This window comes from Actinomadura sp. 1N219, assembly GCF_044326405.1.
Classification (GTDB): domain Bacteria; phylum Actinomycetota; class Actinomycetes; order Streptosporangiales; family Streptosporangiaceae; genus Spirillospora.
Map to the genome: position 1 here is coordinate 1,196,386 of NZ_JBIRAY010000001.1, position 57,671 is coordinate 1,254,056.

47 protein-coding genes (2 of these 47 only partly in view) are annotated in these 57,671 nt (G+C 72.7%); 33 read left to right on the forward strand and 14 right to left on the reverse strand.

The features are described 5' to 3' along the window. From ACH35V_RS05425 to ACH35V_RS05435, 3 genes are all read right to left on the reverse strand, one after another. Positions 1-1,280, reverse strand: the 5' portion of a protein-coding gene (locus tag ACH35V_RS05425) for a condensation domain-containing protein (RefSeq protein WP_395970396.1). The gene continues 109 nt to the left of window position 1, outside the view; the window shows 1,280 of its 1,389 coding nt (coding positions 1-1,280); the start codon lies at positions 1,278-1,280; the stop codon falls past the left edge of the window. Positions 1,281-1,504: 224 nt separating this feature from the next. Further along, a complete protein-coding gene (locus ACH35V_RS05430; protein WP_395970397.1) occupies positions 1,505-2,284 on the reverse strand; it encodes a hypothetical protein in 780 nt (259 codons plus the stop codon). Beyond that, a complete protein-coding gene (locus tag ACH35V_RS05435; protein ID WP_395970398.1) occupies positions 2,281-3,075 on the reverse strand; it encodes a sulfotransferase family protein in 795 nt (264 codons plus the stop codon). Before ACH35V_RS05435 ends, ACH35V_RS05430 begins: the two co-directional genes overlap by 4 nt. 164 nt (positions 3,076-3,239) lie before the next feature. Here ACH35V_RS05435 and ACH35V_RS05440 point away from each other — a divergent pair, with 164 nt between their 5' ends. The 27 genes from ACH35V_RS05440 (at position 3,240) to ACH35V_RS05570 (ending at position 34,321) form a co-directional block, all read left to right on the forward strand. Further along, positions 3,240-5,009 carry a fatty acyl-AMP ligase gene (locus ACH35V_RS05440; RefSeq protein ID WP_395970399.1) on the forward strand — a complete coding sequence of 590 codons (1,770 nt, stop codon included), beginning with the start codon at positions 3,240-3,242 and terminating at the stop codon, positions 5,007-5,009. Beyond that, on the forward strand, positions 5,006-6,724 hold the full coding sequence (locus ACH35V_RS05445) for an acyl-CoA dehydrogenase family protein (RefSeq protein ID WP_395970400.1): 1,719 nt from the start codon (positions 5,006-5,008) through the stop codon (positions 6,722-6,724). The genes ACH35V_RS05440 and ACH35V_RS05445 overlap by 4 nt, the downstream gene beginning before the upstream one ends. Then, positions 6,721-8,430 carry an acyl-CoA dehydrogenase gene (locus ACH35V_RS05450; protein WP_395970401.1) on the forward strand — a complete coding sequence of 570 codons (1,710 nt, stop codon included), beginning with the start codon at positions 6,721-6,723 and terminating at the stop codon, positions 8,428-8,430. Before ACH35V_RS05445 ends, ACH35V_RS05450 begins: the two co-directional genes overlap by 4 nt. 12 nt (positions 8,431-8,442) lie before the next feature. Further along, positions 8,443-8,736, forward strand: a complete 294-nt coding sequence (locus ACH35V_RS05455) for an acyl carrier protein (protein ID WP_395970402.1) — start codon at positions 8,443-8,445, stop codon at positions 8,734-8,736. After that, entirely contained in the window at positions 8,733-9,665 is a 933-nt protein-coding gene (locus ACH35V_RS05460; protein ID WP_395970403.1) for a 3-oxoacyl-[acyl-carrier-protein] synthase III C-terminal domain-containing protein, read from the forward strand. The genes ACH35V_RS05455 and ACH35V_RS05460 overlap by 4 nt, the downstream gene beginning before the upstream one ends. A 7-nt stretch (positions 9,666-9,672) precedes the next feature. After that, positions 9,673-11,058, forward strand: a complete 1,386-nt coding sequence (locus tag ACH35V_RS05465; RefSeq protein WP_395971140.1) for an ATP-grasp domain-containing protein — start codon at positions 9,673-9,675, stop codon at positions 11,056-11,058. After that, positions 11,048-12,337, forward strand: coding sequence for a type III PLP-dependent enzyme (locus ACH35V_RS05470; RefSeq protein WP_395970404.1), 1,290 nt, complete (start codon positions 11,048-11,050; stop codon positions 12,335-12,337). The genes ACH35V_RS05465 and ACH35V_RS05470 overlap by 11 nt, the downstream gene beginning before the upstream one ends. Before the next feature lie 39 nt (positions 12,338-12,376). Continuing rightward, a complete protein-coding gene (locus tag ACH35V_RS05475) occupies positions 12,377-12,673 on the forward strand; it encodes a phosphopantetheine-binding protein (protein ID WP_395970405.1) in 297 nt (98 codons plus the stop codon). Between the two features lie 6 nt (positions 12,674-12,679). Then, a complete protein-coding gene (locus ACH35V_RS05480) occupies positions 12,680-13,651 on the forward strand; it encodes a hypothetical protein (protein WP_395970406.1) in 972 nt (323 codons plus the stop codon). Continuing rightward, entirely contained in the window at positions 13,648-14,331 is a 684-nt protein-coding gene (locus ACH35V_RS05485; protein WP_395970407.1) for a hypothetical protein, read from the forward strand. The genes ACH35V_RS05480 and ACH35V_RS05485 overlap by 4 nt, the downstream gene beginning before the upstream one ends. Continuing rightward, the gene (locus ACH35V_RS05490) at positions 14,328-15,485 is read left to right on the forward strand and encodes an acyl-CoA dehydrogenase family protein (RefSeq protein WP_395970408.1); all 1,158 of its coding nucleotides are present in this window, start codon (positions 14,328-14,330) and stop codon (positions 15,483-15,485) included. Before ACH35V_RS05485 ends, ACH35V_RS05490 begins: the two co-directional genes overlap by 4 nt. Continuing rightward, positions 15,478-16,182, forward strand: coding sequence for a 4'-phosphopantetheinyl transferase family protein (locus tag ACH35V_RS05495; protein ID WP_395970409.1), 705 nt, complete (start codon positions 15,478-15,480; stop codon positions 16,180-16,182). Before ACH35V_RS05490 ends, ACH35V_RS05495 begins: the two co-directional genes overlap by 8 nt. A 95-nt stretch (positions 16,183-16,277) precedes the next feature. Then, positions 16,278-17,363: a DegT/DnrJ/EryC1/StrS family aminotransferase gene (locus tag ACH35V_RS05500; protein ID WP_395970410.1), complete on the forward strand. Its 1,086-nt coding sequence runs from the start codon at positions 16,278-16,280 to the stop codon at positions 17,361-17,363. A gap of 4 nt (positions 17,364-17,367) precedes the next feature. Beyond that, entirely contained in the window at positions 17,368-18,531 is a 1,164-nt protein-coding gene (locus ACH35V_RS05505; protein WP_395970411.1) for an inositol-3-phosphate synthase, read from the forward strand. A gap of 9 nt (positions 18,532-18,540) precedes the next feature. Beyond that, positions 18,541-20,523 carry a carbamoyltransferase gene (locus tag ACH35V_RS05510; protein ID WP_395970412.1) on the forward strand — a complete coding sequence of 661 codons (1,983 nt, stop codon included), beginning with the start codon at positions 18,541-18,543 and terminating at the stop codon, positions 20,521-20,523. 20 nt (positions 20,524-20,543) lie between these two features. Then, positions 20,544-21,425 carry an inositol monophosphatase family protein gene (locus ACH35V_RS05515; RefSeq protein WP_395970413.1) on the forward strand — a complete coding sequence of 294 codons (882 nt, stop codon included), beginning with the start codon at positions 20,544-20,546 and terminating at the stop codon, positions 21,423-21,425. 79 nt (positions 21,426-21,504) lie between these two features. Beyond that, positions 21,505-22,164 (forward strand): response regulator transcription factor, encoded by a 660-nt coding sequence (locus tag ACH35V_RS05520; RefSeq protein WP_395970414.1) that lies wholly within the window; start codon positions 21,505-21,507, stop codon positions 22,162-22,164. A 46-nt stretch (positions 22,165-22,210) separates the two neighbouring features. After that, on the forward strand, positions 22,211-23,329 hold the full coding sequence (locus tag ACH35V_RS05525) for a hypothetical protein (RefSeq protein ID WP_395970415.1): 1,119 nt from the start codon (positions 22,211-22,213) through the stop codon (positions 23,327-23,329). Next, on the forward strand, positions 23,319-23,954 hold the full coding sequence (locus tag ACH35V_RS05530) for a hypothetical protein (protein WP_395970416.1): 636 nt from the start codon (positions 23,319-23,321) through the stop codon (positions 23,952-23,954). The genes ACH35V_RS05525 and ACH35V_RS05530 overlap by 11 nt, the downstream gene beginning before the upstream one ends. Positions 23,955-24,024: 70 nt before the next feature. Further along, on the forward strand, positions 24,025-25,386 hold the full coding sequence (locus tag ACH35V_RS05535) for an MATE family efflux transporter (RefSeq protein WP_395970417.1): 1,362 nt from the start codon (positions 24,025-24,027) through the stop codon (positions 25,384-25,386). Between the two features lie 23 nt (positions 25,387-25,409). Continuing rightward, positions 25,410-26,786: an arylsulfotransferase family protein gene (locus ACH35V_RS05540; RefSeq protein ID WP_395970418.1), complete on the forward strand. Its 1,377-nt coding sequence runs from the start codon at positions 25,410-25,412 to the stop codon at positions 26,784-26,786. Position 26,787: 1 nt separating this feature from the next. Next, the gene (locus ACH35V_RS05545; RefSeq protein ID WP_395970419.1) at positions 26,788-27,864 is read left to right on the forward strand and encodes a glycosyltransferase family 2 protein; all 1,077 of its coding nucleotides are present in this window, start codon (positions 26,788-26,790) and stop codon (positions 27,862-27,864) included. A 68-nt stretch (positions 27,865-27,932) separates the two neighbouring features. After that, positions 27,933-28,553, forward strand: coding sequence for a TetR/AcrR family transcriptional regulator (locus ACH35V_RS05550; RefSeq protein WP_395970420.1), 621 nt, complete (start codon positions 27,933-27,935; stop codon positions 28,551-28,553). A 117-nt stretch (positions 28,554-28,670) separates the two neighbouring features. Continuing rightward, positions 28,671-29,594, forward strand: a complete 924-nt coding sequence (locus tag ACH35V_RS05555; RefSeq protein WP_395970421.1) for a TauD/TfdA dioxygenase family protein — start codon at positions 28,671-28,673, stop codon at positions 29,592-29,594. 102 nt (positions 29,595-29,696) lie between these two features. Beyond that, positions 29,697-31,010, forward strand: coding sequence for an MFS transporter (locus ACH35V_RS05560; protein WP_395970422.1), 1,314 nt, complete (start codon positions 29,697-29,699; stop codon positions 31,008-31,010). Positions 31,011-31,020: 10 nt separating this feature from the next. After that, positions 31,021-32,736: an aldehyde dehydrogenase family protein gene (locus ACH35V_RS05565; RefSeq protein ID WP_395970423.1), complete on the forward strand. Its 1,716-nt coding sequence runs from the start codon at positions 31,021-31,023 to the stop codon at positions 32,734-32,736. Between the two features lie 70 nt (positions 32,737-32,806). Beyond that, positions 32,807-34,321: a long-chain fatty acid--CoA ligase gene (locus tag ACH35V_RS05570; protein ID WP_395970424.1), complete on the forward strand. Its 1,515-nt coding sequence runs from the start codon at positions 32,807-32,809 to the stop codon at positions 34,319-34,321. 72 nt (positions 34,322-34,393) lie between these two features. Here the strand turns inward: ACH35V_RS05570 and ACH35V_RS05575 are convergent, their stop codons facing one another. Next, entirely contained in the window at positions 34,394-35,668 is a 1,275-nt protein-coding gene (locus ACH35V_RS05575; protein WP_395970425.1) for a dihydrofolate reductase family protein, read from the reverse strand. Positions 35,669-35,798: 130 nt separating this feature from the next. Between ACH35V_RS05575 and ACH35V_RS05580 the strand changes: the two genes are divergently transcribed. Continuing rightward, on the forward strand, positions 35,799-37,052 hold the full coding sequence (locus ACH35V_RS05580; protein ID WP_395970426.1) for an alpha/beta hydrolase fold domain-containing protein: 1,254 nt from the start codon (positions 35,799-35,801) through the stop codon (positions 37,050-37,052). An 18-nt stretch (positions 37,053-37,070) separates the two neighbouring features. Here ACH35V_RS05580 and ACH35V_RS05585 read toward each other — a convergent pair whose 3' ends face one another. After that, entirely contained in the window at positions 37,071-39,701 is a 2,631-nt protein-coding gene (locus ACH35V_RS05585; protein ID WP_395970427.1) for a PQQ-binding-like beta-propeller repeat protein, read from the reverse strand. A gap of 362 nt (positions 39,702-40,063) precedes the next feature. Here ACH35V_RS05585 and ACH35V_RS05590 point away from each other — a divergent pair, with 362 nt between their 5' ends. Further along, on the forward strand, positions 40,064-40,609 hold the full coding sequence (locus tag ACH35V_RS05590) for an RNA polymerase sigma factor (RefSeq protein ID WP_395970428.1): 546 nt from the start codon (positions 40,064-40,066) through the stop codon (positions 40,607-40,609). Then, on the forward strand, positions 40,606-41,433 hold the full coding sequence (locus ACH35V_RS05595; protein ID WP_395970429.1) for a maleylpyruvate isomerase family mycothiol-dependent enzyme: 828 nt from the start codon (positions 40,606-40,608) through the stop codon (positions 41,431-41,433). The genes ACH35V_RS05590 and ACH35V_RS05595 overlap by 4 nt, the downstream gene beginning before the upstream one ends. Here the strand turns inward: ACH35V_RS05595 and ACH35V_RS05600 are convergent. Continuing rightward, positions 41,413-41,913, reverse strand: coding sequence for a MarR family winged helix-turn-helix transcriptional regulator (locus ACH35V_RS05600; protein WP_395970430.1), 501 nt, complete (start codon positions 41,911-41,913; stop codon positions 41,413-41,415). The two genes, ACH35V_RS05595 and ACH35V_RS05600, sit on opposite strands and share 21 nt — an antisense overlap. Before the next feature lie 76 nt (positions 41,914-41,989). On the opposite strand from ACH35V_RS05600, the gene ACH35V_RS05605 reads away from it, so the two are divergent. After that, positions 41,990-43,414 (forward strand): MFS transporter, encoded by a 1,425-nt coding sequence (locus tag ACH35V_RS05605; RefSeq protein WP_395970431.1) that lies wholly within the window; start codon positions 41,990-41,992, stop codon positions 43,412-43,414. A 4-nt stretch (positions 43,415-43,418) separates the two neighbouring features. Here ACH35V_RS05605 and ACH35V_RS05610 read toward each other — a convergent pair whose 3' ends face one another. Both ACH35V_RS05610 and ACH35V_RS05615 read right to left on the reverse strand, forming a co-directional pair. Next, positions 43,419-44,354, reverse strand: a complete 936-nt coding sequence (locus ACH35V_RS05610) for a hypothetical protein (protein ID WP_395970432.1) — start codon at positions 44,352-44,354, stop codon at positions 43,419-43,421. After that, the gene (locus ACH35V_RS05615) at positions 44,351-47,218 is read right to left on the reverse strand and encodes a protein kinase (protein WP_395970433.1); all 2,868 of its coding nucleotides are present in this window, start codon (positions 47,216-47,218) and stop codon (positions 44,351-44,353) included. The genes ACH35V_RS05610 and ACH35V_RS05615 overlap by 4 nt, the downstream gene beginning before the upstream one ends. Before the next feature lie 105 nt (positions 47,219-47,323). Here ACH35V_RS05615 and ACH35V_RS05620 point away from each other — a divergent pair, with 105 nt between their 5' ends. Both ACH35V_RS05620 and ACH35V_RS05625 read left to right on the forward strand, forming a co-directional pair. Beyond that, entirely contained in the window at positions 47,324-47,899 is a 576-nt protein-coding gene (locus ACH35V_RS05620; RefSeq protein WP_395970434.1) for a TetR/AcrR family transcriptional regulator, read from the forward strand. Continuing rightward, positions 47,896-49,446, forward strand: a complete 1,551-nt coding sequence (locus ACH35V_RS05625) for an MFS transporter (RefSeq protein WP_395970435.1) — start codon at positions 47,896-47,898, stop codon at positions 49,444-49,446. Before ACH35V_RS05620 ends, ACH35V_RS05625 begins: the two co-directional genes overlap by 4 nt. On the opposite strand, the gene ACH35V_RS05630 is transcribed toward ACH35V_RS05625, so the two are convergent. From ACH35V_RS05630 to ACH35V_RS05655, 6 genes are all read right to left on the reverse strand, one after another. Next, on the reverse strand, positions 49,430-49,864 hold the full coding sequence (locus ACH35V_RS05630; RefSeq protein ID WP_395970436.1) for a nuclear transport factor 2 family protein: 435 nt from the start codon (positions 49,862-49,864) through the stop codon (positions 49,430-49,432). The genes ACH35V_RS05625 and ACH35V_RS05630 overlap by 17 nt on opposite strands. Next, entirely contained in the window at positions 49,861-50,721 is an 861-nt protein-coding gene (locus ACH35V_RS05635) for a TIGR03619 family F420-dependent LLM class oxidoreductase (protein WP_395970437.1), read from the reverse strand. The genes ACH35V_RS05630 and ACH35V_RS05635 overlap by 4 nt, the downstream gene beginning before the upstream one ends. A 163-nt stretch (positions 50,722-50,884) precedes the next feature. After that, positions 50,885-53,890 carry a glycosyl hydrolase family 18 protein gene (locus tag ACH35V_RS05640; RefSeq protein WP_395970438.1) on the reverse strand — a complete coding sequence of 1,002 codons (3,006 nt, stop codon included), beginning with the start codon at positions 53,888-53,890 and terminating at the stop codon, positions 50,885-50,887. 329 nt (positions 53,891-54,219) lie between these two features. Continuing rightward, positions 54,220-55,722 (reverse strand): sugar ABC transporter ATP-binding protein, encoded by a 1,503-nt coding sequence (locus tag ACH35V_RS05645; protein ID WP_395970439.1) that lies wholly within the window; start codon positions 55,720-55,722, stop codon positions 54,220-54,222. A 17-nt stretch (positions 55,723-55,739) separates the two neighbouring features. Beyond that, a complete protein-coding gene (locus ACH35V_RS05650; RefSeq protein ID WP_395970440.1) occupies positions 55,740-56,804 on the reverse strand; it encodes a sugar ABC transporter substrate-binding protein in 1,065 nt (354 codons plus the stop codon). Positions 56,805-56,828: 24 nt separating this feature from the next. Next, a protein-coding gene (locus ACH35V_RS05655; protein WP_395970441.1) for an ABC transporter permease crosses the window boundary here: on the reverse strand, positions 56,829-57,671 show its 3' portion. Its footprint extends 225 nt past the window's final position; the window shows 843 of its 1,068 coding nt (coding positions 226-1,068); its start codon lies beyond the right edge, outside the window; the stop codon is at positions 56,829-56,831.

The window sequence follows — 57,671 nt, forward strand, 5'->3', positions numbered from 1 at the left end:
GCGAACAGGAACGACTTTAGCGCCGGAGGCGGAAGGTGCGCGGTGTCGGCGAGCAGGCTCAGCCGGACCGCGGACGGGTCCTCCAGGACCTCGAACACTTCCAGGAAGAACGTCGCGCTGGCGCTCTCGATCCGCCGTTCCCACGCGAAGGACGTCGGGCCGGGCGGCTCGCCGGACGCGGCGAGGTGGCCGCGGACGGGCGCCCACAGGTCGTTGAAGCCGATGCCGAGGTCGGCGTCCGCGCCGTCGATCAGCCCGGCGACCTCGTGCGGGTCGAACAGGCCGTGCCGCTGCGCGCGCAGCGACGCGTTCCACGCGGCCCGCACCGCGTCGCCGAACGTCCCTCCGGCGGACGTCGCGGAGCTCAGGTCGACGACGCAGAGCACCTCCTGGGAGAGGTTCCCGACGGCGTGCCGCAGGACGGGACGGCTGCGGTTGCCCGCCAGGAGCCGCACCGGACACCGGTCCCGGCCGGTGCGGCGGGCCAGCAGCGCGGTCACCGCCGCCAGCAGGACGTGGGTGGTGCCGACCCGATGCCGGACGGCCAGCTCGTTCGCCGCGCGCAGGACGCGCTGCGAACGGAGCCCGCCGCGCCAGTAGCGCGGTGACTCGGGTGCCGCCACCGGCGCCGGGAACATCGCGGACGGTGCGGCGTCCAGTTCGCGCTTCCAATGGTCGGCGGCCCGCGCGAGCGCGCGGCGCCCGGCCGGGGACCGTTCCCATTCGGCCTGGGCGACGGGGTGCGCGCCGGCCGGGCGGTCGAGCCGTCCCTCCAGGAGCTCCACCAGCTCACCGGCCAGGACGCAGCTGCTGAGGTAGTCGGCGGACAGGTGCGACATCCAGAGCTGGAAGAGCACCGGGGCGCCCCCGGACAGCCCGATCCGCGCGGCGAACGGCATTTCCGAGCCGGGGTCGTGCTGGACGTCCGGGGCCTGCGGCCGCCATTCGCCGACCGCGTCCCGGAAGTCGAGACCGTCGATGTCGAACAGCTCGACCTCGATCTCGCCCGAGCCCAGCACGTGCTGCTCCAGCTCACCGCCGGACACGCGGAAGAGCGTGCGGAGCGACTCGTGCCGTTCCGCCAGGGCGGCGATCCCGTCGAGCACCTGCTCCACCGACAGCCCGGCGGGGACGAGGCCGCCGTTGGACATGTCGCCGAACGCGGGTTCGCCCGGCTGGTTCACCCGGCGCCAGAAGTCGCGCTGCCCGGCCGTGCTCGGACCGCCGGCCGCGCGCAGGCCGTGGAAGGCGATCCGCCGTCGCGTGACGTGCCCGCTCATGTCGAAGTGCTCCGGCGGCCGGTGCGCGGCGGGCGCGTTCGGGCTGGGCTCATGGAATGGACCTCCTCAAGGCCGCGCGGTGCCGCTCCTGGTCGCGGCGGCGTTCGTCAACTCTCTCCGGGCGGGCCCGGCGGGCGGAACACCCAGGCCGCCGCGCGTCCGGCCGGACGGAAACCCTCCCCATCCGGCCGGGCCCGGCCGTCCGCCGTGCACCGGACGGCGGCTCAGCGACTGGACTCCGGGGACGTCCCGAGGGCCGTGCCTAGGGCGGCGCCGAACTCGGTCGTCGCCACGTACGGGCGGACGGCGTGCAGCCGGGGATCGCAGTCCAGCGGAACATCGCGGACGACGTCGCCGCAGCGTGCCCGCAGCCCGCGTCCACCGGTCAGGCCGTCGGCGGGATCCACCAGGTTGGTCCAGGCCCGGAAGGGCGGCGGGCGCGGCACGTCCCACCCCGATGGCACGCCCGCCGTGATCAGCGTGACCGGCGCGGACGCGGGCACGGCCACGGCGCGGCACAGCGCGTCGGCCGCCGCGATCGCCGCGACGCCCAGGCCGACGACGACGCGGGTCCGGCCGTCGATCAGGTTCGCGACCGCACCGACCCGTTCCCGGGCGACGTCGGAGCCGGTCAGCAGGTGCCGGAGCACGGCCAGCGCATGGAGCAGATCCTCTGGAGGGAGGCCGGTGAAGAAACGGGATCGGCCCAGCGCGGCGAGCCGGGCGTCGAAGGCGGCGCCGGTCTCGTCCCGGACGCGATCGTCCGCGAAGAGCGCGTTGCGCCACCATTCGTCCAGCGTGCTCCGCGTCCAGTCGCGCTCCGGGGCGTCCGGGTCGGGCTCCCAGCGGGGAGTTTCGAGATCGACGATCGTGGGCGGGGCCGGGAGCCGGTACGGGTACCCGGCAAGCGCCAGCCCGTCCATCATGGACGTGCTCCACTCCACCTGGAGCGCGGACGCGTCCCTGTGCGGCCCGCCGCCGTGCACCACCAGGATCGGGCTCATCGGGACCTCGCGGAAGCAGAGAGCATCGGCCCGTCCGTGGCGTCGGGACGAAGGCTGTAGCCGTGGGCGTTGACGGCCGCCTCCAGCCCGCCCGGCCACCGCTTCGGAGGATCGTCGCCGACCAGCGTCCGCCACCGGTCGAAGTACCTCCGGTTGACCGACTGGTCCAGCCGCCGGAGCGCGAGCCGTTCGGCCGGGGGCCCGGAGCGCAGCCCGGCGAACGCGGAGACCTCCGCAAGCGTCTCGGCGGGGTCGGCCAGTAGCCGTTCGTAGCGGACGACCAGCGCGTTCCGCAGCAGCGCGATGTCCTGAAAAGCCAGGTCGTGCGCGTGGACCCAGTGCCAGACCAGCTCGCGGGGCGTGAGCGCGGGGGCCCAGGAACGCGTGCTGAGCGATACCGGCACCGGGTGCCGCATCATCAGCACGAACCGCGCGTCCGGGAACATCCGCTGCAGCAGGCGGAACCGGAGCAGGTTCGGAGGGGACTTCTCCAGCAGGACGGGCCTGGACAGATCCCAGTACCGGTCCCATTGGCGGCGCAGAAGCCGGGCGTTCTCCGGTGTCGCGAGCGGGGACTCCTCGGTCAGGTGGGCGTCCGGGAAGAACGCGAACCGTCCCGGCCCGCCGTGGTGCTCGTCCACCGGCAGCACCGTCTGGAGGTACTGCCCCTCGCCCTCCGGGGCCCCGGTCTGCTCGAAGCCGCTGATGTCCGGATGCTCGCCCAGCAGGGACGCCAGCAGCGTGGTTCCGCTGCGGTGGAGTCCGCCGACAAAGACCATCGTGTGTCGCACAGTCGGACGGTAGACGGCGGGACGGGGTCCGCTGCAGTGCCCTTTCTGGCAGGTCATTTCGGTCAGACCCATGGCGCGCTCTTTCGTGGCTTCCGGCATATCGGGCGGGTGCGTGAAGCTCGTCAGGCCCGACCCCGCCACCCTCCCGATGGAGCCGTGAACGCGTGAACGAGAACAGGACCTTCGTCGAGTCGATGTGCGCGCGGGCCGCCGAGCACGGCGACCGGGTCGCCGTCGTCTTCTCCCCGGACCCGTTCCGCGCCGGGGCCGACCTGACCCTCACCTACGGCGAGCTCGACCGGGACGCCCGCGCGATCGCCGCGCTGCTCCAGGACCGGTTCGCCCCCGGCAGCCGGATCCTGGTGCTCCACCCGACCGGCCTGGACTTCACCCGGAGCTTCATCGGCTGCCTGTACGCGGGGATGGTGCCGGTCGCCGCGCCGCTCCCGGACGGCTACCGCCGGCAGACGGACCGGCTCGCGGCCATCGCGCGCGACGCCGACGCGGCCGCCGCACTCGCCGACGCGGCCGACGAGGACGCGCTCGCCGCCTGGGCGGACGAGCAGGACCTCGGCGCGGTCGCCCGGATCGTCCCGGCGCGGGAGGACCTCCCGGCCCCGGACGCCTGGACGCCGCCGCCCCCCGACCCCGGCGCGCTCGCCTTCCTCCAGTACACCTCCGGGTCGGTGGCCGACCCCAAGGGCGTCATGGTGGACCACGCGAACGTCCTGGCCAACACGGAGATCCTGGCGGGGATCGCCGAGCTGGACGCCGAGTCCGTGCTGGGCGGCTGGCTGCCGATGTACCACGACTTCGGCCTGATCGGGCAGCTGCTGACCCCGCTCGGCCTCGGCGGGCGCAGCGTCCTGATGGCGCCGATGGCGTTCCTGCGACGGCCCGTGTCCTGGCTCAAGTTCGTCGAGCGGCACGGCGTCGACTTCTCGCCCGCGCCGAACTTCGCCTTCGACCTGTGCGTGCAGCGCGTCACCGACGAGGAGCTCGCGGGCCTGGACCTGAGCGGCTGGCGCAGCGCGGTGAACGGGGCCGAGCCGGTCCACGCGGCCACCGTGGAGGCGTTCACCCGCCGGTTCGCCGCCGCCGGACTGCGGCCGTCCGCGATGCTGCCCGGCTACGGCATGGCCGAGACGACGCTGGTGGTCTCCGGCGACCGGCCGCGGCGCTTCCCGGTCCTCACCGAGGTCGACACCGCCGCGTTCGAGCGCGGCGAGCTGCGTCCGCCGGAGCCGGGGGCGCCCGTCCGGCGGCTGGTCAGCAGCGGGCCGGCCGAGTTCCTGGACGTCCGGATCGTGGACCCGCGGACGTGCCGGGCGCTGCCGGACGGCCGGGTCGGCGAGATCTGGGTGCGCGGCGCGAACGTCGCCCGCGGCTACTGGAGGCGTCCCGAGGAGACCGCACGCGTCTTCGACGCCGCGCTCGCGGGCGCGGCCGACGGCGCCGGCGGCTTCCTGCGGACCGGGGATCTGGGCGTCCTGCGGGCGGGCGAGCTGTACGTGACCGGCCGCATCAAGGAGCTGATCATCCACCGGGGGCGCAACCTCTACCCCCAGGACCTGGAGGCCACGGCCCGCACCGCCCACCCCGCCCTGGCGCGCGGGGCGGGGGCGGCCTTCGCGGTCGAGGTCCCCGCCGAGGAACTGGTGGTCGTCCAGGAGTGCCGGGGCCGCGTCCCGCAGGGCCTGGCCGAGGTCGCCGCGCGGATCCGCGACAGCCTGAACCGCGAGCACGGCATCGTGCCCAAGGGCGTGGTGCTCGTCCGTCCCGGCGGGGTCGACCGCACCACCAGCGGCAAGATCCAGCGGGGGGTGGTGCGCGGCCGGTTCCTCGCCGGGGACCTCCCCGTCCTGCACGCCGAGCTGGCCCCGGACGTCGTCGCCCTGCGCGCGGAGCGGCCCGGGGGAGCGGCGGCGTCGTGACGGCCACGGCGACGTCCTGCTTCCGGCCGGGCGCGGTGGACCTGCCGGCGTTCGACCGGATGCTCGGCGACCCGTCCGACCCCGGCTCGCCGCTGTCCTACGCGCGCGGCGCCGAACTCGACCGGGCCGAGGAGTTCCCCGACGACATGTGCCGGGAGCTCGACCGGCTCGGGCTGCCCGGCATGTACGTCCCCGTCGAGCACGGCGGCGCGCTCGCCCGCTACGACGAGCTCGTCGCGGCGCTGCGGCTCGTGGCGCGCCGCGACCTGACCGTCGCGATCGGGCACGGCAAGACCTTCCTCGGCGGCGTGTGCGTCTGGCTCGCGGGCGACCCGGGCCAGGCCGCCGCGCTCGGCGCGGACATCGTCGCCGGACGGCCGGTGGCGTGGGGCCTCACCGAGCGCGGCCACGGCAGCGACCTGCTGGCGAGCGAGGTGACCGCCGCCGAGACCGCGGGCGGCTACCGCGTCAGCGGCGAGAAATGGCTGATCAACAACGCGACGCGGGGGACGCTGGCGTGCCTGCTCGTCCGCACCCGTCCCGAGGGCGGCCCGCGCGGGTTCAGCCTGCTGCTGGCCGACAAGCGGCGGATACCCCGCGACCGGTACCGCCACCTGCCGAAGGTGCGCACGCACGGCATCCGCGGCGCGGACATCAGCGGCATCGGCCTGGACGACTGCCCGGTCCCGTCCGGCGCGCTCGTCGGGGAGCCCGGCGGCGGCATCGAGACCGTGCTGCGCGCCCTCCAGATCACCCGGACCGCCTGCACCGCGCTCTCCCTCGGCGCCGCCGACCAGGCGCTGCGGCTCGCCGCCGATTTCGCCGGACGGCGCGAGCTGTACGGCCGGACGCTGATCCGGCTGCCACACGTCCGCCGCACCCTGGGCGAGGCCCACGCCGCGCTGTTCAGCGCCGAGATCGTCAGCGTCGTGGCGGCGCGGGCGCTGCACACGCTGCCCGCGGAGATGAGCGTGCTGTCGGCGGTCGCGAAGTCCTACGTGCCGACCCGCGTCGACAAGATCATCGAGGCGTGCGGGGAGCTCCTCGGGGCGCGCGCCTTCCTCACCGGCGCCCACGAGCACGGCGCGTTCCAGAAGCTGGAGCGCGACCACCGGGTGGTCGGCATCTTCGACGGCAGCACGTTCGTCAACCAGCACGTCCTGATCAGCCATTTCCAGGCGCTCGTGCGCGGGCACCGCGACGGGACCGCCGACGAGGACGGGATCGCCGCCGCCGCCGACCTGTCGGCCCCGCTGCCGCCCGCCCGGCTCGACCGGCTGACGCTGCTGGCGCGCAACGGCTGCGGTCTCACCCAGAACTTGCGCGCCGCCGTCCGGGAACTCCGCGCGCGGGCCGCCGCCGGACGCGCCACGCCCGCCGTCGCCGAGCTGGCCGAAGAGCTCGCCGAACGCTGCGACCGGCTGCACGGCGAGCTGGCGAAGAGCCCGCCCGCGTCCCAGTACGTGCAGCCGGAGGCGTTCGAGCTGGCCCGGCAGTACGAGATGTGCGTCGCGGGGGCGTCCGCTATCCGCGTCTGGCTCCACGACCGCGGTTCCGGACGCGGGGACCTGTGGCTGGAGGCGTGCCTGGTCTACGTGCTGCGCGCGCTGCGCCCCTCCTCGCGGACGGCCGACGACGACGTCTTCGACCGGCTCTTCGACGCCCTGTCCGCCGGGCGCCCGGTCGCGCCGCCGACCACGGAGGGGGTGCGATGACCGCGCCTGCCGAGACGGAGACCGGGATCGAACGCCTCGAACGGATGCTCGGCGACCCGTGGGACCCGGCCAACCCGGTCGGGCACGCCGCCGTCCTCGCCGCCGACGAGGCGGAGGAGCCGTTCGGCGCCGGCGAGCGCGTCCTGGACGAGTTCGGGCTGAACGCCGAGTTCGTCCCGCCCGAGCTGGGCGGCCGCCTCACCGCCCTGGACCGCACGGCCGAGGTCCTGCGGACGGTGTTCCGCCGCGATCCGGCGCTGGGCCTCGGCTACGGCGCGAGCAGCCTGATCGCCGCCGTGAACGTCTGGACGGCGGGCAGCGCCGCGCAGCGCCGCCACACCGCCGACCTGCTGCTGGACGGCGGGCGCCTGATCGTCGGCTACCACGAGCTGGCGCACGGCAACGACCTGGCCAGGGCGGAGCTGTCCGCCCTTCCAGGCCCGGACGGCGCGCTGCTCCTGAACGGCCGCAAGGAGGTCATCGCCAACGCCCGGCGCGCCGAAGCGATGGTGCTGTTCGCGCTCACCGCGCCCGGTCAGGGCAGCCGCAGCCACTCGCAGCTGCTCGTCGACAAGGCCGACCTTCCCCCGGGCGAGCCCGGCTACCTGCCGCGTTTCCACAGCGTGGGGATGCGCGGCGTGCAGCTCGGCGGGCTGGAGTTCCGCGACTGCCCCGTCCCGGCGGGCGCCGTGCTCGGCAGGCCGGGGGAGGGCATGGAGACGGCGCTGCGCTCGTTCCAGATCACCCGGACCGCGCTGCCGTCGATGGCGGTCGGCGTCCTGGAAGGGGGCCTCGACGTCGCGGCGGCCTTCACCGACGAGCGGGTGCTCTACGGCCGGTCGCTGGCCGGGATGCCGCACATCCGCGCCATCCTCGCGGACGCGTTCGCCGACCTGCTCGTCTGCGACGCGATGGCGACCGTGGCGGCGCGGGCCGTCCACCTGCTGCCCGGCGCGGCGAGCCTGTACGCGTCCGCGACCAAGTACTTCGTCGCGACCCTCCTCACCGACGCGATGTACGGGCTGTCCCGGGTGCTCGGCGCGCAGTTCTACATCCGGGAGGGCGCCTACGCGATCTTCCAGAAGCTGGCCCGGGACCTGCCGCCCGCCGGATTCGGGCACGCGGCCCGCGCGGCGTGCCTGGCCACGCTCCTGCCGCAGCTCCCACGCGTGGCCAGGCGCGCGTGGCGGGACGGCGGCGAGGAACCGCCGGAGGCCCTGTTCCGGCTCGGCGCGGGACTGCCGCCGCTGCCGTTCGCCGACCTGGCGCTCACCTCCGGCGGGCGGGACGCCCTCAGCGCCGGGCTCGCCGCCGCCCTGGACGCCCCGCAGGTCCAGGGAGACGTGCGCCGCCTGCTCCAGGTGATCGCCGCCGAACTGTCCGACCTGACGGCCGAGTGCGCCGGGCTGAGCCCGCGCGAGCTGACCGTCGACGCCCCGGCGGAGGCGCTGCGGCTGCCCGCGCGCTACGCGGCGGTGCTGGCGGCGATCGCCTGCGCGAACGTCTGGCTCCACAACGCCGGGGACGACCGGGAGTTCCTCGCCGACCCGATCTGGGTCGTCGCCGCGCTGCGGCGGATCGTCGCGCGGCTGGGACGCGACCCGGGACGTCCGCCCCCGCACCTGTCCGAACCGCTGTGCGCCGAGGTCCTCGCGCGCCACCGCGACCGCCGCGGCATGGGGCTGCGGGACCGTCGCCGACCCTGACCAGGAGACGAGATGAAGCACCAAGAACCGGCCGGCCACCTGGCCGGACACGACCTGCGCGACTTCCTGCGGGAGCGGGTCGCGCACTACGCCGGGCGCCCCCCGGCGGAGATCGAGGCGTCGGCGCCGCTGACGTCCTACGGCCTGGACTCGGTCTACGCCCTGGTCTTCTGCGGCGACATCGAGGAGCGGCTCGGGCTCGTCCTCGAACCCACGGTCATCTGGGACCATCCGACGATCGACGCGCTGGCCGCGCACCTGGGCGGCGTGTCGGGGCCCGCGGCCCGGCGGGGCGGTTCCGGATGACCTCGCTGGAGGCGGTCGCGACCTACCTGCCGGCCGGCCGGGTCCCGATCGCGGTCCTGGGCGGCGAGCTCGGGCTGGACGACGCCGAGGTCAAGGTGTACCGGCGCTTCTTCGGCCTGGACGAGGTCCGCCGCGACCCGGCCGGCCCGCCCACCGACCTGATGCTCGCCGCGGCCGGGAAGCTCGAAGGGCTGCGCGGACGGGAACGGCACGTCCGCTACGTGGTGCAGGCGCGGACCATGCCGATCGTCGTGCCGCACCCGGTCAACCCGGTGCACGAGGTCCGCCGCGAACTCGGGCTGGAGCACGCCGAGGCGTTCGCGCTCACCCACCACGCGTGCGCGTCCGGCCTGCTCGCGGTGGACCTGTGCGGCAAGCTGCTCGCCGCCGACGGGGACCCGGACGGCCTCGCGCTGATCCTCACCGGGGAGAAGACCTTCACCCTGGGCGCGCAGACCGTCCCGGGGACCGCGATCAACGGCGAGGGCGCGGCGGCGGTGCTCGTCGGCGTCCGCGACGACCACGACCGGATGCTCGGCTACGCCGCCCGCACGCACGGCCGCTTCTACGAGTGCCTGTCGCTGACCGACGACCTGTTCACCGAGTTCCAGCAGATCTACACCGAGGCGCTCGCCGAGGTCATGCTGGCCGCCGTCGAACGGGCCGGGATCGCGCTCGACGACGTCGCGCACGTGTTCCCGCACAACGTCAACCGCGTGTCGTGGGTCCGCCTGGCCAGGCATCTGGGGTTCCCGCTGGACCGGGTGTTCCTGGACAACGTCCCGGTCACCGGCCACTGCTTCTGCGCCGACCCCTTCATCAACTACCAGACCGCCCTGGAACGCGGGCTGCTGCGTCCGGGGGACCGCTACCTGCTCGCCACGGTCGGGCTCGGCTCGACCTTCTCGGCGATGGTGCTGGAGCACTGAGGTGACCATGGAAGCCTTCGCGAACCGCCTGCGGCGGGCGCTGACCGGGGACGCCGGCACGCCGCTGGTGTTCCTCGGCAACTTCGAGGTGGAGGACCGCTGGGCGCGGGGGGAGATCGGGCTGTCGCGGCTCTCGTTCGGCGCGGGCGGCGTCATCGCCAACCGCATGGAGGAGTTCGCGCTCCTGCTCGGCGGCGCGGACGACCACGTCGTCCTGAAGGACGAGCCCGACGCCGACTACCTCGGGTACCTGGACGAGCTCGGGTTCACGCTGCCGAGACGCCTCGTGGCCGCCCGGCAGGACCCGGCCCGGATCGTCACCGAGGACGCCCTCGCCGACCCGGCGCTGCTCGCCGCGCTCGGCGGGCTGTCCGGGAGTGGCGCGGCGCTGAGCGCGCACGGCGTCTCCGACCTTGAGGAACGGCTCGCGGCGAAGACCGGCCTAGCGCTGACCGCCCCGTCCGCCGTGGTGTGCAAGGCCGCCAACAGCAAGATCTACAGCCGGCGGCTCGCCGACCGGCTGGGCGTCCGGCAGGCCCGCGGCTGGACGTGCCCGGACCTCGCCGCGCTCGCGTCCGCCTTCGACGCCGCCCGCGACCTGCTCGGAGCAGGTCGCCGCGTGGTGGTGAAGGACGCGTTCGGCGTGTCCGGCAAGGGCATCGAGGTCGTCGCCGACGTCCGGCGGCTCGACCGGCTGCACCGGATGGTCGCCCGGCGCGCGGAGAAGACGGGCACCGACCGGATCGCGCTGGTGGTGGAGGAATGGGTCGCCAAGACCGCCGACCTCAACTACCAGTTCACCGTCGCGCGCGACGGCGGGGTGCACTTCGACTTCGTCAAGGAGGCGCTGACCGAGGACGGCGTCCACAAGGGGCACCGCATGCCAGCCCGCCTGTCCGACCGGCAGGTCGCGGAGCTGCGGGACCTGGCGCCCCGGCTGGGCGCGGCGCTGGCCGCCGACGGCTACTTCGGCGTCGTCGGGGTCGACGCGATGGTGGACCCGGACGGTGGCCTGTATCCCGTCGTGGAGATCAACGCGCGCAACAACATGTCCACCTACCAGGCGTCCGTCCAGGAGGCGTTCCTCGGCGGCGGGCGCACCGCGCTGGCCCGGCACTACCGGCTGCGGCTCGGCCGGCCGCTGCCGTTCAAGGACCTGCGCGCCCGCCTCGGGGACCTGCTGTTCGACCCCGCGCGCGGCAGCGGCCTGCTGGTCAACAACTACGCCACGGTCAACGCGGCCGCACCGGCCGAAGGCGAGGCCCCGTTCGACGGACGGCTGTACGGAATCGTCGTCGCGGGCTCCTCGGACTCGATGGCCGCGCTGGACCGCGAGATCGGCGACCGCCTGGCGGCCGCGACTGCTGAGAGGACGACCCACGATGACGCGTGAATTCCAGGTGCAGGGGATCCCGGTCTCCGACCTGGCGGACGAGTTCGGCACCCCGCTGTTCGTCTACGACGGCGAGGTGCTGCGCGACCGCTTCCAGGGGTTGCGCGACCGGCTGCATCCCGCCATGGAGATCTTCTATTCGCTGAAGGCGAATCCGAACGTGTCGGTCTGCGCGCTGCTGCACTCGCTGGGCGCGCGGGCCGAGGTCTCGTCGCTGGTGGAGCTGCGGACGGCCTTGCTGGCCGGGGTCGACCCGCAGGACGTCATCTTCCTCGGGCCGGGCAAGAGCCGCCGCGAGCTGGCCGCCTGCCTGGACGAGGGCGTCTACGCCATCGTCTGCGAGTCGCTTCCCGAACTCGCCGAGATCGACCGGCTGGCGCGGGAGCGGGGGCTGCGCGCCCCGGTCGCGCTGCGGGTGAACCCCAGCTTCGCGGTCAAGCGGTCCGGGCTGGCGATGGGCGGCAAGCCGCGCCAGTTCGGCATCGACGAGGAGCAGCTGTTCGCCGAGCACGGCCTGGCGGAGCGGTTCCCGGGCGTCGACCTCATGGGCGTCCAGGTGTACATGGGGACGCGGATCCTCAGCGAGGACGTCGTCGTGGAGAACACCACGCGCATCCTCGACCTGGCCGACCGGGTCTGCGCCCACCTGGGCGTCGAGCCGCGCATGGTCGACGTCGGCGGCGGCCTCGGCGTCGGCTACTTCGCCGGGGAGCCGGATCTGGACCCCGCCGTGCTGACCGAGCGCCTCAACCCGGTCGTTGACGCGTTCGCCGACCGGCATCCCGGCACCCGGCTGATCATGGAGCTGGGCCGGTATCTCACCGCCGAGTCCGGGACCTACGTCGTCGCCGTCCGCTACGTGAAGACGTCGATGGGGGAGCGGTTCGCGGTGACCGACGGCGGGACCCACCACCACATGGCGGCGGTGGGGATCGGGTCGTTCGTCAAACGCAACTTCCCCATGGCGGCGCTCACCCGCATGGACGAGCCCGCCACCGAGGAATGGAACGTCACCGGCCCGCTCTGCACGCCCAACGACACGCTCGCCAAGAAGGCCGAGCTGCCCCCCGTACGGCCCGGCGACCTGCTCGGGGTGCTCCGGTCCGGGGCCTACGGCCCGACCGCGTCGCCCGTGCTGTTCCTCAGCCACGGCTACCCGGCCGAGGTGCTGGTGGACGAGGGCCGCGCCCATCTGGTCCGGGAGCGCGACCGGCCGGAGGACCTGCTGACCCGGCAGCGCCTGTACGACCCGGCCGTGCCCGTCACGGCCGGCGCCTGACGCACACACCGTCCACGTCTCCGAGAGGTGATGATTCCCATGCAGAACACGAGCACGACCGGACCGCGCGGCCGCGTGGTCGGCGCGATCGTGACGGCGCTGGCCCAGACGGCCGGCCTCGCCCCCGACACCATCGGCGAGCAGAGCGCGCTCTTCGCCGAGCTGGGCCTGGACTCCACCACGATCCTCGGGCTGCTGATGGCCCTGGAGGAGGAACTGGAGATCGAGTTCGACACGGACTCGCTGGAGCAGCACCACTTCGAGACCGTCGGGACGCTGGCGTCCTTCGTCGTGGAGCAGCTGGCCGAGCAGACGCCCGAGAGCGTCGGGGGCTAGCCCGCGATGTACCTCGCGACCTCCCCGGAGACGCCGCGCACGGCGGCCCCGCCCGGCCCGGCTCCGTCCGGCACGGCCCTGCCCGGCCCGGCTCCGTCCGGCCCGGCGCCGCTCCGGCTCGCCCGGGCGGTGAGCCGGACGTTCGGCGAGGGGCCGCCCTTCCTGCCCGACCCGGTCGAACCGGGGCTCGACCGGATGCAGTCCGACCTGGCCCGCCCGTACGGCGTCGCCTACCTGCCGGACCGGCTGAAGTCGGGCCGCCGGAACACCTACACCGAGATGACGCAGGCCCTGCTCGCCGACCTCGGCGAGCCCGGCGGCCCGGTGGATCTGGTACTGGTGGCCAACAGCGCCCCGGACGCCGATCCCCGGCGTTCGCCGTCCTGCTTCCTCACCGAGGCGCTGCCGGGCGACGCGCTGGCCTTCAACGTCTCCGACCAGGGGCCGACCACCGGGTTCACCGCGCTGCGCCTGGCCGAGCAGTACGCCCGGGACGACGGGTTCCGGCGCGTCCTGCTGGTACTGGTCGACCAGCGGACGTTCCTGTACGACACCGAGGGGGCGGCGGGCGTGCCGCTGCACGACAGCGCCGTCGCCCTCCTCTTCGACGACACGGGAGCGGCGGGCGGCTTCCAGACCCGGCGGTTCACCGGCGTCACACCGGGCCAGGTCGGAGCCTTGCTCGACGAGGCCATCGCCGGGCCGCCGCACACCGGCGACCTGCCGCTCACGCTGATCACCGGCGCGGACCTGGACGCGACCCGCCTCGACGCGCACGGCCGCCCCATCGACGTGCGCCGTGCGGAACCCGGGCGTCCCTGCACCGGGCCTTGGCGGGAACTGGCGGAGGCCCTTCCGGACCTCGCCTCGTCCGGGCCCCGCCGCGTGGTCGTCGCCGACCACGACCCCGTCCTGCACTACCTGTGCGTGGCCACGGCCACGCTGAACGCGCCGGAAATGGAGGAGCCTCCGTCATGACCGACCTGACCGCGTCCCCGGCGGACGCGAGCGGCGCGCGCTCCGGCCCGCTGGCGGACCACCGCCGGATCGCCCGTTCGGAGGGCCTGCTCCCGGCACTGCGCCGCCTGCTGGACGACCTGTACGGCGACCGGATCCCCTGGGGCCCGGGAGGGCACGCCGTGGTCCCGGAGCCGCTCGGCGCGGGGATGACCGTCCTCGACACGCTGCCGGTCGAGGGAGAAACGCTCCGCGCACTAAAGAACCCGGACCCGGACCCGGACCCGGACGCGGACGCCCCGGACGACGATGACCCGGATCGCGCGGCATGGTCGCTGGGGCTGGCCCGGCTGCGGCTCGGCCTGTCCGAACGGCTGCGCGACACCGTGCTTGAGCACCTGGCGGGACGCACCGTCGGCGACTCCCGGCTCCTGCAGCAGCAGATGGTGAAGGGCCAGGTCGCCGACGTCCTGACCGCGCACCTGGAGATCGAGACGATGCTGGACGGCGCCGTCCCCGGCGACCCGGACGACGACACCGTGACCCGGCTGCACGTCCAGATCACCGAAAGCGACCGGATGCTGCTGCGGCTGCTGGGCGCCGCTGGATTCCTGCGGGACGGCCCCGGCGGCGTCGCCCACGCCTCCGAACTGCTCGCCGACGCCTATGCCGGCCCTTCACCGGACGGAGCCACGCCATGATCGAACTCGACGCGCGGACGGCCGCGATCCGGCGGCGCGCGCGGGAGTGGGCCCGGGAGCTGAAACCGCTCGCGCTGGAGCTCGACCGCGACCCCGACGCGATCCACCGCCATCTGGACGTCGGGATCGTGTCGTATCTGACCCGGATGCCCGTCCCGCCCGAGTACAACCCGCACCCCGTGATCGTCGAGGGGCACCGCTTCTACGGCACCGGCACCCTGGAGCGGGTCGTGTTCGCCGAGGAGATCGCGGTCGGCGACGCGGGAATGCTGCTGGCCGCGCCCGGCCCGGTCATGTCCGGCGTGCTGGTCGACGCGATGGGCGACGAGCGGCAGAAGGAATGGTTCTACGGCCGCATCCTGGAGCGTCCCACCTGGACGTTCTTCGCGCTGACCGAGCCCGGGGGCGGCTCGGACGCGGGCGCGATGCGTACCACGGCAGCCCAGGACGGCGACGCGCTCGTGCTGAACGGCGTCAAGCGGTACATCGGCAACGCGGCCCGCGCCGACATCGGGGTCGTGTTCGCCCGGACCCGGCCGGGCCCGCTCGGCGTGACGGCGGTGCTCGCCGAGACGTCCGACCCCGGCTTCACCGCCGAGCCGCTGGAGACCCTCGGCCTGCGCGGCCTGCGGATCTGCGCCGTCTCGCTGGACGGGGTGCGGGTGCCCGCCGACCGCGTCCTCGGCCGGCATCTGCGGCCCACCCAGCGCGGCATGTGGGCCGCGGTGCAGGGGCTGAACCGGCTGCGGCCCGGCGTCGCGGCGTTCGGGCTGGGGATCGCGCGGGCCGCCCACGAGTACGTCCGGACGGAGCGCGCCGCCCTCCGTCCGTCCGAGCGCGCCAGGCTGGAGGATCTCGGGCACCGGATCGAGTGCGCCCGGCAGCTCATCTGGCGGGCGGCGCTCGCGGTGGACGCGGGCGATCCGGCGGCGGGCGCGCTGGCGTCGGCGGCGAAGGCGCGGGCGTCCCGGCTGGCCGAGGACGCGACCCGCGAGGCGCTCGCCTTCTTCGGTCCCGGCGCGCGGCTGGAGCACCCCCTGCTGGACAAGCTCGCCCGGGACGCGCGCGGCGTGGAGTTCATGGAGGGCACCGGCAACATCCAGAAGCTGAACCTCTTCACCGGCCTCGCCCAGCGGAAGCCGGCCGATGCCTGACAAGCCGGTGCCTGACAAGGACGCCGCCGGGACCGGCGTGGACGTCTGGACGTTCGCTCTGGACGCCCCGCCCAGCGTCACGGCGGATCTGTCCCGCATGCTGAGCGCGGACGAGACGATGCGCGCCGCGCGCCTCCGAAAGCCCGCCGAACGGCGCCATTTCACCGTTTCCAGGGGAGCCGTCCGCCGGATTCTCGCCGGATATCTCGGCGCCCGTCCGGAGGCGCTGTACTTCGAGCGGGACGGGAACGGTAAACCGCGCATCCCGGGCGGAATCCATTTCAATCTCTCGCATTCCGCCGGGGTCGGCGTGCTCGCCGTGACGCGCGGGCGGGAGGTCGGGATCGACGTGGACGCGCCCCGCGCCGGGCTGTCCCCGGTGCGCCTGGCCGGCCGCTACTTCCCGCCCGGCGAGGCCCGTCTGGTCGCCTCCGCCAGGTGCCCGGGGGAGACCTTCGTCCGGCTGTGGACGCGCAAGGAAGCCGTGGTCAAGGCCGCCGGAGGACGCATGGTCGAGGGGCTGGGCATCCCCGTGGCGGACGCCGCCCGCCCCGTCCGGGACCCGGCGGGCCGGGTCCCGGGCGAATGGACGGTGTCCGACCTGACGCTGCGCGGCGGCCATCTCGCGGCGGTGGCCGTCGAGGGCGTCCGGCGGTTTCCGATCATCGTCAGGCATGCCTATCTGGGGAGCGCGTAAGCGCGTCCACTCAGGTGTTATCAATACCGTTGCCTGCGGCCACACTTTAGCTGCGAGCCGAAATGCCAGGAATAGCGCCTCGGAGGCGATGCGAAATGTTGGAATTGCGGGAGCGGCGATGGCCGGCCGCGCCGACGGCGGAGGAGCGCGAGCTCCTCGCCGAGACCGCGGGCTCCCGCAGCTGGACCGACGGCGTGTGGACCGAAGAGGTCGAGCGGCGGATGGCGGAGCTGACCGGCGCCCCGCACGCGGTGGCGTTCAACAGCTGCACCTCCGCGCTGCACGCGGCCCTGTACGCGATGGGCGCCGAGCGCGGCGCGCCCGTCACGATCCCGGCCTTCACCTTCGCCGGGACCGTGACCGGGGCCCGGCACATCGGCGCGGCCCTGCGCTTCGCCGACGTCGCTCCGGACACGCTGACGCTCGACCCGGCCGCCGCGGACGGCGGGCTGACCATCGCCGTCGACCTGCACGGCGTCCCGCACGGGCTGCCCCGGGACGCGGTGCTGACCGACGCCTGCCAGTCGCTCGGCACCCGGATCGGCGGGCGGCACGTCGGCGCCATCGGCACGCACGCCTGGTCGTTCTCCGCGTCCAAGATGGTCACCGCCCCCGATGGCGGCGCCGTCACCACGAGCGACCCCGCCCTCGCCGACCACATGCGCGAACTGCGCGACTACGGAGTGCCCGCGGGACGATCCCGCTCCAACGCGGGCGTGGTGTGGCCCGGCGGGCACAACTGGCGGCCCTCCGAGCTGTCGATGGTGATGGTCGGGCACCGGCTCGGCCGGCTCGGCCATTGGACCGCCAGGTCCCGGGAGGTCACCGGCCGGCTGCACGCCGCGCTCGACCGGGCCGGGCTGTGGCGGCAGCACGTGCCCGCCGGCGCCGAACCCGGCTGGCACAAGGTGCGCTTCGGCGCGCCCGACTGGAACCCGCGCGCCGCGGGCCGGATGGAACGCGCGCTCGCCGAGGCGGGCGTCCCGACCCATCGCTGGGGCGCGGTCCCGGTCCACCGGCACCCCGCGTTCCGCCCGGACGGGCAGCCTCCGCGGCCGGTCGCAGAGCGGGCCGCGGCCGGGACGCTCTGCCTCGGCACCGAGGCATGCCCCCCGATGACCTGGACCGACGACGAGGTCGACCAGGTCTGCGTCCTGTTGGAAACGATCAGAGAAGGCTGAAGACATGGACAACTCGCAAGTTCGCGTGGGGATCATCGGCGTCGGCAACTGCGCCCGCGCCCTGATCGAGGGCACCGCCTTCTACCGGGCCCATCCCGACGTCACCGCCGGGCTGATGTTCCCGCTCATCGGCCCCTACGCGGCCGGATCAGTGGAGCCCGTCGCGGCCTGGGACGTCGACACCGAGAAGGTCGGCAAGGACCTCTGGTCCGCCCGCGCCGCCGGGCAGAACCTCCACGTCGGCATCCCGCAGGACGAGCTGCTGCCCGTCGCCGCCGATGTCGAGGTGCTGCGCGCCCCCACCCTCGACGGTGCGGGCAACCGCTACCAGGAGCGCATCGGCCTCGCCCCGGAGGAGCCGGGCCAGGACCGCGCCGAGGTCGTCGAGCAGATCCGCGCGGCCGGGGTGGACGTGCTGCTCAGCTACCTGCCGGTCGGGTCGCAGGCCGCGTCCGAGTGGTGGGCCGAGACCGCGCTGGAGGCGGGTGTCGCGTTCGTCAACAACATCCCGGCGTTCATCGCGTCCGAGGGCCCCTGGCGGGAGCGGTTCCGCGCGGCGGGCCTGCCGCTGATCGGCGACGACATCAAGTCCCAGCTCGGCGCGACGTACGTGCACCGCGCCCTGGTCCGGGCCTTCGCGGACCGCGGCGTCGCGCTGCAGCGGACCTACCAGCTGAACGTCGGCGGCAACATGGACTTCTACAACATGCTGGAGCAGGAGCGGCTGGCGTCCAAGCGCCGCTCCAAGACCTCGGCAGTGACCGACGCCTACACCGGGGAGCTGTCCGACGACAGCGTGCACATCGGCCCGTCGGACTACGTCCCCTTCCTCGGCGACACCAAGAAGGCGTTCATCCGGTGCGAGGGCCTGGGCTTCGGCGGCGCGCCGATCGAGCTGGAGGTCCAGCTCACCGTCCCCGACTCGCCCAACTCGGCGGGCGTGGTCATCGACGCCGCCCGCATCGCCAAGCTTGCGATGGACCGGGGGGACGTGGCGGTCGACGAGTGGGTCTCCGCCTGGCTGTTCAAGGCCCCGCCGCGCGCCGTCGCCCAGGAGTCGGACCTGGTCGCCAAGGACCAGCTGCGGCGCTGGATCCGCGACGGCTCGTCCCGCGACGGCTCGTCCCGCGACGGCTTGTCCCGCGAGGGCTCGTCCGGCGGGGCGTGAGGGGCCTTCATGTACGTACTGGGAATCAACGGTTTCTTCTCCCGTCCCAACGAGGATTTCGTTCCCGGGTTGCCGGAGTACTTCTTTCATGACGCGTCCGCCGTCCTGCTGCACGACGGGCAGGTGGTGGCCGCCGTCGAGCAGGAGCGGCTGAGCCGGATCAAGCACACCAACCGCTTTCCCGGCGCGGCCATCCGCGCGTGCCTGGACCGCGCGGGGATCACCTTCCGGCAGCTCGACCGGATCGCGTTCTTCTTCGCCGAAGAATGGGTCGACAAGGTCCTGTTCCAGCTGTATTCCGCGCATCCGGAGACGGGCGTCCAATGGAGCAGGCGGCTCATCGCCGACCGGATCCGGGAGGCGTTCGGGGAGGACGTTCCCGACGACAAGCTCGCCTTCGTCCCGCACCACCTCTCGCACGCCTATTCGACCTATCCGCAGTCGGGCTATGACGACGCTCTGGTCGTGGTCATGGACGGTCAGGGAGAAGGCGTCTCGACGTCCTTCTACAGCGCTGAGGGAGACAGCGTCGAACGGCTGAGCTCCGAGGACATCGACCATTCCATCGGCCATCTCTACACCGCCGGAACGGAGATCCTCGGTTACCGGCTGTTCGACGAGTACAAGGTGATGGGCCTGGCCCCGTACGGGGACCCGGACGTCTACGCGGGGCTGTTCGCCGACCTGTACCGCCTCCGCGATGACGGCCGCTACGGGATGAACCACCAGGACCTGAAGCTGCTGGCGCTCCGCGCGGGCGTCGTCCCGCGCCGCAAGGGCGAGCCGATGACGCAGCGGCACATGGACTTCGCCGCGGGCCTGCAGCGCGCCACCGAGGAGCTCGCCGGGCACATGATCGCGCACTGGCGGCGGGTCACCGGCCACCGGCGCCTCGCCATCGCGGGCGGCGTCGGGCAGAACTGCACGCTGAACGGGAAACTCCTGGCCTGCGGCGACTTCGACGACGTCTTCGTGCACCCGGCCGCCCACGATGCGGGGGCGGCGCTCGGCGCGGCGCTGCGCGTCCACCAGGAGTCGGCTGGCGGCCTGACGCGCGACCGCGTCCGCAGCGTCTTCTGGGGGCCCGGCCTCCCGGCCCAGGACGCGATCGCGGCCGAACTCGACCGCTGGGCGGAATTCGTGACCTACCGGCGTTCGGACGACGTCGCAGGCGAGACCGCGGCCCGCATCGCCGGCGGCGAGGTGGTCGGTTGGATGCAGGGCCGTTCCGAGTTCGGCCCGCGCGCCCTGGGCAACCGCAGCATCCTCGCCGACCCCCGGCCGCAGGAGAACCACAGTCGGGTCAACCTCATGGTGAAGAACCGGGAGTCGTACCGTCCGTTCGCGCCGTCGGTCCAGGCCGAGAGCCTGCGCGACTATTTCGAGTTTCCCGCTGACGCGCCCACTCCCGACTTCATGGTCTTCACCGTTCCCGTCCGTTCCGAGTACCGTTCCGCCCTCGCCGCGATCACCCACGTGGACGGCACCGCGCGGGTCCATGCCGTGGCCCGCGAGGTGAATCCCCGCTACTGGGAACTGCTGGAGGAATTCGAGAAGCAGACCGGTTTCCCGTTGCTGCTGAACACCTCGTTCAACAACCATGCCGAACCGATCGTCGATTCCGTCCGGGACGGCGTCCGCTGCTTCCTCACCACCGGCCTGGACCGCCTGGTGATCGGCGATTACGTCGTCACCAAACGCGACCGCACCGCGATGGAAATCGCCAATCTGGTGCCGACCCTTCCCGCCTTCGCCCTCCTGGAGAAGACCGTTACCGCCACGGGCGAGACCGGCCGGCTGACGGCGAACTACGCCATCGCGAAATCGTCCGACGTCGGCGACCAGACCTTCGAGATCCTCCGCAAGGCGGACGGCTCCGCGCGGCTGGTCGACCTCGGCGTCGACGCCTCCACGTCCGCCGGCCTGCGGACCCTGGAGGAGATCGAGGCCCTCTGGCGGGACCGCCTGCTGGATCTCGCTCCCCGGGACTGAGGGCCGGGCGTATCGCGGAAATGGAAGGCGACGTCCGGCGTCTGGTGGACGCGTCGGCGCGGGCCGCGCGGCGAGCCGGGCGCCATCTGATGGAGAACTCCGGACGCGGAGCGGACGCCCGCGCCAAGGCGGGCACCCACGAGCACGATGTGGTCACCGAGCTGGACGCCGCGGTCGAGGCGATGATCAGCGCTGACCTGACCGCGGCCTGCCCGGGTTCCGCCGTCATCGGCGAGGAGGGCGGCGCGCGAGGCGTGGGCGGCGGCGCGGCGAGCGATGTGCGCTGGTACGTCGACCCGATCGACGGCACCCACAACTTCGCGCGCGGCCTCCCGCTGTTCTGCGTGTCCATCGGCCTCACGGTGGACGGCGTCCCGGCCGGAGGGTGCGTGTACGAGCCCGCGCGCGACGAGCTCTACACCGCCACCGCCGAGCGGATTCTCCGCAACGGCCGCCCGGTCGAACGCCCGCCCGAACGCGCGGTGCCGATGATCCTGACCGACCTTCCCCGCGCGGGAACCGCCGCCGACCCCGCCGAGCTAGAGCTGTTCACCAGGCTGCTGGCCGCCGCCGACGTCCGCAGGATCGGATCGTCCGCGCTCGCCCTCGCCTATGTGGCCACCGGCCGGGCCGACATGGCGGTCACCCCCGACGCGTTCCCCTGGGACTACGCCGCCGGCCGCGTGCTGGTGACCGCGTCCGGGGGCGCGTTCACCACTGTTCCCGACGAGCCGCCTGTTCCCGACGAGCCGCCGGCCCCGGACGGGCCGTCCCCGACGCGTCCGGGCGCCTTCGCCGCGTGGCGGCCCGGCCTCGCCGATCTCGGCGCGGCCGTCGTCGAATCGCTCGACAAGTTCGCGTTCCTCCGCGATTGGCGCGAAGACGACAACGGTCTGGCCTGACCGGACGGCGCTCCTATTTCATGGCGAACGCCCGCACATTCGGGCGCCCCATCGCCACCCAGAGGGGACAGTGAACGAAATGATGAACGACGCCACGAAGATCGATTGCCTGAACGTCGTGGTTTATGTGAAGAACGTCGTCCTCGGCCGCGGTCTGGAGGCGGTCCTGCGCATCCTGCCGAGGGTCGGGCAGGTGCACCACTGCACGACGCGTCCCGCCGTCGACCAGGCCGTCGCCGAGGGCGAGGTGGACGTGCTCATCGTCACCAGCGCGGAGAGCGCGATCGCGGCGGAGCTCGCCATCGCCCGGCACCGGGCCAAGGTGCTCATGCTGCTCGACGAGCAGGAGGCGTCGGGCTCCTCGCTCGTCTCCGCCGCCGGCGCCGACGGGTTCCTGATCCAGCAGGACCTGACCGCGCCCGACCTCGCCGAGGTGCTGGACCGGATGATGCTCGGCGAGATGCCGATGCCGGTGCGGATGGGACGCGAGCTGCTGGCCCGCGCGGGCGCGCCGACGCCCGCCGGGCCGACGCGCGGGGCCGTGCTCACCCCCCGCGAGAACGAGACCCTGGTGCTGCTGGCCGAGGGGCTGAGCAACAAGCAGATCGCGCGCCGCCTGTCGATCTCCGACCACGGCGCCAAGCGGCTGGTCACCAGCGTCATGCTGAAGCTCGGCGCGCCGAACCGCACCGCCGCCGTCGTGATCGCCATCAAGCAGGGGATCATCACCGCCGCATGATCGGCGCCGGCCATTCGGATATGCACTTCCGGCGGAAAGAGCGCGCGTGATCCATATCAGTGTCTCGATCATGTATCACCCGCGCAGAAAGGCGCGGATCCCGGAACTGGTGGCGGGCTGCGCCCCGCTGCGGGCCACCCCGGTGTGCGACCCCGAGCCCGACGGAGCGCCGAGCCCGCTCCGTACCGCCAAGCGGGCCTGGGCGGAGATCGCCGCCGGTGCCACCCACCATCTGGTGCTCCAGGACGACGTCGTCCTCGCGCCGGGATTCGCCGGGCAGTTGCATGAGACGGTCGCCCGCAATCCCGGGTGCGGTGTCTCGCTGTACTCGCACTGGGACAGCCCGCAGAACTCCTACCTCGTCCGGCGGGCGGCCGTCGCGGGCGCGGCGTACGCGCCGCTCTCGCGCACCGAGTGGACCCCGTGCCAGGGCTTCGTCCTGCCCGTGGACAGGGCCCGCGAGCTGGCCGCCTACCTCGCCGGCATTCCCGACGAGGTGCAGGACGACGACGAGATGGTGGTGATCTTCTGCCGCGAGCGGGGGATCCCGGTCGTCGCGACGGTGCCCCACCTGGTCGACCACGGCGCGGAACGCACGATCGTCGGGCACGAGGGCGGGCTGCGGGCGACGGTCTTCGTCCAAGGCGAGGCGATGCCGTCCGGCCACTGGTCGGGCGGCCACTGGTCGGGCGGGCCCGGGACCGAGCCCGGCCCCTACACCGTCGAACTCCTGGAGTCGCGGTGCGGCGTACGGCTGGTGCACCGCGATCCCGTCGAGCACAAGTTCGGCTGGTACTGGTACGACGCCTGCGACGCCATCGGACCGCCTCCCGAGACGGTGCTCGACGCGGCGGCGTCCCACCTCGCCCGCGTGCCCACCGAACTCCTGCGGACCTCGACCGAGGTGTGGGCGGCGGGCTACCTCCTCGGCGCCGACGCCGCGCGCGGTGCCGACGCCGCGCGCGGCCCGGACGCCCCGTCCTCCGGCGGCCCGCTCGCCCGGCACGCGATCGAGTCGTGGATCGAGTCCGGGCTGTCGGCGCCCGACCTGAAGCTCTTCGCCGGGAAGGACCGGGCCGATCTGGTCGAGCTGGGCCTGACCGCCGTCGGGCACGGGCTCGCGAGCGGCGAGGACGCGAGCGGCGGAGGATCCGATGGCCGCTGACCTGATCGTGACGGCGACGGCCATGGCCCGCCGGGAGGCCGCCGCCCTGCTGCTGCCCGCGCCGTTCGTCCCGACCGACGGGATCGGGACGCTCGTCACGGTCCGGCCGCTGCCGTGCCCGGCGTGCGGCGCCCGCGACGAGCGCCGACGCTGGACGGTGCCGTTCGCCGCAGAGGACACCGCCCGTGAAGCACCTGGGCCGACGCTGTCGATGCTGGCATGCGAGACGCTGACCGCACGTGCCGTGCTCCCCATCGTCGTCACCGTCGAACGCGTCCCCGAACTGCGTGAAGCACGGTTCCAGACGCGCGCCGCCCACTGGACCGCGCTGGCGCCAGAGGCGGGACCGGACCACGAAAAGGCCCTCGCCGAGATCGACGCGTCCGAACGCTGGATCGACGCACCCGAAGATTTCTCCGGCGAATGGACGCTGCCCGCCTCGACCCGCCTCTGCCGTCCCGCGTCCGGTTGGCGGCAGCACCGCGCGGACCTGGCGCCGCATTTCCTGAGCCCGCACCGAGACCTGCCGCCGCGCGTCGACCGGCACTATGCCGCCGTCCGCCGGTCGGCGCTCCGGGACGCCTACCGAGAGCCCCCGCCGGGCCATGCCCGTCCGGGCAGGTAGGTCGGTCAGCCGGAAGTCGCGGTCGGATGAGGCTGATCAGGGTGCCCGTGCCCGGACGAGTCTTCTGGTCATGAGCGAACACTGGCGGCGGATCGGTCGCCTGGCCGTCCCGATGGCCGCGGCGCAGACCCTCGCCGTCATGGTGCCGGTCGTGATCGTCGCCATGATGGGCTGGATGGGCACCGAGGCCATCCAGGTCCGCGCCCTGTACATGCCGCTCGCGTTCCTCTTCTTCGCGGTGCAGATCGCGTTCGACATCGCGAGCCAGACGATCAGCGCGCTGCGCTCGGGCCGCGGCGAGCCGGACGCGATGGCCACGATGCTGAGCCTGGCGCTCGTCTGGGCCGTCGCCGGGCTCGTGCTCGCGGGCGGGCTGATCGTCGCCGCCCCGGCGCTGGCGAACGTCCTCGGCGCCGCGCCGGAGATCGCGGACGACTTCGTGACGTTCCTGCGCTGGATGTCGATCGCGAACCTGACGCTGGCGTGGCCGGTGCTGTGCACGTCCACCCTGCGCGGGATGGGCCGGGCCGGGACGGGCGCGACGATCATGATCACCGGCATCGCGGTGGAGATCGCCGGGCTGAGCGTCCTCGGGTTCGGCCTGGACCTCGGCATCTCCGCGCTGCCCCTGGCCACCGCCCTCAACGGAGTCGTCGCCGGCGCGTTCGGCATGGTCATGCTCGGGCGCGCCGGGCTGCTGCAGGGCCGGGGGTGGCGGCCGGAGGTCCTCGGCGTCCTCCTGCGGACGGGGATCCCGGTGAGCCTGACCAACCTCGTGATGTTCGGGCTGAACTTCGTCTTCGTGATGATGCTGAAGCCCTTCGGCCCGAACGTGATCGCCGGGTTCGGCACGGCGGTCACGCTGCAGAACCTGATCATCATGCCGGCGGTGGTGCTCGGCTCGGCGACCGCCATCGTGATGAACCAGCGGCGCGGCGCCGACGAGCGCATCCCGCTCCTTCCGGTGCTGCGCGCCGCGCTCTGGATGTCGCTGGCGGTCTACCTGGTGATCGTCCCGGCGGTCTGGCTGCTGCGCGGCGTGATCGGCGGCCTGACCGCCGAGAACGAGCAGATCGCGGGGGAGACCGCGCACTACATCGCGATCGTGGGGCCGAGCTACCTCGTGCTCTGCCTGGTCCTCACCTCGCTGGTGGCGCTGGAGCAGATCGGCGGCGCGCTGCTCGCGCTCACCGGCACCGCGATCTACGTCCTCGGCTCGGTCGGCATCGCCGCGGTCGCCGGACGGGGGGCCGATGACCCGGCCCCCGTCTACGGGGCGATGAGCGGGATGAACGCGGCGGGCGTCGTGGCCGTCGTCGCGGCGCTGGTGTTCGTCCGGCTCCGGGACTACCGGATGCGGGCCTCGCCCAAGCATCGCCGGCGCCGGGCGCCGCCGATCCGCGACGGCAAGACCCGTTCCGTCACCGGATAGCGAACCACCTGAGAGGAAGCCCCATGACGACCCACGAGACGACGATCGAGCCCGCGACCGTCCCCGGAGACGAGGACGTCCCCCGCATCAACGTGACCACCCTGCGCGACGGCGTCGCGCCCGGCCTCCTGCTCATGTCGCAGCAGTCCATCTTCGAGCCGTGGGCGGCGCGCGGGCCGCAGATCGCCGACGACCGCGGACGGCCCGTCTGGTTCCTGCCGCTAGCGGAAGGGCAGTACGCGACCAACGTCCGAGTCCAGGAGTATCAGGGACGGCCCGTCCTGACCTGGTGGCAGGGCGAGCCGACGATGACGGGCGTCGGCATGGGGACGTGCTACATCGCCGACACCGCCTACCGCGTCATCGCGACGGTCCGGGCCGGCGGGGACCAGCCGGTCGACCTGCACGAGTTCCTGCTGACCGAGCGCGGCACCGCGGTGATCGTCAGCTACCAGACCAAGCCGTGCGACCTGTCGGGCATCGGCGGGTCCGCGGCCGGCCGGGTGATCGACAGCGTGGTCGAGGAGATCGACGTGGCGACCGGCGAGGTGCTGCTGCACTGGAGCGGGCTCGAGCACATCCCGATCGAGGAGAGCGACGTGCCCGTCGTCATCGCGGGCGACGGCCCGTGGGACCACCTGCACGTGAACTCCGTCGCCGTCGACGACGACGGCGACCTGGTGGTCACGGCCCGCGCGTCCCAGGCGGTGTACAAGATCGACCGGCGGACGGGCGCCGTCCGCTGGAAGCTCGGCAGCGGGTACAGCACGTTCACGCTGGGCGTCGGCGTGCGCTTCAACTGGCCGCACGACGCGCAGCCGGTCGGGAACGGCGTGTACCGCGTCTTCGACAACGGCGCGAACGTCGGCATGCTCGGCTACGAGTCGCGCGTGGTGTGGGTCCGCGTGGACGCCGGGACCGGGACCGCGTCGTACGTCAAGCAGCTCACCCACCCCGAGCACCTCTCGGCGGCGGTCGAGGGCAGCTCCGTCGAACTGCCGAACGGCAACACCCTGATCAGCTGGGGATCGGCCGGGCGCATCTCCGAGTTCTCCCCGGACGGGCGTCTGGTGTTCGACGCCGAGTCTCCCCAGGGGAAGGGCTGGAGCACCTACCGGGTGTACCGCCAGGAATGGCACGGCCGTCCGGACACACCCCCGGAAGCCAGGATCGCCGACGGAATGGTGCACGCCGTCTGGAACGGCGCGACAGGCGTAGCCCGATGGCGGCTCCTCGCAGGGCCCGCCGAAACCCCCCTGCGCGAAGCCGACACCGTGCCCTGGGACGGCCTGGACACCCCCGTCAAACTGCCGGATGAGGCGGCATTCGTGCAGGTCGAGGCGCTAGACGCGGAGAACTCCGTGCTCGCCGCCTCACCGGTCGTCCCGGTGCACGCCTGAGATGAAGGTCTGGGACACGGAGGGTTTCCTCTTCGATGACGGCCCCCAGGCCAGGCTCATCGACTACCCGTACCACGGCCTTGAACGGTTCGTGGCCCGCCTCCGGCGACGCAACCCGCCGCAGGCGCCGTGGTGGCGGAGGTACATCCACACCTGGCAGACCTTCGACCATGGCCGGGACGTCGCCGTAGCTTCGCAGGAACCTCTCGTCTACGGGCTGACCCAGGTCTGGAACGAGGACGACGTCATCTACGCGACGGTCAGGAACCTGTTCCTCCAGGGCTGCGACGAGGTCTTCGTGATCGACGACGCCTCCGACGACGAGTCGGCCACCGAGGCGAAGGCCGCCGGGGCGACCGTGATCCAGGACGCCAGCGACGGCAAGTTCCACGAGCGGCGTCGCAGCGAGCGCATCTGCACGGTCGTCGACGCGGTGACGGAGGCGGCCGGACGCCCCGTCTGGTGGATCATGGTCGACGCCGACGAGTTCCCCCGCGGCCCTGGCGCCCTGACGATCCGCGACCTGGCCCGCGACCTGCCGCCGTCCGTCGACACGGTCGGCAGCCGCGTCCTGGAGCACTACCCGGGCCGCTCGTCCGCGCCCCGGCAGCGGCACCACCCGCTCGACGAGCTGCCCAGCGCACGCTGGCACACCAACCCGTCCTGCCCGGAGGGCCACTGGAAACACCAGATGCTCCGCCTCCGAAACCCGGGGGAACTCCGCTTCATGCTCGGCCGGCACACCATCGCCGCCCCGCCCCAAAGGAGACCGATCGTGGAAAGCACGTCGTCACTCCTCATGCACCACTTCCCGCTACGCGGAAAGGAATGGACCCAGCAGAAATTCCAACGCGCGGGATCGGCTTCCGGCCGCTACGGCGCCAGCTCGGACTCCTTCGTCAAACGACGCCTGGCCGTCCGCCTGGAAATGCTGCGCCTCGCCTACGAAGAACGCTACGACCTGATCCCCAACATGTTCCCCAACACCCCCAAACACGGCACCCCCGTCCACGATTGGCGTCACCTGGTGAACCCGTCCGAACAGACCGTCCACCACACCCCCGGTGCTCCCATGTAAACCTCGCACCCACCCGCGAAATGCCGTCCACTCGAGATGGGTCAGGGCGTCGGCCCTACTCTCTGAGCATGGTGGAGGAGCAGGCGGGGAGAGTTGAGCGGGGGCGCGGGACGGGGCGGAGGCCGGGGCGGCCGCGGGAGGAGCGGGTCGCCCCGGCCGTGCTCGACGCGGTGGTTGCGCTGGTCGCCGAGCGGGGTGTGGCGCAGGTCACCATGGACGCCGTCGCCCAGCGGGCCGGCGTCAGCAAGCCGGCCATCTACCGCCGCTGGCCCACCAAGCAGGACCTGATCATCGCCGCCGCCGAGTCGCGGGTGGGGCCGCTGACCGTCCCCGACCTGGGCGACTTCAGGGCCGAGCTGCGGCTGGTGCTGGAATCCCGCGCCCGCGCCTACCGGGCGCCGGGGGTCGACCGGCTGCTGGCGGGCGTGATCGGGTCGGCGGCGGAGGCGGGGGCGGCGCGCAGCGCGTACGCGGAGTACACCTTCCGGGTCATGGCCGAGACCCGGCACATCCTGGAGCGCGGGATCGCCCGCGGGGACGTGCGCCCGGACGCCGACGTCTCCGCCATGGCGACGATGGTGGCCGCCCCGCTGATCTTCCGGCTGGTCGGGGAGATGGAGGCGCCCGACGAGCGGCTGGTGGACGCGCTGGTCGAGCTCCTCGGGCGTGCGGTGGCCGTCCGGCCGTGAGTTGGACCGTTCTTTTACCATGCTCGCGAAATTCGGTGCTTGCAGACCCTTGCCTTGGCGCGGGTGAATATCGATACTTCCAGTAACGAAACACAGTCGTCACTGCGGAGGAACGTTATGGCCACGCCGGTCACCGCCCCCCAGCCGGTCCTTGACAAGCCGCTGCAGCACTACGGGCGCCGGACGCTGGTACGCGCCGCGCCGGGAGCCCCCCAGGGCTCGTACAAGATCCTCAAGATCGCCCCGCTCACGCCGCACATCGGCGCGGAGATCGGCGGCGTCGACCTGACCCGGCCGATCGCCGAGGACGCCGCCGCCGAGCTCCGCCGGGCGCTGCTGGAATGGAAGGTCGTCTTCTTCCGCGACCAGCACGACTTCACCCCGGACGACCACCTCGCGCTCGCCGCCGTGTGGGGGTCGCCCGAGGTCAACCCGTTCTTCCCGAAGGCCGAGACGGCCGGCGTCTCGCGGCTCGCCAAGGACGCCCAGGCCATCGGCAACGAGAACATCTGGCACAGCGACCACTCCTTCATGAAGGCCCCGGCGCTCGGCTCGGTGCTGCGCGCCGTCGAGGTGCCGGCCGCCGGCGGCGACACCATCTGGGCCGACATGGGCGCCGCGTACGACAACCTCTCGGACGAGCTGAAGTCCCGCATCGAGGGCCTCACCGCGGTGCACGACTGGGTGCCCAGCTGGGGCTCGACGATGACCGACGAGCAGGTGGCCGCGTTCCGCGAGAAACTGCCGCCCGTGGAGCATCCCGTGGTCGTCCGCCACCCGGTGTCCGGACGCAAGACCCTGTACGTCAACGAGCCGTTCACCACGCGGATCGTGGGCCTCTCGGAGGACGAGAACCGCGAGCTGCTCGACGAGCTCGTGCTGCAGGCCCGCATCCCCGAGTACCAGGTCCGCTTCCGCTGGCAGGCGGACTCCATCGCGATCTGGGACAACATCGCCGTCCAGCACTACGCGGTCAACGACTACTACCCGCAGCGGCGCGTCATGGAGCGCATCGCGATCGCGGGCGCGCCGATCTCCTAGCCCCCGGTACCCGCCGGGCGGTGTGCGGCCCCCTGGCACACCGCCCGGCACTCCCACAGCGCTCCCGCAACCCCCCTTCCCTCCCCAGCCCCGGAGGTCAGCGTGACTGCTGCCGAGACCCAGGCCGGACGACCAGCCCGAGCGGACCAGGCGGCGAAGGCCTCCGGCGCCCGCGCGTGGACGGTCACCGCCCTGCTCGTCGTCTTCATGATGATCAACTTCGCCGACAAGTCGGTGTTCGGCCTCGCCGCCGACGAGATCCGCGCCGACCTCGGCCTGACCGCGACCCAGTTCGGACTGGCCAACAGCGCGTTCTTCCTGCTGTTCTCGGTGGCCGCCGTGGCGGTGGGCCTGCTGGCCGACCGGACGTCGCTGAAGTGGCTGATCCTGATCATGGCCCTGCTCTGGTCCGTGGCGCAGGTGCCCGCGGCGGTCGGCGGCGGGCTCGCCGTGCTGATCGGCTCCCGCATCGTCCTCGGCGCCGCCGAGGGGCCCGCGTTCCCGGTCGCCCAGCAGGCCGCGTTCTCCTGGTTCCCCAACCACAAGCGCAACCTGCCCGGTGCCCTGGTCACCCTCGGCGTGACCCTCGGCGTGATCATCGCGGCGCCCACGCTGACCTGGCTCATCGACAACCACGGCTGGCGCTCCGCGCTCTGGGCCCTCGCCGCCGTCGGCCTGGTGTGGGGCGTCGCGTGGCTCGCGTTCGGCGCCATCGGCCAGTACCGCGACGAGCGTCCCGCGCCCACGGCCGCCGTGCGGGAGGCCGCCGTGCAGGACGGGCCCGCGCCCTCCTACCGGCGGATCTTCGGCAGCCGCACCTGGATCGGCGTCACCATCGCGTACTTCACCAGCTACTGGGGCGTCGCGCTGATGCTGGTCTGGCTGCCGTCCTACCTGAAGAACGGCCTCGGCTACTCATCCGGCACCGCGGGCACGCTGGTCGCCGTGCCCTGGGCGATCGGCGCCGTCGTGCTGCTCGTCCAGGCCGCGGTCACCGGCCGGCTGATGCGCCGCGGCGTGCCCAGCCGGTGGGCGCGCGGCCGCGTCGGCGCCGGGCTGCTGATCATCGGCGCGCTGTCCTTCCTCGGGCTCCCGCTGGTGGACGGCGACGCGCCCAAGACCGTCCTGCTCTTCATCGGGTTCGCCTTCGGCGGGGCCTTCGCGAGCGTCGCCGCCACCACCGTCGCCGAACTCGCCCCGCCCCGGCGGCGCGGCGGTGCGCTCGGCACGATGAACGCCGTCGTCACCACCGCCGGCCTCCTCGCCCCCACTGTGGTCGGCGCGATGGTGGACGCCCAGGGCCGCGCCGGCTACCAGAACGCTGCGCTCGCCACCGCCGCCCTGCTTCTGGCCGGCGCCGTCGCCGCCGCCGTCCTGATCGATCCGGAGCGCGACGCCGCGCGCGTCGCGTCCTGAAGGAGCCGTCATGACCGAACTCGCCCTCGACACGGCGCCGCTGGACGGAGCCGTCGCCGAGCTCCGCGCAGGGGCCGCCGCCTGGGCCGCGACGGGCATCGCCGAGCGGGTCGCGCTGCTGGAGCGGATGCTGCCGCGCATCGCCGGCGGCGCCGCGGACATGGTCGAGGCCGCCGCCCGCGCCAAGGGCTACGGCCCCGGCTCCCCGTGGGCCGCGGAGGACTGGACGGGCGCCCCGTGGGCGCTGGCCCAGACCGCGAGCGCCTACCTGCGGGTGCTGCGCCGGATCGCGTCGGGCAAGGAGCCGCTCAAGTCCGGAGCCGTCCGGGAGCGCGGCGGACGCGTCCTGGTGGACGTCTTCCCCGCGTCCGGCTGGGACAGCCTGCTGCTCAACGGCTTCACCGCCCAGGTGTGGAGCCGTCCGGGCCGGACGGTCGCCCAGGTACGGGACGGGGCGGCCGGCGAATACCGTGGCCGTCCCGGCGCGCCCGGCGTCGCGCTGGTGCTGGGCGCCGGGAACGTCGCGGCGATCACGGCGCTCGACGTCCTGCACAAGCTGTACGTGGACGGCCAGGTCGTCATCGCCAAGATGAACCCGGTCAACGGTTACCTGCGCCCGCACTTCGAGCGCGTCTTCGCCGATTTCATCGAGAAGGGCTGGGTGCGCTTCGTCGACGGCGGTGCCGCCGTGGGCGCCCACCTCACCGCGCACGACGGCGTCGACACCATCCACATCACCGGCAGCGACCGCACCCACGACGCCATCGTGTGGGGCACCGACGAGCAGGCCGGGCAACGCCGCGCCGACGACGCCCCGATCAACACCAAGCCCTTCAGCAGCGAACTCGGCGGCGTCAGCCCCTGCATCGTCGTGCCCGGCCCCTGGAGCGACGCCGACCTGCGTTTCCAGGCCGAGCACATCGTCACCAGCAAGATGAACAACTCGGGGCACAACTGCGTCGCCAGCCAGATCCTGGTGGTGCCCCGCGACTGGGACGGCACCGACCGGCTGCTGGATCACGTCCGCGAGGTCCTGCGCGAACTGCCCGACCGGACCGACTACTACCCCGGCGCCGGAGACCGCCTCGCGGCAGTGCTCGCCGCGCATCCCGACGCCGAGAAGCACGGCCGGGGCGACTGCCGCCTCCTCGTCCCGGACGTGCCCGAGAGCGACGGCGCCCTGCTCGGCTCCGAGGTCTTCGCCAGTGCGCTGGGAGTCGTCCGGCTCGGCGGCGACACCCCGGAGGACTTCCTCCGCCATGCCGTCGAGTTCGCCAACGAGCGCCTGCCCGGCACCCTCGGCGCGACGCTCCTCGTCCACCCCAAGAGCGAGAAGGCGCACCGGGCCGCCGTCGACAAGGCCGTCGCCGACCTGCGGTACGGGACGCTCGGCGTCAACTGCTGGTCCGCGATCGGCTTCCTGCTCGGCTACACCCCGTGGGGCGCCTTCCCCGGCCACACGCGGCAGGACATCGGGAGCGGCGTCGGGTTCGTCCACAACGCGTTCATGCTGGACGAGGAGCACATCGAGAAGACCGTGCTGCGCGCCCCGTTCGCGCCCGCGCCGCGCGGCCTGCTCACCGGTTCGCCGTCACTGTCGCCGCGCCCGCCGTACTTCGTCACCAACCGCACCGCCCTGTCGACCCTGGAGAAGGTCACCCGCTTCACCGCCGCCCCCGGCGCCGGAAAGCTGCCCGCGATCTTCGCCTCCGCCCTGCGCGGCTGACCCCGCCCGTTCGCCCGACCCGCCCCCCGCCGCCTCTCCCGTGCCCCGGGACCGACCTTTCGCAGAAGGGATGCCGACCGTGAACATCGCCGACCTCCTCAGCCGCACCGCGGCACAGCACGGCCCTCGCACCGCGGTGGAGCTCGGCGACGCGTCGCTGACCTACGCCGAGCTCGACGCGCTCGCCGGGCGGACGGCCGCGCTGCTCGCGGCGCGGGGCGTGCGGCACGGGGACCGGGTGGCCGTCATGCTGCCCAACCTCATGGAATTCCCCGTCCTCTACTACGGGGCGCTGCGCGCCGGCGCCATCGTGGTACCGATGAATCCGCTGCTCAGAGCCCGCGAGGTCGCGCACTACCTGCGGGACTCCGGCGCGGTCGTCATCTTCGCCCACGAATCGACGGTCGCGGAGGTGGAGGCCGCGGCCCGGGAGGCGGGCGGCGGCGCGGCGGTCGTCCCGGTCGCGGCGGGCTCGCTCACCGAGCTGCTCGCCGGCCACGCCGAACCCGCCGCCACCGTCGCCGCCGCGTCCGACGACACCGCCGTCATCCTCTACACCTCGGGCACCACCGGCCTTCCCAAGGGCGCCGAACTCACCCACGACAACCTGGACAAGAACGCCGAGATCGCCGCCGGGCCCCTGTTCGGCCTCACCGAGGCGGACGACGTCCTCGGCGCCCTGCCGCTGTTCCACGCCTTCGGCCAGGTCGTCGCCATGAACACGGCGTTCCGGGTCGGCGCCCGCCTGACCCTGCTGCCGCGGTTCGAGCCGGGCCTCGCGCTGCGGACGATGCGGGACCGGCGGATCACCATGTTCGCGGGCGTGCCCACCATGTACGCGGCCATGCTCTCGGCGCACCGCCAGGCGCCGGGGGAGTACGACGTCCCCGCGCTGCGCCTCTGCGTGTCCGGCGGCTCCGCGCTGCCCGTCGAGGTGCTCCGCGGCTTCGAGGACGCCTTCGGCTGCGCGGTCCTGGAGGGCTACGGGCTGTCCGAGACGTCCCCCATCGCCTCCTTCAACCATCTGGACCGTCCCCGCAAGGCCGGTTCGATCGGCACCCCGATCGACGGCGTCGAGATGAAGCTGGCCAAGGCGGAGGACGGCGTCGGCGAGATCTGCGTGCGCGGGCACAACGTGATGAAGGGCTACTGGAACCGTCCGGACGCCACCGCAGAGGCGATCAGGGACGGCTGGTTCCACACCGGCGACCTCGGACGCGTCGACGACGACGGCTACTACTCCATCGTCGACCGCAAGAAGGACCTCATCATCCGCGGCGGCTTCAACGTCTATCCCCGCGAGATCGAGGAGGTCCTGTACGAGCACCCGGCCGTCGCCGAGGCGGCCGTGATCGGGCTGCCGCACGAGGCGCTCGGCGAGGAGATCGCCGCCGCGGTCGCGCTGCGCCCCAGCGCCGAGGCGAGCCCGGACGAACTGCGCGAGTTCGTGAAGGCGCAGGTCGCCCCGTACAAGTACCCGCGCGAGGTCTGGCTGGTCGACGCGCTTCCCAAGGGCGCCACCGGCAAGATCCTCAAGCGCGAGATCAGCGCGCCCGCGCGGGACGCGGAGGAAGCGAAGGCGTGACGGCATGAGCGGGCCCCGAGGCATGCCGTGCATGTCCCGGGGCCCGCGCCCATTCCCGGATGCGGGCGGACGTCACCCGTCCTGCCGGGCCGGACGGTAGGTCGCGATCACCACGCCGGTGCTGGTCGGCTGGGCCTCGACCAGTTCGAGGTTGGTCAGCGCGTAGTCCTCGGGGAAGAGGCGCTTGAGGCCGCCGCCCGCGACGACAGGGCTGATCATCAGGATCAGCTCGTCCAGCAGCCCCGCGCTCAGCAGCGACCGGACGAGCGTCGGGCTGCCCGCGACGCCGATGGCCCCGCCGGGCTCCTCCCGGAGCCGGGCGACGAAGTCGGCGACCGGGCCCTTGATCAGCGTGCTGTTGGACCAGCCGACGGAGTCGAGCGTGTCCGACGCGACGTACTTCTGGATGCCGTTGATCCAGCTCGCGAACGGTTCGTCGGTCGAGGTCGGCCAGTAGTGCTCCCATTCGGAGTAGGTCACCCGGCCGAGCAGCACGGCGTCCTGCTCGTCGAGCATGCGCGACATCACCGCGCCCATCTCGTCGTCGAACGTGAGCTGCCACTGGTCGGGCGACTCGATCACACCGTCGACCGAGCTGAACAGACCTGCTTGCACCTTGCGCATGTGAAGAACCTCCTGTTGTCGAGTCGTGCGTTGATCAGATCGGGGATGGCGGGCTTCGGCCGTTCGAGGCGGCGGGGCGCGGGCGTCGAGGGCCCTCCGCAGCGAGGCGGCGAGGTCGGTGAGGATCCGCTCGGCGCCGTCGCCGGGACGGTGGTCGTAGCGCAGTTCGTCGACCTCGACGCCCGCGTGGCGCAGCCGGGCGGCGTAGCGGGCGCCGTCGTCCAGGCCCATGCCGTCCCGGGTGAGGACGGTCGCCGGCGCGACGCCCGCCAGAACCGGCGCGACGCCGGACGGGACGCGAGGGAAGATCAAGACCTGCCGGACGAGCGCGGGCCAGCCCTGGTCGCGGGCGTGCAGCGCGACGGCCGCCGCCAGGCCGCCACCGGCGCCGTGCCCCGCGACCAGCAGCCGGTCCGGGTCCGCGCCCAGCTCCGCGCCGTGCTCGGCGGCCCACTCCACCGCCGCGGACGCGTCGCGCACGCCGTCCCGGCCCGGAACATGCGAGACCGACACCACCACCGCGCCCAGCAGGAAGGCCAGCGTGCGGCCCGTGGCGTCCCCGGGGCCGAGACCTCGCTCGACCGCGCCGTCGGCGAAGAGCACCAGCAGGGGCGCGGCGGCGCGCGGCACGGGTCGCGGCCAGTGGACGCGCGCCGGCCGCGGCGCGGTGCGGCCCCGCAAGCGCAGCGTGGCGCTCCGGCGGTGGAACGGTGTGGCGGGCATGTGGCAACGCTGGCACGGGGCGGGTGCCGCAGGGAAAGGCCGAGCGCGCATGATCGTCATGCACGGTCCGCATCAACCGGGACGGTGCGGAACATGGCCGCGGACGGAAGCGTCCGCGACAATCATGCCCATGACCCGGCGCAGCGACCCGAACCGTGACGAGCAGGACGAGGCGACCCTGTCCACGCTCCGCGCGCCGGACGCGATCGAGCTGCGCCATCTGCGCGCGTTCGTCGCCGTCGCCGAGGAGCTCAACTTCGGCAGGGCCGCGACGCGGCTGTTCATCTCCCAGCCCGCGCTGAGCCGCCAGATCCGCGCGCTGGAGCGGCTGGTCGGCTGCCCGCTGCTGCGCCGGTCCACGCACCGGGTGGAGCTGACGCTGGCGGGGGAGGCGCTGCTGGAGCGGTCCCGCCGCGTCCTGGCGGACGTGGCCGAGGCGGTGTCGGCGACCCGGTCGGTCGGCGGCGAGCTGGAGACCCGCATCGCGCGGCTGTGGGCGCCGCTCGTCGACGTGTCCGCCGGGGACCTGGACGTCCAGCGGCTGCGCGACGGCAACGAGGAGATGCTCGCCAAGTTCGAGCCCCCGGAGGTGGGGATCCGGCCGGTCAACGCCGGCGGGGTCCAGGCGCTGCGGCTCGACCCGGCGCCCGACAGCCGCCTCGGGCTGCTCTACCTGCACGGCGGCGGCTACGTGCTGGGCTCCGCCTACGGGTACCGGCCCCTGGCGGGCGCCCTGGCGGTCGCCGCCGGGGTGGGCGCGCTGGTCGCCGACTACCGGCTGGCCCCCGAGCACCCGTTCCCGGCGGCGCTGGAGGACGCCCTCCGCGCCTACCTGTGGATCCTGGACCGCGGCACCCCACCCGAGCAGCTCGCCGTGGCCGGTGACTCGTCCGGAGCCGGGCTGACCCTGTCGCTCCTGCTCAGCCTCAAGCAACGGGAACTGCCGCTGCCCGGCCGCGTCGTGCTGCTGAGCCCCGGCGTGGACACCGGCCGGGTCGTCCTCGGCCCGCCGTCCGGCGACCACGCCTTGGCGGACGTCCAGATGGCTCAGGTCAGCCGCTTCCTCGACCTCTACCTCGGCGCGCATCCGGTCGAGGACCCGCTGGTCAGCCCGCTCACCGCCGACCTGACCGGGCTGCCGCCCATGCTCGTCCAGGTCGGGACGGGCGACTCGTTCCACGACGAGTCGCACGCCCTGGCCGACCGTGCCCGCGACCACGGCGTGGACGTCCGGCTGGAGCTGTACCCGGTCGCCGCGCACGTCTTCCACCTGTTCTGGACGTTCCTCCCGGAGGCGGCCGACGCGCTGGAGCAGGCGGGACGGTTCGTCCGCGAGCCGGCCCCCGGCGCGGTCGCCGCCGAGCCCGAGGCGGGCACCGCCTGACCGGCTGCCCCGCATCCCTCACCCTTGGACGCGGTGGACGCTGAAGTTCGGCACCCCCGCGCCCGCGATGCCGTGCGTCAGCGCGGACGGGGTCAGCACGGCGAACCCGCCGCCGATGTCCATCGGCCTGCCGGGGAGATCGTCGGCGACCTGGCGGCCCTCCCCGTCGAGCAGCAGGAACCGCTCGGGTCGCCCTTCCGCGGCCGGGCGGATCGCGGTGAACCAGTTCCCGGCCGCTCCGTAGCGAGTGAGCGCCCCGGTCTCCAGCAGGTCCCGGACGGTCGTCGCGCCCCCCTGCGTCTGGACGATCACGGCCCGCCCGCTCGGATCGCTCCCCGAACTTCCACGCGACCCCGCCCGGCAGACGATCAGCCCGTCTCCGCCCCCGCCCACGTCTCCGTCCGCGTCGCATTGGACGAGCGGCGCATACGTGCCGGCGAGTTCACGGCCCGTCGCCCGGTCGAGGACGACGCCGCCGTCCGCCGTCCCGACGACGATCGTCCTGCCGCCCCCGTCGTGCAGCAGTTCCGGGTCCCGGTACCGCGTGCCGAGCCGCCACCGCTGCTTGCCGTCCGACGTCCCGTACGCGATGAGGTCGCGGGGCTCCCGCGTCCCGTTCTCGCCCTCGGCGAACCGGGCGGCGAGGACCAGCCCGCCGCCGGCGCCGACCGGGCTGACTCCGCGCTCGCGCCACAGCTCGCGGCGCGTCCCGGTCGCGAACACGACCGTCTCGTCGCGTCCGTCCTCCGGGCCGTCGTAGCTCGTCACCTCGACCGCGAACGCCGAGCGGTCGGCCGCCTTCAGCATCAGGTACGCGTTCCCGGACGTGACCTGCTTCGTCCAGCGGGTGCGGCCGTCCTTCAGGGAGAGCGCGGCGACGCCCTCCGCGTCCCCGTCGTCGTACCGGACGAGCAGCAGCCCTTCCCCGTCCACGATGTGCGGGACGGAGACGAACCCGGCCTTGGCGCCGCCGCCGAGCGACGCGCCCTCCCGGACGGACCACCGCACCTTCCCGGTCGCGGCGTCGGCCACGACGATCCTGTCGAGGTCGTCGTCCTCGCGGTCCCGGCCGGTGTAGACGACCGCGTCCCCCGCCAGGTCGATGCTGATCACCGACTCCAGCCCGGTGTCCTTGGCGGGCGGGGGCACGGGGGCCTCGCCGGCCCCGGCCGTCCACAGCGGCGCCGCGTCGATCCGCGGCGGCCGCGCCGTCGCCGGGTCGGGCCCGGACGGCTCGGGCGGCGGCTTCGTACCGACGGCCGCCGCGTGCACGGCGAGGCCGTCCGGCCTGGACGAGGTCGACCCAGCCCGCGTCACCCGGAACGCCGCGACCTGCTCCGACATCGCGGTGGCCTCGCCGGGCGGCGGCGTCCCCAGCCGGTTCGCCGCGCGGTCCACGACGGCGTACCGGGCGGGCCGGCCCCCGGTGGCGGATCCCGTGACGAGTACCCGGTCCTGCCAGACCATCCTGACCTGGGCCGTCGTGTTCTCACCGAACGGGACCTTCGCCGCGGCGACGGGTTCGCCGTGCCGTCCCGGCCGGATCGTGACGAGCCGTCCGTCGGAGCCCGAGCAGGCGATCAAGGCTCGTCCGTCGTCGGCGCAGCCGTAGAAGGGGAGGGGCTCGGACGTCCCGTCGTCGTCCGCCTTCGGCGAATGCTTCGTCGGACGGCCGGTGGCGACGTCGACGAGCATCGTCCGGTCACGGCTGTAGGAACGTCCGGGAGGTGTCTCGTTCACGTTGATGACGGCCGTTCCGTTCGCGGCCGCCATCAGATGAGAATTCTCGACCGTGTCGCCCAGGTCCCATCGCTTCTTGCCGTTGGTCACGTCCAGGGCGAACACGTCGGTGTCCTCGCGCCGTTCTCCCCAGACGTGCCCCAGAGGGGCCTCGGCGCCGCGCGTCTCCCCGAGCACCACGTCGCCTACGAGCCGGAACGCCCAGCCGTCCGCGTTGCGCCACAGCTCGCGGCCGGTCGCCGGGTCGAGCGCGACGGTCGCCGGGTCGACGCCGTCCCGCGACTCCACGCTCGTCAGGACGACCCGCGCGTCCGCGCCGAGCAGCCGCATCCGCTGCTCGCGGTCGTCGTCGCCCTTGTCGCCGCCGCGCGGGCGGATCAGCGGACGCTTCCACCGGACGGCGCCGTCCTTGCCGGAAAGCGCGGCGACCCCCAGCTCGGTCTCGCGCCCCCGAGCCCCCACGACGTACTGGACGAGAACGTTCCAGGCATCCCCGTCGCCGTAGACGAGGGGCTTCCCGGTGACCCCGCGCAGCTGCTCCGCCTGGTACCCGGACCCGTGATGGGCGACCGCGCCGCCACCGCCCCGGAGCGGATGGCCGCTGTCGAGGACCCAGCGGGGCTTCCCCGTCCGGGCGTCGACGGCCGCGACCCGGGCGCCGTCGAGGCCGACGTCCCCGGCGACGACGGCGGTGTCACCGCGCAACTCGATGCCGGCGACCCTCGTCATGCCGAGCTTGCGCTCGTCCCACAGCGGCTTCGCGCCGAACGAGACCGGGGCCGGGCGCTTCTCCCCGTGCGGCAGGTCGGCGACGTCCTCGCCGCCGCACGCCCGCACCCCGCCGAGAACCAGAATCAGCAGGACGGCCAGCAGTCCGCCGCCCCACCACAACGCGCGTGTTCGAGTCATCGTCGGCCGCATGGCCCCGCCTCTCGTCCGTCCTGCCCGGCGGACGACGGGTTCGTCCTGCCACCGAGTGCGGGGGATGCGTGCAGACGCCGAGGCCGCCGCCAGAGCGGCCGACCTCGCGAACCGCACCATAGTGGGTCGGACGCGACGATCGATTGTGAGCCCGGTCACACCCCCGATCGACATCCGGACACCCGGTGACATACGAAGCCATGACGACCAGCACCACGGGAGTCGTCAATATGGCACCGTTCTGCCGCCTTCCGTCCGGACGGCCGGACTCGGCCATCGCCCATCCCTTCCCTGCCGGCGAACGAAGCACATTTGCGGCGACCATGTCGGCAGGGCAGGGAGAGGGTTCGATGGACGCGGACATCACGCTCAGGCAGCGACTCGCGGCGGGAGACGACGCGGCCCTGCAGCACACCTACGACCGCTGCTCGTCGCTGGTGTACAGGCTGGCGTTACGGGTGACACGGAGCCGCGAGGCCGCCGAGGAGATAACGCAGGACGTGTTCGTCCACCTGTGGGAGCACCCGTACGCGTTCGACCCGGGCCGCGGGAACCTGCGGACGTGGCTGGCGCTGCTCGCCCACCGGCGCGCGGTCGACTGGGTCCGCAGGGAGGAACGCAGACGGCGGCTGCTGGACGCGGTCGGCAACCCCGAACCGGCCGCCCCCATCATCGATGTGATCATCGCCGACGAGACGGGGGCGCGGGTGCGGCACGCGGTGGCGGCCCTCCCGCTGCGCCTGCGCGAGGCGATCGAGCTCGCCTACTACCACGGACGGACCTACCGGCAGGCCGCCGCCGAGCTGGGGTTACCGGAGGGCACCGTCAAGTCGCGGATCCGCACCGGGCTGCGCAGCATCGCCGACACCCTGGCCGAGGAAGGGAGCACCCCATGACCGAGCCTCCGCTGGACCTGCGCGGGCGCACGCTCCGAGCCGCGCTGACCCGCCGTCCGCCCGCGCGCTGGTCGCCCGGCTTCGCCCGGCCCTACGCCGCGACGGTCGCCATGCTCGACGCCCTGCTGACCGACCTGAACGAGGCCGAGTGGGCGGCGGTCGCGGCCGGCGACTGGGACGTGCGCGACCTGGTCGTGCACCTGTCCGCGTCCGACGGGCTGCTCGGCGAGGCGATCGAGGGGCGGGTGTCGTCCGCCGCCGACGTCTTGGACCGTACCCGCGAGGCGATCGGCCGCCGCCCTCCGCCGCGGGACGCGCGCCGCGCGTGGCGGCGGCAGGCCGACGCCCTGTGCGACGACGTGGGCGAGGAGGACGCCGACCGCCGGGTCGAGGCGGGCGGCCGGCGGCTGCGCCTCACCGATCACTTCACCGGACGCGCCTTCGAGACCTGGATCCACGCCGACGACATCGCCCGGGGGACGGGCCGCACCCTGCTGTCGCCGCCCGCCGAGCACGTGCATCCGATCGCCGACCTGGGCGTCCGGAGCCTGCCGATGGCGCTCGCGGTGACCGGCCGCGATCACTCCGACCGCATGCTGCGGCTGATCCTGGACGGTCCGGGCGGCGGGCAGTGGACGATCCCGCTGGGCAGGGCGGCCGCCGCCGATGGCGACCCGTCCGCGCAACTGCGGATGGACGTCGTCGAGTTCTGCTTTCTGGCCGGAGGACGCCGCGACCCCGCGAGGATCCAGGCCGAGACCAGCGGTGACACGACCGTCACGGATGACGTGCTGGCGGCGGCCTCAGCCTTCTCCGGCCCGTAGCCCTTTCCGCGCCGGCGTTCCCTCGGCCCGCGCGGGGCGGTGGCGGGGCCGCCGGGTGTCCACGTTCCCGGACAGGATCGTGAGGATGCCGGGCAGCTCGGCGGCCGTCCCGGCGGGCAGCCCGGCCACGGTCTCCTCCGCCAGCGCGCACCACAACTCCTTGACCTGCTCGGTCAGCGCCCTGCCGCGGTCGGTGAGCTCGACGACGCTCGCGCGCCTGTCGGACGGCGCGGGCACGCGCCGGACATGACCCGTGGCTTCGAGCTTGCGGGTCATGAGCGTGACGCTCGGCGGCTCGCAGCCGAGCGCCTCGCTGAGCTGGGCCTGGATCATCGGGCCCGTCCGGTCGAGTTCGAGCAGGAGCGCCTCCTGCCCGGGATGCAGGCCGAGCGGGGCCAGCAGCGCCGCGGCCCTGGCCCGGTGCCGCAGGCTCAGGATGCGGATGGCCTGGTTGAGGGCGTCGGCGTACGCGAAGTCCACGGCCTCTCCTTGACGAGATAGTTATCCGCATAACATTATGCGGATAACTAATTCTATCCGATGTCGAGGAGCCGACATGACCGTGAAGGTCGCAGCGACCCTGCGAGCCCGGCCGGACGCCGGACGCGCCTGGATGATCATGGCGCTGGCGTGCGCCGCCCAGTTCATGGTGATCCTGGACGCGTCCATCGTGAACGTCGCCCTGCCCGCGATCGGCGGGGACCTCGGGTTCACCGCCACCGGCCTGGCCTGGGTGGTGAACGGCTACCTGCTCACGTTCGGCGGCCTCATGCTGCTGGGCGGCCGGGCCGCCGACCTGTTCGGGCCCCGCCGGACGCTGGTCGCCGGGCTGCTCCTGTTCTCCGCCGCGAGCCTCGCCGCCGGTCTGGCCGCCGCCCCGGAGGTCCTGGTGGCGGCGCGCGTCGTGCAGGGCGTCGGCGCCGCGATGCTGGCCCCGGCGACGCTGGTAGTGATCAACACCTGCTTCACCGAGGAGCACGCGCGTGCCAGGGCGTTCGGGGCCTGGTCCGCCGCGGGCGGCGTGGGCGGGATGGCGGGCGCGGTCGCGGGCGGCGCCATCACCACCGGCCTGTCCTGGCGATGGGTCTTCCTGATCAACGTGCCGATCGGCGCGGTGCTGATCGTCCTGGCCCTGGCGGCGCTCGCGGGCGCGCGGACCGGACGCCGCGAACCGCTCGACCTCACCGGCGCGATCACGGGGACCGCGGGGCTGGCCGCGCTGATCTACGGGGTCATGCAGACCGCCGATCACGGCTGGACGTCCGCGCCGGCCGTCGCGCCGGTCGTGGCGGGCCTGCTCCTGCTCGCCGCCTTCATCGCGGTGGAGGCACGCTTCGCCACCCGCCCGATGATGCCGCTGCGGCTGTTCAAGATTCGGGGCGCGGCCGTCGGCAGCGGCATGCTGCTGCTGTTCGGAGGGATCGTCATCGCGATGTGGTACTTCACGTCGCTCTTCCTGCAGAACGTGCTCGGATACAGCGCGCTCGAAGCCGGGCTGGGGCAGACGCCCGCAGCGGTGATGTTCGTGGTGGTCGCACGATGGGCGTCCGCCGCGCTGCCGCGAACCGGCGTGCGCTCCCTGGTGCTGGCCGGCTCCGGCTTCTTCCTGGGCGGTTTCGGATGGCTCGCCCAGGCGGACGAGGGCAGCGGCTATGTCACCGGCGTGCTCGGACCCACGCTGCTCGTCGCCGTCGGCATCGGGCTGACCTTCCCCACCCTCATGGCCGCGGCGACCGCCGACGTGCCCGAGAGCGACGCGGGGATCATCGGCGGCCTGGCCCAGACCGCGAGCCAGGTCGGCGCGTCGGTGGGCCTCGCGGTGCTCGCGACGGCCGCCGGAGCGAGGGCCGCGACGGACGGCGGCGGTTCCCCGTCCGACCTCGCCGCCGGCTACAGCCTGGTCTTCCTCATGGCCGCCGGGCTCGGCGTCGCCATCGCGGCGGTCAGCCTCCTGCTGCCCGTCCGGCACCCGCGATCATGACGGCTCACTCCGGCTCGGTGTCAGGCCGGATGACCGACGCCGACCATCGGTCCCAGTCCATCTGCGGCCGGACCCGCCGGGCGTGCGCGAGCGCCTCGTCGACGGCCTTGCAGACGTCGGCGTCCCGGACCGTCGTGCCCGCCAGCTCGCCGACCTTGCCCAGCAGGGCCGGAAGGAGCACCGGCCGGTGCTCCAGGGGCGCGGCGCCCGTGCAGGAGAGCAGCGTCGCCGGGTGGTCCAGGCTGCGGCGCAGCGCGGCCGTGTGCTCGTCGTCGCCGCCGTCCCGGCAGGTCAGGACGATCAGGAAGGCGCGCGGGCCGCGTCCGTCCGGGTGCCGGAGTTCGCCCAGGTCGATGCCGCCGACGAGCGTCCGGGACGGGCCGCGTCCGTTCGCGACGCTGCAATGGTCGTCGAGGACGACCACGTGCGCGGAGCGCAGATCGTCCAGCCTGCGCTGCAGGCTGTCGTCGACGCACAGCCGGACGTAGAGCCCGGGATAGTCGCCGGCGACCGCCTCAAGCCGCCTGGCGATCCCGTTGGACCGCCGCCGGGTGATCAACACGGCCCCGAGCCTCGGCCGCGGTTCGAGCTCTAACCGGGCCGGGGCGGGCAGGGGAGCCGCCGCCCGCAGCGCCTCCCGCGTGGCGCTCTCGGTGAACGCGACCATGCGGTGGACGGTGGCCCCGTCCGGCCGGATCTCGCACTCGATGAGGAGTTCGGCGTCCGCCATGCGGTCCGGCGGGGGCGCCTCGGCGGCGGGGGCCAACAGGTGATCGGCGGCGGCGGTGACGGCCCCGAGGACGACCGTGCACGCGGCCACCACCGCCCACGCGATCCCGCTCGCGCCGTTCTCGGTCGCGACGTTGACCGCGACCCCGGCGGCCGACGTGGCGGTCGCGACCGTGAGGCCGCTGACGAGGGGACGGGGGCGATGCCTCATCGGCGGCGCCCCTGCGCCTGCGACAGGCCGTCGTGAGCGCGGGCGAGAATGGCGTCCGCGTCACCCGCGCCGTCGCCGTCGCCGTCCGCTAGGACTCGCTGGAATTGCTCCTGCGCCGCTGCCGCATCCCCCTTGAGGTGCAGGAACCCCAGATTGGTGCGGGCCTGCAAAGTCGCCGGATGCGCGGCGCCTAACGCCTTGGCCCGCCGGTCGACGACGTCCCGCAGCAGCTTCGCCGCCTCCCGGTGTTCTCCGGTGTCGTGCAGGACGGCGGCGAGGCTGGCCTGGATCGTCAAGGTCTGGGGATGGTGCCGTCCGAGCACGTGCTCGGCGTCGTTGAGCGTGCTCTTGAGCAGCTCCACGGCCTCGGCGGTGTGCCCGAGGTCGCGACGGACGGCGGCCAGATTGGCCCGCGCCCGCAACGCCGCCGGGGACCGGTCGCCGCCCTCGTCCACCGCGTCGCGCAGCGCGATCGTGGCATGCCTCTCGGCCTCGTCCAGGCGACCCGCGTCATGTAGGGCCACGGACAGGTTGCTCCGCACCGGGACGGTCCGCGCACCGGAATCAGCGAGCGCCTCGGACGCCGCCAACGCCTCTTCGAGCTGGTCGACGGCGTCCGGGAAGCCCGCCTCATGCCGGACGGCGGCCAGATTGGCTTCGAGCCTGCTCAACACGACCAGATCGGTGGTCTGCTCTTCCCGTCTTCCGACCCGCAGGGATTCGCTCAGCAGCCGTTCGGCTTCCGAGTGCCGCCCGAGCCCTCGCAGCGCCACCGCCAGGTTCCCGTAGGTCTCGGCTGGGACGGGCCGTCCGGTCCGAATCGAGTTCGTCAGGACGGTCTCCGCCTTGGCGTACCGGCCCCGCGCGATGAGATCGCGGGCCCGTCCGACGTCGTCGCGCGCCGCCGCGACCGCCCGCCGCGACCGCAGCCGCCGAACCGCTCGCCGCCCCATGACCAAAACCGCGACGGACACCGCCGCCGCCCCGGCCACGAGCCCGGCGACCACTCCCGCGGCCCTGACGTCCGCCGCCTCCGGCTGGACGACCATGAGCAGCGCCAGGGCGCCGACCAGAAGCGCGACGGGCGCTGTGAACCCCGTCGGCCAGGCCAGCATCCGAGCCCTCGCCGAGCGGGCGGACCGTTGAAATGGCGCGGCGTCGTCGTCGACATAAGTGTCGAGATACTCCGCGTAAAGCACGTCCCAGTCTGCCGGCGCGGCGACGGCCGGCCTGGGTTCGGGCAGGGGCCCTTCGAGGAGGTCCCTCAACAGGTCGGCCGTCGAGGGACGGCGGGACGGATCCTTGGCCAAGCAGGCAGCCAGCAAGTCGCGCAGCCGGCCGTGGGCCACGCCCGCCAAGTCCGGTTCGTCATGCAGGGTGCTCTGGACGACGGCGTCTGCCGCCCCCGTGCCGAACAGGCGGCGCCCGGTGGCGGCGAACACCATGGTCACCGCCCAGGCGAAGACGTCCGCGGCCTGACTCTGCACGCCCCCTCGGAACAGCTCTGGGGCCATGTAGCCGGGGGTGCCGTAGACGGTGCCGGGCTCCTCGTCCGCTGGACCGATGCCGTAGTCGACCACGCGTGGGCCGTCCCGCCTCAGGATCACGTTCCCCGGCTTGAGGTTGCGGTGGGTCACCCCGGCCCGGTGCAGCGCGGTGAGCGCGGTGGCGGTCCCGACGGCGAGCCGTTCGAGTTGACCGCCCGACAGCGGCCCGCGACGCTCGACGTAGTCCTGGAGGGAGAGGCCGTCGACGAACTCGTTGACGAGGTATGACCGTCCCTCGAACACGCCGGAGTCGAGTACCCGGACGAGGCCGGAGCCTTGCACGTTCCGGGCGTCAGGTTGGAGTCGCCAATTCGTGTCGCGCCGCGACAGCCGCAAGGCGACGTCATTGTCGTCGCCGTCGCGTGCCTTGTAGACGACTCCCGTCCCGCCCTGGCCCAACCGTCCGAGAAGCCTGTACGGGCCGATCTCGACCGCGTCCTCCGCCGCCAGCGGAGCGACGGCGGCACGCGGCGCAGGAAGGAGAGAGCTCAAGGCAGGGACAGGGGCGCTGACCGCCTCGTCCAGCATCGTCAGCGCCTCAGCGGCGCTCGGCCGCCGAGCGGGATCGCGTTCGAGCAGCCTTTCCAGGACGCGTGCCAGCGGCCCGGCGTTGCGGGGCGGCGGTACCGGCTCCGTCATCGTGGCGGCCAGCGTGGCAATGCCGCTGTGCCGCTCGTAGGGCGAACGTCCCTCGACCGCCATGTACAACGTCGCGCCCAGCGACCACACGTCGGAGGCGGGGCCCGCCCATGCACCCCGCGCCGCCTCGGGCGGCAGGAAACCCGGCGAACCGATGACCTGCCCAGATTGTGCGATCATCTGGGCGCGTTCGAGATACGCGATCCCGAAGTCGGTCAGCACGGCCTGTCCCGCGCCGCTGAGCAGGACGTTGCTCGGCTTGATGTCGCGATGCACGACTCCGGCCTCGTGCGCGTGCCGCAGCGCTTCGAGCAACTGGCGCCCGAACTCGGCCACCTGCGAGGGCGGCAGCGTCCCGCGCTCCATCAGGACGTCCCGCAGCGAACGGCCTTCGACCAGCTCCGAGACGATCCAGGTCTGGCCGGATTCATCAAGGACGTCGTAGACGGTGACGACGCCGGGGTGGTTCAGCCGCGCCGACGCCCGCGCCTCCCGGAACGCCCGCTCGTGGAGGAGGCTCCGGTCGACGTCGCCGAGCCCCGGCGGGTGCACGACCTCCTTGATCGCGACCTCGCGGCCGAGCAGGACATCGTGGGCGCGCCACACCGTGCCCATCCCGCCGCGCCCGAGGTGCACGTCGAGCCGGTAGCGGTCGCCGAGCAGACGCCCCTGGTTCATAGGGGCATCGTCCCTCGCGGCCGGGGGTGTCGGCTACGCCATCGCCCAGATCGACATCTGATGTACAATCGTACATGTACATCAGTACATTAAGAGGCGGGGAGCATGCCGGAGGAGAGTGCGACGCCGGGGAGGCCGCGGAGCCGGCGCGACCCCGAGGGGCGGCGGCGGGCGATCGTCGAGGCCGCGGCCGAGCTGATCACCGAGGTGGGGACGGGCGGGCTGACGCACCGGCTGGTCGCCGGGCGCGCGGGGGTGCCGCTGGGGTCCACGACCCAGTACTTCGCGACCCTGGACGACCTCCGTGAGGCGGCGCTGCAGCACCTCGCGGACGAGATCGACGAGGCGCTGGCGGTCGTCCGCGAGGTCACGCGGGACGTGAATACGGCGCCGGTCGCACTCGCGTCCGCGTTCCACGAGTACTTGCAAGACGTGCGTCTCGTCCAGGCGGACAACGCGCTGGCCTGGGCCGCGATGCGCGACCCCCAACTGCGTTCGCTGTCGCTGCGCTGGTTCGACGAGCTGGTCGCCATCCTGTCCGCGCACATCGGCGTCGCGCGGGCGACGGCGGTGGCGGTGCTCGCGGACGGCGCCACCCTGCACGCCGCACTCCACGAGGAGCCCCTCGACCTGCCGCTCCTGACCGACGCCATCACGGCCCTGTTCACGGACGCCCGATGAGCGTTCACGGACGCCCGATGAGCGTCGCCATGCACAAGCCCGAGGCCGTCTCGGCGCGGCGGCGCTGGGCGTCGGTGGTCGTCCTGTCGGCGAGCCTGCTGGTCATCACGATGGACCTGACGGTCCTCAACATCGCGATCCCCGACATGTCGGCGGACCTGCGGCCGACGTCGAACCAGCTGCTCTGGATCGTGGACGCGTACTCGCTCGTCCTCGCGGGCCTGCTGGTGTCGGCGAGCGCCGTCGGCGACCGGTGGGGGCGCAAGCGGCTGCTGCTGGCCGGGTACGCGGTCTTCGGCGGCGCGTCCGCGCTGGTGCTGCTCGCCGGGTCGGCCGAGACGGTGATCGCGCTGCGCGCCGTCCTGGGCGTCGGCGGCGCGATGATCATGCCGACCACGCTGTCCATGATCCGCACCGTGTTCACCGACCCGGCCGAGCGCGCGACGGCGCTCGGGATCTGGGCCGCGGTGTCGGGGGTCGGCGCGGCGGTCGGCCCGGTCGTCGGCGGGCTCCTGCTGGAGTACTTCTCCTGGCACGCCGCGTTCCTCGTGAACGTGCCGCTCATGGTGGCCGCGCTGATCGCCGGCGCGCTCATCCTGCCCGAGTCGCGCAGCCTGCGCCCCGGCCGCTGGGACGGCGTCGGCGCGGCGCTGTCGCTGGTCGGCATGGTCCTGCTCGTGTGGTCGCTCAAGCGCTTCGCGAAGGAGGAGAGCCTCGCCGTCCTCTCCGGCTGGGCCGCGCTGGTCGCCGCGATCGCGACGCTGACCTGGTTCGTCCTGCGCAGCCTGCGCCGCCGGGACCCGCTCCTGGAGATGCGCCTGTTCACCAGCCGCCGCTTCACCGCGGGCGTCGTCGCGGCGCTGGGCTCGACGTTCGCGCTGGCCGCCGCCCTGCTGCTGCTCGCCCAGTGGATGCAGCTCGTCGAAGGGTTCGGCCCGATCGAGACCGGCGTCCGGCTGCTCCCGGTCGCCGTGACCGCCACCCTCGCGTCGCTGCTCGCGCCGTGGCTGGCCCAGAGGACGGGCGCCAGAAGCGTGCTCGCCGGAGGGCTGGCCATCGCGGGCGCCGGAATGCTCGTGCTGTTCTTCGCCCCGGGCGATCTCGCTTACACGCACGTCCTGGTCGCCCTGAGCCTGGTCGGAGCCGGGATCGGGTCGCTCGCCATCGGGTCCGCGATGATCATGTCGGGCACCCCGGGGGACAAGGCCGGGAACGCCGCGGCGATCGAGGAGACCGGCTACGACCTGGGCAACGTCCTCGGCGTGGCCGTCCTCGGCAGCGTCGCGGCCCTGCTCTACCGCACCGGACTGGACGGCGACCTCGGCGCGCTCGACTCCCCGGCCGCCGGGGCGGCGCGTGAGTCCCTCGGCTCCGCGGTGGCGATCGCCGACCGGCAGGGCCTGCCCGACCTCGCGGCCAGGGCGAGCGCCGCGTTCACCGACTCGATGCAGACGACATCGCTGCTCGGCGGCCTGATGATGATCGCCGTGGCGGCGGCCGTCTTCGCGATCGTCCCGAAGGGCACCGACATCACCGAGCAGAAGTGAGCGTCGCCAGGGCGCGGTCCGGCTCCCAATGGGCGCGCAGGGACGTGATGAGCCCGTCCTCGTCCACCGTGTAGACGAGGACGCAGTCGATCGTCATCGTGGCGCCGTCGTCCGTCGTCGTCGTGATCGTCGCGACGTTGGCGCAGCAGGGGCCGTTGGCGAAGGAGTCGGCGACGGCGAAGTCGAAGCTCGCGATGGTGGAGATGAACCCGTCCCAGAACGCCTCGATGCCCGCGCGCCCCCGATGCCCGCGCCCGTCAGGATCGAGGAACGACGGCCCAACGGGGTCCTCAATCAGGGCGTCCGGCGCGAAAAGCCGGAGCCATTCCTCCTTGTGCCCCGCCGTGACGGCGCTCATGGACGCCCGCGCGGCCCGCCGCGCCGGATGCTCCCCGTCTATAACGTGTTCTCGTTTCATGCCCGGGCGATGACCTTCTCCGCGAACCGCTCAAGGTTCTCGATCTTCGTGTGCAGAGCCTCCCGGTCAGGCCCCTTCTCATAGGGCATCCGAAACCCGACGATGACATCCGTGACGCCCTTGTCCTCCAGCCGCTTGACCCCGTCGGCCGAGTAGGCGTCCGGCGAGATCACATGGACCTCGAACGACCCTCCGGCCTTGCCCTCGTCCTCCCGAAGACGATTGAGCCTGGTCAGCAGCTGGTCCAGGTCGCCGCCCCCCGCGTGCATCCACCCGTCTCCCCGGACGACCGCGCGCCGCAGCGCCGCCTCGCTGTGCCCGCCGACCAGGATCGGGAACGGCCGCGCCGGCGTCATCTTGATCGCCGGAATGTCGAAGAACTCCCCGTGGAACTCGAAGTACTCCCCGCCGCTCAGCCCCCGCACGACGTCGATGGCCTCGTCCATCCGCCGCCCGCGCCGCTCCCACGGCACGCCCATGACCTCGAAGTCCTCCCGCCACGGGCTGATCCCCACCCCGAGCCCGAGCCGCCCCCCGGTCAGGCAGGCCGTCGACGTCGCCTGCTTGGCGACCAGCACCGGCGGACGGACGGGCAGCTTCAGCACGAACGGCGTGAACCGGATCGTGCTGGTCACCGCCCCCATCGCCGCGATCAGCGTGAACGTCTCGATGAACGGCTTGTCCTCAAGGAACTCCCTGCCGCCGTCCGCGGTGTAGGGATACACCGAGTCCGACTCCCGCGGATACACGAGCGAGTCGGCGACCGACATGCTCGTATACCCCGCCGCCTCCGCGGCCCTGGCCAGCGGCAGATAGAACGACGGATCCGTCATCGCCTCGGCATAAGTGAACCTCATCCCCGAATACTAGAACCCGTTCCACCTCCCCGCCAGGCGTCGTCTCATCGCCGTGGCCCATGCCCGTGCCCCATGCCCGTGGCCCATGCCGGGGACCCAGAAAAAGGGGCAGGGCGTGCGGTGGGGGCGCACGCCCTGCCTTGGGGTGGGATTTATTACGTGGTCAGCGGCGCAGGCCGCCTACTGAGGCTGATCTCGGGCTGTCCTGGGTCAGGACGTAGGACTTGCCTCCGAAGGTGAGGACGAAGTTGGACGGTGTGACTATCGGGAGCTGGTAGCTCAGGGCGATGGTGGCGGAGCCGCCGTTCGGGATGCTCGTGTAGCTCGGCACCGTCAGGGTGGCCTTCTGGAAGTCGCCCTTCAGGCCGCCGACGTTGTTGCCGGTATGGCCTGCCTGGACGGAGAGCGTCCAGCCCGTCTGCTGGGTCATCGACGCCGGCGCTGACGTGCCGTAGTCGAACTTGAAGGTCGCGCCGCCCGGGATGGTCTGGCCCGAGTTGTTGGTGATGCGCATCTTCGGGGTGATCGGGTAGTTGGCGTCGCCCACCGGGAAGTTGACCAGGTCGACCTTCACGTCGAGGACGTCGGTGGGCATCGTCGTGCTGGACTTGAGGTTCCCGTACGGGGCGGCGTTCTTCAGGCCGTCGTTGATCACGTTGATCAGCGTCTTGCCCATGAAGTACTCGCCCTTGCCGTCGTTGCGGGCCGGGTCCCAGGCGTAGTCGCCGGACAGCTCCCAGATCATGATGCCGCCGATGCCCTTGTCGGCCACGTACTTGGCCTTGGCCGCGAGCGACTCCTCGTCCTCGGTGGACAGGAACACCTTCTCGGTGGCGTTCCAGAGCCACGGCGTCTTCATGGTGCTGTTGTAGTTGCGGGTGTAGGTGCCGACGAGACGGTCGTCGGGGTCGTTGGCGGGGTCGAGGCCGTAGTCGCCGATGTAGGTGCCCTGGAGTCCCTTTTCGAGGTTCTTGGCATGCCACATCGGGTTGCTGCCCGACGCCATTTCCTTGCCGTTCTCCAGGTCGTGCCAGATGTTGTCGATGCCGATTCCGCCGTCGCCGCACGGCGTCGTGGAGCCGACATCGCCCGCGGTGCCCTTGGGACACTGCTTCTGGTCAGGTAGGGCCGACTTGCCCCACAACCCGTTCGTGCCGCCCTGGACGTTCTTCCACCCGCGGGTGTAGAACGGCACACCGATATTGATACGGCCTGCCTGCATCGAGCCTCGGAAGTAGTGGTAGGCCCAGTCGGTGTTCAGGTACCCCATTCCGTAGGCGTTGTAGACGCCGCCCTCCTGCTGCTCGTTGTCCTTGCCGTCGTCGTACAGGGCGGCGTTGGGACCGACGAAGTGGTTCCAGGTCCCGTGCAGGTCGTAGGACATGATGTTGGCGTAGTCCAGGTACGGGACGACCTGGTAGCTGTCGTGCCCGCGCAGGATCCAGCCGGACGCCGAGACGGCGGCGGTCAGCAGGTAGTGCTTTCCGTCGGCCGCGCCGGCCGCGTCCAGCTTCTCGCGCAGCGTCTTCATGAGGGCCACGTATCCGGCCATCAGCTTGGCGCGCCGCGGGTTCGAGAAGGAGAAGTCGTCCGGGTGCCCCGCGTACTGCATCGAGGTGGCGTACTCGTAGTCGATGTCCGCGCCGTTGAATCCGTACTTGCGCAGGAACTCGACGACGGAGTCCGCGAACGTGTTGATGCTCGCCTGGCTGTCGGTCATCTTGTAGAACCCGCCGGAGGCGACGCGGTTGCCGTTGTCGTCGATGTAGCCGCCGGATTCCGCCCAGCCGCCGATCGAGATCAGCGTCTTGACGTTCGGGTTCTGCTTCTTGAACTTGTTGAGCAGGTTGAAGTGGCCCTTGTACGGGAGGCTGGGATCGAGCTCCGCGCCCGGAACCTCGGGCCATTCCATTCCGATCGCCGGGTTGGTGGGCTTGTCGCCGCCGACCGAGACCTTGTTCTGGTCGTCGACGTGCGCGAAGGCGTAGTTGATGTGGCTGATCTTGTCCCACGGGATGTCGTTGGCGAGGAAGCGGGGCTTCTTGTCCTTGCCCGTCCGCCAGCTGGTGAAGTAGCCGATGGCGCGGCGGGTGCGCCCCTCGCCCATCTTCTCGCGGCCGTCCTCGTCGTAGACCTCGCAGTACGCGGGGGTGACGCCCGGCGTCTGGTAGAGGCCGTCGGGGCGGCAGCCTCCGGTGCCGGGACCGACGGTGGCGGTCACCTCGTTGCTCAGCTCGGAGAACTGGCCGATCGAGTCCTTGGCGCGGACGGCGAACCGGTAGGTTCCCGGGCGGAGGCCGGAGACGGACGCGGTCGTGCCGGTGACCGACTGGGCGACCGACCCGTTCTGCAGCACGTCGTAGCCGGCCACGCCGTTGTCGTCGGTGGCGGCGTTCCAGGCGAGCTTGACGGTGTCGCCCTCGGTCGAGGAGACGCGCAGCTCGGCGGGCTTGGACGGCGGCGCGTCCTCCCCCGAGCCGGGGGTGGTGACGGTGACCGGGGCGCCGACCTCGGAGAGCTGGTCGGCGGTGTCGCGGGAGCGGACGGTGAAGGTGTAGCGGGTGTTGGCCGTCAGGCCGCTGACGGTGGCGGCGGTGCCGGTGACGGTGGCCGCGACGGCGCTGCCGTTCAGCACGTCGTAGTTCTTGACGCCCTGGTCGTCGGACGCGGCGTCCCACGCGAGGGAGACCGAGGTGGGAGTGACCTCGGTGGTCCGGAGGTTCGCGGGAGCGCTCGGCGGGGCGTCCGAGGGGCCGCCGTCGCAGGGCTGGCCGTCGAGCTTGCAGTTCTCCGGGCCGCTCAGCGTTCCGGTGAAGGACACCAGGAAACCGAAGGAGGCGGTGCCGCCCGGGCTGATCGTGCCGTTGTAGTTGCGGTTGGCGAACGTGTGGTGGGTGCCCGAACTGGTGAGGGAGGCGTCCCAGTACGAGCCCATGCGGACGTTGGAGCCGAGGTCGAACTCCAGCTTCCAGCCCGACGTGGCGCCGGTGCCGCTGTTGGTGATCGTGCAGGTGTACTGGGCGCCGCCGCCCCATTCCTGGACGGTGCGGCAGGCGGCGGTCGGGCCCGCCGCGTGGGCGGGCGTGGTCATGGCCACGGAGAGGCCGAACATCAGGAGCAGCGCGGTGACTCCGGCGGTGATCCTCCGGAGGGGGGGTCTGGTGCGCACGGCTATCTCAGTTCCCTTCAATAATTAGGAAACTATACTAATTGTGAGGAACATAACCGCACTTCAAGCGGCATGCAAGGACCAAATTTCAAGCCTGACATTCAGTGGAAACCGGTCCAGCATGCGGACCAGACCAGTGCGTGCGACGCCCCGGAAACGGCGTTCGGAGCCAACTCGGGCGGTCCTCGACGTGGTCGTTCGGCGGCCCATCAGCGCATAGAAACGGCCGCCGCGGTCATGTCCGCGGCGGCCGTGTGAGCGCCTCGACTATCCGTGCTCGCCCGTGTGGGCGCTTCGGCTATCCGTGCTCGCCCGTGTGGGCGCTTCGGCTATCCGTGCTCGCCCGTGTTGGAGACCCGGACGATCGTGTGCTGGTCGAGGTCGGAGCCGGAAAGGCGGGCGGCGACCTCGCCGCGATAGAAGACCAGGACGCCGTGGCACAGTTCCGCGAGCTCTTCCAGGTCGGTCGAGGCGAGCAGGACCACGGCCCCGTCGGCGGCCGCCTTGCGGATCAGGTCGTGGATCTCGGCCTTCGCGCCGACGTCCACGCCCCGGGTCGGGTCGTCGAGCAGCAGGACCGCGGGGGACGCGTCCAGCCACTTCGCCATGACGACCTTCTGCTGGTTGCCGCCGGACAGCAGGCCGACGCGCTGGTCCACGTCCCGGCAGCGGATCCGCAGCCGGTCCACGTGGCCGCGGGCGCGGGCGCGGAGCGCGGACTTGCGGACGACCAGGCCGTCGCGGCTCAGGCCGATCGAGCGGACCTGGCCGATGTTCTGCCAGACCGGCTGGTCCAGCATCAGGCCGCGGCCGCGCCGGTCGCCCGACACCACCGCGACGCCCGCGCCGATCGCCCGGCGCAGGCCGCGGGGGACCGGGCGGTCGCCCGGCAGCCGGACGGTCCCGCGCGACGGCCGCCGCAGCCCCGCGACCAGTTCCAGGACGGCGAGGTGCCCCGCCCCGGCCAGGCCCGTCACGCCGACGATCTCGCCGGCGTGCACGCGGAGGTCGACGTCGGTCATCACGTCGTCCACCGACACCTTGTCGAGCCGCAGTTCCCGGCCGTTCCCGGCCTGCGGCGGGACGGGCGGCGGCGCCGCCTCCCGTTCGGGCCGGGGGCCGAGCATCGCCGAGACGATGTCGTCGATGCGCAGGTCGGCGCGGTCGGCGCCGCTGAGGACGGTGTCGCCGTCCCGCAGCACCGTGATCGTGTCGCAGAGCTGCATGACCTCTTCGAGGATGTGCGACACGAAGACGACGCCGACCTGGCGTTCCCGCAGCACCTCCAGGATGCCGAGGAGGCGGTCCGAGCCGTCCCGGTCCAGGGCCGAGGTGGGCTCGTCCAGGATGAGGACGCGCGGCTCGGTCAGCAGGGCGCGGGCGATCTCGACGAGCTGGCGCTGCCCGAGGGACAGCTCGCGGACGAGGGTGCGCGGGTCGACGTCGAGGCCGAGCCTGGTGAGGATCGGCCGGGCGGCGTCGGCCATCGCGCGGCGGTTCAGGAACGGGCCCCGCTTGGGCTCGCGGAGCGGGAAGAGGTTGGCGAGGATGTCCAGGTCCGGAAAGAGGTTCAGTTCCTGCGACACGACCGCGACGCCGTGGCGGACCGCGTCCGCCGTGCTGTGGAAGGCGACGGGCCGGCCGTCCATGGTGAGGGTGCCCGAGTCGGGACGGATCGTCCCGGCGAGCACCTTCACCATGGTCGACTTCCCGGCCCCGTTCTCGCCCAGAAGAGCATGCACCGACCCCGGCTCGACGTTCATCGCGCCGTCGGCGAGCGCGGTGACCCCGCCGTAGGTCTTGGTGATGTTCTGCGCGCGGAGCACCGTCATGTCAGCTGGCCTTCATTTCAGTTCGCCTGGTTCAGCGGCTTGAGGTACTGGCCGGGGTTGCCGACCTGCTTCTCGGCCAGCGCCTTGAAGTAGGCGTTGCGGCTCTGCTCGTTGACCTGGCGCTTCATGACCTCGTCGATGTTGCCGGAGTTGACGACGAGGGTGCCGGGGTTCCACCAGCCCTCGGGCAGCTTCTTGCCGTCGCGCTTGCTCTGGATCAGCAGCGAGATCGCGACGTAGCCCTTCAGCCAGTGCTCGGGCGAGGACAGGGCGAACAGGGACCCGTCCTTGACGGCCTTCAGCGCGGCCGGGTCGAGGTCGCAGGATCCGGCGAGGAACTTGCGCCCGGTCTGCTTCTGGATGAGCGGCAGCGAGACGCCGTCCTGGGCGCCGACCCCGAGGTAGGCGATCGCCTTCGGGTTCGCCTTGACGATCGAGTTCCAGGCGTTGTAGTTGTCGGTCGGCTCGGACTTGGAGTCGAACGGGCCCTTGATCGTCAGCTCGGGGCGTTCCTTCTTGATGACGGCGGTGAGCCCCTCGACGCGCTGTTCGAGCAGCCGCAGGCCGGGAATCGCGAGGCCGATGACGACCTCGCCCTTGGTGCCCGCCGGGACGTTCTTGACGAACTCCTCGCCGAGCGCGCGCCCGACCTCGGTGTTGCTGTTGCCGACGAACAGGTTCGTCTTCGTTCCGGGCGGCGCGGCGGCGTCCACGGCGACGGTCTGGATGTCGCTGTCGTCGGCCTGCACGAGCGGACGGTTGAACAGGTCCGGTGCGAGGGCCTGCAAGGCGATGCCGTCGGGCGAGCTGCGGATCGCGGAGCGGAACAGCTGGACCTGGACCGGCCCGTTCACGCCGGTCGGCGCGGACGCGTTGAGCGTCACATTGCCGTCCGCGTTAGCGGCCGCTTTCGCTCCGTAAGCCATTTCCTGGAACGGGTTCTGCGTAGTGGTCGCGTAAATGAATCCCAGCTTAAGCCTGCCCGACTTCTTCTCCCCCGCGCCGCCGGAACCGGAACCGCATCCGGCCAGGGCGACCGTGCCTATGAGCACTGTGGCCAGGGTCAAAGATCTGATCTTCACTTGTTCTCCTTGGGGTGCGGGGTGTCATAGACCGAGCTTGGCGCTTTCACGCCGCCTGCGGCGGCGCACCAGGCTGTCCAGCGCGACGGCGGCGAGAATGACTCCACCCGTCGCGAACGCGCTCCAGTTGGCGGGAATGTTGAAGTACTGCAGACCACTGGTGACCACACTGAGGAGCACGGCGCCGAGGCAGGCGCCGATGACGGTGGCGCTGCCGCCGCGAAGGGGCGTTCCGCCGATGATGGCGGCGGCGATCGCCTGGAGTTCGAACCCGGTGCCGATGTTGGGGTCGCCGGAGGTGAAGAACGCCAGGCCGAGCACGCCGGAGAGCCCGGCGAGCAGGCCGATCAGCACCAGCGCCTGCATGCGGACCTTCGCGATGGAGATGCCGGAGAACGTCGCCGCGTCCGGGTTGGACCCGATGGAGCGCACCCGGTAGCCGAACGGGGTGAACCTGAGCACCAGGGTGAGCGCCACGGCGATCGCGATCAGGACCCACACGCTCGTCGGGACCCCGAACGTCTTGCCGCCCAGAAGGGTGAAGAAGGAGCTCTCCAGCGGCAGGCCGGTGACCTGCTTGCCGTCGCTCAGCGCGAGCGTCAGGCCGCGGAAGACCGAGAGCGTGGCGAGGGTGGCCACGATCGCCGGGATGCCCACGAAATGCACGATCAGTGCGTTGATGAGACCGAGGAACCCGCCGAGCACGATGCCGAGGACCGCGGCCGGCCACGGCGGCAGCCCCTCGTTCATCATGAGCCCGGTCGCGACCACCGTCAGCCCGAAGGTCGACCCGACCGACAGGTCGATCTCGCGCATCGACAGCAGGTAGGCCATGCCGCAGGCGAGGAGCCCGACGTAGACGGCCGA

What these genes read in the sequence shown, in the direction of transcription:
- ACH35V_RS05430 (WP_395970397.1), bottom strand. Translation starts at nt 2,284, where the DNA reads ATGAGCCCGATCCTGGTGGTGCACGGCGGCGGGCCGCACAGGGACGCG.
- ACH35V_RS05450 (WP_395970401.1), top strand. Translation starts at nt 6,721, where the DNA reads ATGACCGCGCCTGCCGAGACGGAGACCGGGATCGAACGCCTCGAACGG.
- ACH35V_RS05455 (WP_395970402.1), top strand. Translation starts at nt 8,443, where the DNA reads ATGAAGCACCAAGAACCGGCCGGCCACCTGGCCGGACACGACCTGCGC.
- ACH35V_RS05460 (WP_395970403.1), top strand. Translation starts at nt 8,733, where the DNA reads ATGACCTCGCTGGAGGCGGTCGCGACCTACCTGCCGGCCGGCCGGGTC.
- ACH35V_RS05465 (WP_395971140.1), top strand. Translation starts at nt 9,673, where the DNA reads ATGGAAGCCTTCGCGAACCGCCTGCGGCGGGCGCTGACCGGGGACGCC.
- ACH35V_RS05470 (WP_395970404.1), top strand. Translation starts at nt 11,048, where the DNA reads ATGACGCGTGAATTCCAGGTGCAGGGGATCCCGGTCTCCGACCTGGCG.
- ACH35V_RS05475 (WP_395970405.1), top strand. Translation starts at nt 12,377, where the DNA reads ATGCAGAACACGAGCACGACCGGACCGCGCGGCCGCGTGGTCGGCGCG.
- ACH35V_RS05480 (WP_395970406.1), top strand. Translation starts at nt 12,680, where the DNA reads ATGTACCTCGCGACCTCCCCGGAGACGCCGCGCACGGCGGCCCCGCCC.
- ACH35V_RS05485 (WP_395970407.1), top strand. Translation starts at nt 13,648, where the DNA reads ATGACCGACCTGACCGCGTCCCCGGCGGACGCGAGCGGCGCGCGCTCC.
- ACH35V_RS05490 (WP_395970408.1), top strand. Translation starts at nt 14,328, where the DNA reads ATGATCGAACTCGACGCGCGGACGGCCGCGATCCGGCGGCGCGCGCGG.
- ACH35V_RS05495 (WP_395970409.1), top strand. Translation starts at nt 15,478, where the DNA reads ATGCCTGACAAGCCGGTGCCTGACAAGGACGCCGCCGGGACCGGCGTG.
- ACH35V_RS05500 (WP_395970410.1), top strand. Translation starts at nt 16,278, where the DNA reads ATGTTGGAATTGCGGGAGCGGCGATGGCCGGCCGCGCCGACGGCGGAG.
- ACH35V_RS05505 (WP_395970411.1), top strand. Translation starts at nt 17,368, where the DNA reads ATGGACAACTCGCAAGTTCGCGTGGGGATCATCGGCGTCGGCAACTGC.
- ACH35V_RS05510 (WP_395970412.1), top strand. Translation starts at nt 18,541, where the DNA reads ATGTACGTACTGGGAATCAACGGTTTCTTCTCCCGTCCCAACGAGGAT.
- ACH35V_RS05515 (WP_395970413.1), top strand. Translation starts at nt 20,544, where the DNA reads ATGGAAGGCGACGTCCGGCGTCTGGTGGACGCGTCGGCGCGGGCCGCG.
- ACH35V_RS05520 (WP_395970414.1), top strand. Translation starts at nt 21,505, where the DNA reads ATGATGAACGACGCCACGAAGATCGATTGCCTGAACGTCGTGGTTTAT.
- ACH35V_RS05530 (WP_395970416.1), top strand. Translation starts at nt 23,319, where the DNA reads ATGGCCGCTGACCTGATCGTGACGGCGACGGCCATGGCCCGCCGGGAG.
- ACH35V_RS05535 (WP_395970417.1), top strand. Translation starts at nt 24,025, where the DNA reads ATGAGCGAACACTGGCGGCGGATCGGTCGCCTGGCCGTCCCGATGGCC.
- ACH35V_RS05540 (WP_395970418.1), top strand. Translation starts at nt 25,410, where the DNA reads ATGACGACCCACGAGACGACGATCGAGCCCGCGACCGTCCCCGGAGAC.
- ACH35V_RS05545 (WP_395970419.1), top strand. Translation starts at nt 26,788, where the DNA reads ATGAAGGTCTGGGACACGGAGGGTTTCCTCTTCGATGACGGCCCCCAG.
- ACH35V_RS05550 (WP_395970420.1), top strand. Translation starts at nt 27,933, where the DNA reads ATGGTGGAGGAGCAGGCGGGGAGAGTTGAGCGGGGGCGCGGGACGGGG.
- ACH35V_RS05555 (WP_395970421.1), top strand. Translation starts at nt 28,671, where the DNA reads ATGGCCACGCCGGTCACCGCCCCCCAGCCGGTCCTTGACAAGCCGCTG.
- ACH35V_RS05565 (WP_395970423.1), top strand. Translation starts at nt 31,021, where the DNA reads ATGACCGAACTCGCCCTCGACACGGCGCCGCTGGACGGAGCCGTCGCC.
- ACH35V_RS05570 (WP_395970424.1), top strand. Translation starts at nt 32,807, where the DNA reads ATGCCGACCGTGAACATCGCCGACCTCCTCAGCCGCACCGCGGCACAG.
- ACH35V_RS05575 (WP_395970425.1), bottom strand. Translation starts at nt 35,668, where the DNA reads ATGCCCGCCACACCGTTCCACCGCCGGAGCGCCACGCTGCGCTTGCGG.
- ACH35V_RS05580 (WP_395970426.1), top strand. Translation starts at nt 35,799, where the DNA reads ATGACCCGGCGCAGCGACCCGAACCGTGACGAGCAGGACGAGGCGACC.
- ACH35V_RS05585 (WP_395970427.1), bottom strand. Translation starts at nt 39,701, where the DNA reads ATGACTCGAACACGCGCGTTGTGGTGGGGCGGCGGACTGCTGGCCGTC.
- ACH35V_RS05590 (WP_395970428.1), top strand. Translation starts at nt 40,064, where the DNA reads ATGGACGCGGACATCACGCTCAGGCAGCGACTCGCGGCGGGAGACGAC.
- ACH35V_RS05595 (WP_395970429.1), top strand. Translation starts at nt 40,606, where the DNA reads ATGACCGAGCCTCCGCTGGACCTGCGCGGGCGCACGCTCCGAGCCGCG.
- ACH35V_RS05605 (WP_395970431.1), top strand. Translation starts at nt 41,990, where the DNA reads ATGACCGTGAAGGTCGCAGCGACCCTGCGAGCCCGGCCGGACGCCGGA.
- ACH35V_RS05610 (WP_395970432.1), bottom strand. Translation starts at nt 44,354, where the DNA reads ATGAGGCATCGCCCCCGTCCCCTCGTCAGCGGCCTCACGGTCGCGACC.
- ACH35V_RS05615 (WP_395970433.1), bottom strand. Translation starts at nt 47,218, where the DNA reads ATGAACCAGGGGCGTCTGCTCGGCGACCGCTACCGGCTCGACGTGCAC.
- ACH35V_RS05620 (WP_395970434.1), top strand. Translation starts at nt 47,324, where the DNA reads ATGCCGGAGGAGAGTGCGACGCCGGGGAGGCCGCGGAGCCGGCGCGAC.
- ACH35V_RS05625 (WP_395970435.1), top strand. Translation starts at nt 47,896, where the DNA reads ATGAGCGTTCACGGACGCCCGATGAGCGTCGCCATGCACAAGCCCGAG.
- ACH35V_RS05630 (WP_395970436.1), bottom strand. Translation starts at nt 49,864, where the DNA reads ATGAAACGAGAACACGTTATAGACGGGGAGCATCCGGCGCGGCGGGCC.
- ACH35V_RS05635 (WP_395970437.1), bottom strand. Translation starts at nt 50,721, where the DNA reads ATGAGGTTCACTTATGCCGAGGCGATGACGGATCCGTCGTTCTATCTG.
- ACH35V_RS05645 (WP_395970439.1), bottom strand. Translation starts at nt 55,722, where the DNA reads ATGACGGTGCTCCGCGCGCAGAACATCACCAAGACCTACGGCGGGGTC.